The sequence below is a fragment of the Sphingomonas sp. 2378 genome (genome assembly GCF_038084995.1).
In the GTDB taxonomy this organism is placed as follows: Bacteria; Pseudomonadota; Alphaproteobacteria; order Sphingomonadales; family Sphingomonadaceae; genus Sphingomonas.
Window position 1 is genome coordinate 57,672 of record NZ_JAXCMJ010000011.1, and the last position, 48,016, is coordinate 105,687.

Below are 48,016 nucleotides of genomic sequence, written 5' to 3' on the forward strand. Positions count from 1 at the left end.
GGCGCATCCGGTTCGAGCTGCCGATGATGTGGACCATCGCGTTCATGCTGACCTTCACCATCGGTGGCATGACCGGCGTCCTGCTGGCCGTTCCGCCCGCCGATTTCGTGCTGCACAACTCGCTGTTCCTGATCGCGCACTTCCACAACGTGATCATCGGCGGCGTGCTGTTCGGGGCGTTCGCGGCGATCAACTACTGGTGGCCCAAGGCCTTCGGGTTCAAGCTCAACCAGTTCTGGGGCAAGGTGTCGTTCTGGCTGTGGGTCATCGGCTTCTGGGTCGCCTTCACGCCGCTCTACATCATGGGCCTGATGGGCGTGACCCGTCGTCTTCACCATTTCGAGGATCCCTCGCTGCAGATCTACTTCGTCGTCGCCCTGCTGGGTGCGCTGATGATCGCCGGCGGTATCGGGGCCTTCCTTGTTCAGATCGGCGTGTCGATCTGGAAGAAGGAAGAATTGCGCGACGTGACGGGCGATCCCTGGAACGGCCGCACCCTGGAATGGGCGACCTCGTCGCCGCCGCCGGACTACAACTTCGCGTTCACGCCCGTCATCCATGAGCTGGATGCCTGGTACGACATGAAGGACAAGAAGGCGCAGGCTCCGGCCGAGGGCTATCGTCCGATCCACATGCCCAAGAACACGGGCACCGGCGTCATCATCGCCGGCCTGTCGACCGCCGCGGGCTTTGGCATGATCTGGTACATGTGGTGGCTCGCCGCCCTGGGCCTGATCGGTGTCGTCGTCGTCGCCATCTGGCACACGTTCAACTATGACCGCGATTACTACATCCCCGTCGATGAAGTCGTGGCAACGGAAAGCGAGCGGCGTCGCCTGCTCGGGCAGGGGGCCTGATCCATGTCGACCGACGTTCTGAGCGCCGATCCGGCCAAGAACCCGACCTATTATCTGGTCGAGGACGAGGATCATCATCACGAATCCGGTGGCTCGACCGCCATCGGTTTCTGGATGTACCTGATGAGCGACTGCCTCATCTTCGCCATCCTGTTCGCCACTTATGGCGTGCTGGGCACGAGCTATGCGGGTGGGCCGACCCCGCGGGAGATTTTCGAGCTTCCGCTGGTCGCGCTCAACACCTCGATGCTGCTGCTGTCGTCGATCACCTATGGCTTCGCCATGATCGCGATGGAGAAGAACCAGAAGTCGAACACGCTGATCTGGCTGGGCATCACCGGCCTGTTCGGTCTCGCCTTCCTGTCGATCGAACTCTATGAATTCGCCAACCTCATTCATGACGGCGCGGGTCCGCAGCGTTCGGCCTTCCTGTCGTCCTTCTTCACGCTGGTCGGCACGCACGGTCTGCACGTCACCTTCGGCTCGATCTGGCTGGTCACGCTGATGGTGCAGGTTGGCCGCTTCGGACTGATCGAAGCGAATAAGCGTCGCCTGATGTGCCTGTCGATGTTCTGGCACTTCCTGGACGTCGTCTGGATCGGCGTCTTCACCTTTGTCTATCTTCTGGGAGTTCTCCGTTGAGCGCTCATCCCCCCCATGGTCATGGCGACCACGCCAATCTGGACCATGATCTCCACGCGCATGGCGACACCCATGGTCATGGTTCGCTCAAGGGTTACATGATCGGCTTCGTGCTGTCGGTTATCCTGACGGCCATCCCGTTCTGGGCCGTCATGACCGGCGCGCTCGGCGATACCCAGACGACTGCGCTGGTCATCATGGGCCTCGCCTTCGTCCAGATCGTCGTTCACATGATCTACTTCCTCCACATGAACACCAAGTCGGAGGGTGGCTGGACGATGATGGCGCTGGTGTTTACCGCTGTCCTGGTCGTCATCACGCTGAGCGGATCGATCTGGGTCATGTATCACATGAACACCAACATGATGCCGGACATGGCCGCCCAACTGGGCGGCGGCATGTAATGGCCGATGCTGGCGTCAGCGGAGAGCGGCGCGGCCGCTCGCCGCTGGTGCCGGCGATCCTGACCGCGATCGGCCTGGCCCTTATCGCGGCTTTCCTCTCGCTCGGCGTGTGGCAGTTGCAGCGCCGGGTGTGGAAGCTGGACCTGATCGCCAAGGTCGATAACCGGCTCCACGCGGCACCCGTCGCAGCTCCCCCGACCGCCGGTCCCGAGGATGTCTATCGCCGGGTCACCGCGACCGGCACTTTCCGCAACGACCGCGAGACGTTCGTCCAGGCGGTGACCGAGCGGGGACCGGGCTATTGGGTCCTGACGCCGCTGGTCGGACCGCGCTTCACCATTCTCGTCAACCGTGGTTTCGTGCCCGCCGAGCACCGCGCCGATCATGACCACCCGAACGGACCGGTCCGCGTCACCGGACTTGTCCGGATCAGCGAGCCGAAAGGGGCGTTCCTCCGCTCGAACGATCCGGTCGCCGATCGCTGGTATTCGCGCGATGTCGAGGCGATCGCCGCCGCCAAGCAGTTGGGCCCCGTCGCCCCCTATTTCATCGATGCCGACGCCACGCCCAATCCGGGCGGCTATCCGGTCGGCGGGCTGACGGTCGTCGCCTTCCGCAACAGCCATTTGTCCTATGCACTGACCTGGTTCGCGCTGGCGATCCTGACCGTCGTCGGGCTGGTCATCCTGTGGAGGCGCGGGAGCGAGTGACGGGCGTTCCGCCTTTCCTGCCGTTCACTATCCGTCCGCGCGAAGCGGATGCGACGGCGGGGACGGCGAATATGCGCCAGCTGATCCACCTTCGCTGGATGGCGGTGGCGGGACAGTTGGTGACGATCCTGTTCGTCAACCGGGTCATGGGCGTTCAGCTTCCCGTGGTGGCCATGATGGGCGTGCTCGGCATGGCGGTGGCGATCAATCTGCTCAGCCATTTCCGCCTGCGCTTCCACCGGATCACCAATACCGAACTGCTCTTCGCACTGATGTTCGATGTCGGCACGCTGACGCTCCAGCTCTTCCTGGCGGGTGGCGCGACCAATCCGTTCATCTCGCTCTATCTGATCCAGGTGGTGCTGGGTGCCGTCCTGCTGGAGACCTGGTCCGCCTGGGCGTTGGCGGGGATCACCGGCGTCTGCTTCGGCCTGCTATCGCTCCACCATCGGCCGCTGGCATTTCCGCCATGGTTGTTCGGCGACATCGCGGGACTGCATACGCTGGGCAATTGGTTGAGCTTCGCGATCGTCGCGGGTCTGCTGATCCTGTTCGTTACCCGCATCAGCCGCAATCTCCGCCAGAGCGCGGCGCGGCTGGCTGACCTGCGCGAGCAGGCGTCGGAGGAGGAGCATATCGTCCGCATGGGCCTGCTCGCCTCGGGTGCGGCGCATGAACTGGGCACGCCGCTGGCCAGCCTGTCGGTGATCCTGAGCGATTGGCGGCGGGTGCCCAAGCTGCGCGACGACGCCGAGCTCATGGGCGAGATCGCCGAGATGCAGGCCGAGGTGCAGCGGTGCAAGGCCATCGTCACCCGCATCCTCCAATCCGCCGGAGAGCCGCGTGGCGAGGCGGCGGAACTGTCCGAGGTCGGACGCTTCATCGACACGATCATCGGCGAGTGGCGGCAAAGCCATGCCCAGGTGGCGCTCGATTATCAGCGGACCGACGATGACGCGGCGATCGTGTCCGATCCCGCGATCAAGCAGGCGGTGTGGAACGTGCTCGACAATGCGGCGGAGGCGTCGCCGCACTGGGTCGGGCTGTCCGTCACGCGCGAGGGCGGGGCGGTCGCCGTCCGGGTCACCGATCGGGGGCCGGGCTTCACGTCCTCCACCCTGTCGCAGGTCGGTCGCCCGCAGCAATCGACCAAGGGAGAAGGGCATGGCGTCGGCCTGTTCCTCGTCTCCAGCGTCGTGCGCAAGCTGGGCGGACGGGTGGAGGCCGCCAATCGTCCGGAGGGTGGCGCGGTCGTCACCCTGACACTACCTCTAAGCATGATCGGCTTATCGGATCGGGAGGCATGATGGACGAGGAACGGTCCCTGGTAATCGTCGAGGATGACGAGACCTTCGCGCGCACGCTGCAACGCTCGTTCGAGCGGCGGGGCTACCGCGTGTGGGTGGCGCATGGGCCGGATGCGCTGGTCGCGGTCCTGTCGGAAACGACGCCGCGCTATGCGGTGGTCGACCTGAAGCTCGGTCAGGCGTCGGGGCTCGCCTGCGTCCAGACGCTCCATGCGCATGACCCGGAGATGCTGATCGTCGTGCTGACCGGCTTTGCCAGCATTGCGACGGCGGTCGAGGCGATCAAGCTCGGCGCGTGCCATTATCTCGCCAAGCCGTCCAACACCGACGACATCGAAGCCGCCTTTCACAAAGCGGGTGGCGATACGACGACTGCGATCACCGACCGGCCCAGTTCGATCAAGACGCTGGAATGGGAGCGGATCAACGAGACGCTGGCCGAAACCAACTTCAACATTTCCGAAACCGCGCGTCGGCTGGGCATGCACCGCCGGACGCTGGCCCGGAAGCTGGAGAAGCGCCACGTTCCATAGGGCGGGTGGAGGGGTATCGGCCCATCGAGCGGGATACCCCTCCGTCAGGCCTCCGGCCTGCCACCTCCCCTTACAGGGGAGGAATTGAGACAGGTGTCAGCGCTTCTTTTCGGCGGCGATCCAGTCGGCGATCTTCTTCTCCAGAACCGGCATGGGCAGTGCGCCGGTGTCCAGCACTTCCGCATGGAAGCGACGTGGGTCGAACCTGGCGCCCAGTTCCGTCTTGGCTTGGGCCTTCAGGCGGCTGATGGTCAGTTGCCCGATCTTGTAGGCGAGAGCCTGACCCGGAATGGCGATATAGCGCTCCACCTCGGCGGTCGCGTCGGTTCGCGCCATGGGGGAGTTGGCGAGCATATAGTCGATCGCCTGATCGCGGGTCCAACCTTTGGCGTGAATGCCGGTATCGACCACGAGCCGCATCGCGCGCAGCATCTCATCGTTCAGCCCGCCCATCCGCTGATAGGGGTCGGTTTCCATTCCGAGTTCGGGCCAGAGCGTCTCGGCATAGAGCGCCCAGCCTTCGGCGTAGGCGGTGTTGCCGCCGAACCGCATGAAGGCGGGCAGCGCCGCATTTTCCTGCGCCAGGCTGATCTGGAAATGATGCCCCGGCACTGCTTCGTGGAGATAGAGCGTCTCCATCTCCCACATATAGCGCGAGGGGAGGTCATAGGTGTTGTAATAGAACACGCCCGGTCGTGTCCCGTCCGGCGTGCCGCCCTGATAGGAGCCGCCCGCGTCCGTCTTCTCCTTGAAGGCGGGGACGGGCCGGATTTCCAGCGCGGTCTTGGGGATCAGCGAGAATTGCTCGCGGATGCGCGCATCGACGCGCCGTCCGATCGCCTCATAGCCTTCGCGCAGTTGCGCCGCCGATTTGGGCTGAAAACGCGCATCGGTGCGCAGGAAGGTAAAGAACTCAGGCAGGCTGCCCTTGAACCCGACCGCCTGCTTCTGGACTTCCATCGCCTTCAGGATACGTGCGACTTCGGACAGGCCGAGCTGGTGCACGTCCTCCGCCTTGAGCGGCAGGGTCGTGTTCTGCTCGATCAGATAGGAATAGAGCCTATCGCCGCCCGGCATCCCGACAAGCCCGACCGAGTCGCGTGCGGCGGGAAGATAGGTGTCGGCCAGGAAGCTCCGCATCCGCTTTTCGGCGGGGACGATGACGTCGCGAATCTGGGCCGCATAAGCCGCCTTCAGACGGGCTTGCTCGGCGGCAGGGATCGTGGTCGGGAAACGCTTGAGCGGTCCGTAAAAGGTGGAGTCCTCGACCGGCACCGCCAGCAGATTGTCGAACTGCGCGATCATGTTGCGCACGACCAGCTTGGGTTGCACGACGCCGCTCTTCATACCCTGCCGAAAGCGCTCGATCGCTTCGTCCAGCAGATGGGCATATTCGACGTTGCGCTTCAGATTATTGTCGTAATCCGCCACCGTGTTGAACGGGGCCGCGCCCTGGCCCGAGGCGAATTCGGGGTAGAAGGTCTGGATACCAAAGAAATGGTCCATCGGACGCACGATGGTCAGCGCAACAAGCGACGGATCGAGTCCCTTCAGCGTCGTCTCGGTCTGTTGGCGAAACACGTCATAGGCAATCTGGTTCGTCGGGGTCAGCTTGGCGCGGTCGATCTGCCCGAGGCGCTTCAAATCGCTTTCCGCTGCCGCGCGCTCCGCTGCGATCCAGGTGTCGGAGAAGAAATCGCCGATCCGGTCGGCGCGGCGCATATCGCCCCGGAACAGCCCGTTGATCGGGCTGCGCGCCAGACTGGCTTCGTCGCTGTCATGGAAAAGCTGCTTCAGCCGCGCGTCCTGCTGTCCTTCGCCGGGGAGGACAGGGGACGGGGGAATGGCCTGTGCGGCCAGCGGCGCGGCGGGGAGGGGAAGCGAAACGAGCAGGGCGGCGAGGGAAAGGTGGCGCAAGCGGATATCCCGTTCAAAAGCGGACAAGCCATCTTGGTAGAAAGCCCGCCCGCCGCCCGCAAGCCACCGTTCATCGCCACATGAAGGAAAGGGCGCTGGGCGATCCTGTCAGTTCGCGAAGCGCCCTTTCCAACGTCATCAGATTGCCGTGTCGGTCGACTTGTTCGTCGCGGCCTTCGCCGCCGCCGTGCTGGCGTTGCTGGCCACCTTGACGACATCATCGAGCAGCGAGCGGGCACGATCCTTCACTGCATCCTTGGTCAGGCCGGCATTCTCCAGCTCACGCAGGCCCGTTTCGCGCGCCGCCTGCGTCGCCTGACGGATCGTCTCGCCAAGCTTCTTGCCGAGCGGGGCGAGTAGTTCCTTCTCGCGCGCGGATCGCGGCAGCAGCGCGCCTGCGATCACGCCGACGGCCAGGCCGCCGACCAGAATGCCCAGCGGATTGGCCTCGATGGTCTGGGCGGTCTTGTGCGCCAGCTCACCGGCCTTGTCCTTGGCATCGTGATAGGCCTGCGACGCGGTTTCACGACCATGGTCCAGCTTCTCGCGAAGGCGGTCGGTCTGCTGTTCGTTCTGGGTTTCGGTGGTCATTGCGAACATCCTTCTGGGCTATGTCGCCGATGGTTACCCATCGGCGGGCCAAATCAGCGCTTGCGCTTGAACAGGCGGGCGATCCGCCGACGATTGAGCAACAGGCCAAGAACCGCGACGCCGCCAGCAACGGTCACCGGATTGCTCTTCGCGCAATCCAGGCTCGACTTGGCAGCAGACAGCCCGGCTTCCCTGGCTTGCGCAGCCAGGGCTTGGGGCTCCAACCGCGCCTGGAGACGCGACACGGTGTGGTTCATCCGCTCACGCGCGGCGGCGGCCCGGACTTCGGCTTCGGCGACGGTCATGCCTTCCCTCCCGACAGGCGGGACTTGCCCACCATCGCCAGGATCCCGGCGACGACCAGAACGAGCCCGACCACGATCAGCGTCGCGCCCAACGGTCCCGTCGTCGGGGCCAGCGCGAAGATCAACCCGACCAGCAGCGCGATCAGCGCAGCCAGCGCCAAGACGGCGGCCGCCCCGAGAAAGATCGCTGCACTGCGAAAGCGCCCGATCTTGTCCGAGGCGCGGGCCTTGGCCAGATCGATTTCCGCCGTGATATAGGAACGGCCGTCATCGACCAGTTGCGATACCAGCGACGTCAGCGTCTCCGGGTCCGACCTCGCCGCCGACAGGGGAGCGGTGACGCGGGTCACGCGGCAGCGTCGACCGACTGGCGGGTCTCAACGCCCGACTGGACGACGCGGGCCAGCACAAAGCCGAGCGCGGCAGCGATGCCGATCGCGACCGCCGGGCTTTTCGTCACGAAAGCGCGGGCGTCGTCGATCAGTTCCTCGACATCCTTGTCCTTGATCGCACCCGAGAAGGACGTGACGGTGTCGGCGGCAGAGCGGGCATATTGGCCATATTGGCTGCCCAGCTTCTCATCCACCTGACCGGCGGCATCGTTCAGGAGTTGCGCCACCTGATCGAGCGCCGACCCGGCCTTGGCCTTGCCGTCGCCCGCGAGCGCGTGGATCTTGTCGACCGCCTGTTGCTGAACCTTGGTCGCACCTTCCTTTACCTGCTGCTTGGCCTCGGACAGGGTGTTCGTGCTCTTGGCGGCATCGTCCGTGCCCAACGCCTTGGGCGCGGCGTTGGGGGCCGCGACTTCGGGTGCGCTGGCGGTGTTGGTCGCGAAACCGGGGGTGCCGCCTTGCGACGGCGGGAAGATATTGTCCGTGTCGGCCATGGGAAATCCTTTCCTCTTTGGCCCGGATGACCGGGCAGTTCGCCTCTTAACCCCGGCGGCGGAACGACGGTTCCATGCTTTTCCCGCAATTGCCCTTCGCCCTGTCACAGGTTAGAGCCGCGCCGAGACCTTCAAGGCTGATGTAGGAGCATCGTTACGTGACCGCAATCATCGACATCCACGGGCGCCAGATCCTGGACAGCCGTGGCAATCCCACGGTCGAGGTGGACGTTCTGCTCGAAGACGGCAGTTTCGGCCGTGCGGCCGTGCCCTCGGGCGCGTCGACCGGCGCGCATGAGGCGGTCGAAAAGCGTGACGGCGACAAGAGCCGCTGGATGGGCAAGGGCGTCGAAGCCGCTGTCGAGGCGGTGAATGACGAGATCGCCGACGCCATCATCGGCCTCGACGCCGAGGATCAGGCCGATCTCGACCGTACGATGATCGAGCTGGACGGCACCGAGAACAAGGGCCGCCTGGGTGCCAACGCGATCCTGGGCGTCAGCCTGGCGGCGGCTAAGGCCGCGGCGGAAGCGCGTGGCCTGCCGCTATACAAATATGTCGGCGGCGTCTCGGCCCATCTGCTGCCCGTGCCGATGATGAACATCATCAACGGCGGCGAGCATGCCGACAATCCGATCGACTTCCAGGAATTCATGATCATGCCCGTTGGGGCGGACAGCATCATGGAGGCGGTCCGCTGCGGCTCGGAAATCTTCCACACGCTGAAGAAGGCGCTGCACGAAAAGGGCTTGGCGACCGGCGTGGGCGACGAGGGCGGTTTCGCCCCTAACATCGCCTCGACCACCGAAGCGCTCGACTTCATCATGGCTTCGGTCGAGAAGGCCGGGTACAAGCCGGGCGACGACGTGATGATCGCGCTCGACTGCGCGGCGACCGAGTTCTTCAAGGACGGCAAGTACAATATCTCGGGCGAGGGCAAGATCCTGTCGAGCCATGAGATGGCCGAATATCTCGCCAACCTGACCCGCCGCTATCCGATCCTGTCGATCGAGGACGGCATGGCCGAGGATGATTGGGAAGGCTGGAAGGCGCTGACCGACCTGATCGGCGACAAGGTCCAGCTGGTCGGCGACGACCTGTTCGTCACCAACCCGAAGCGTCTGAAGCAGGGTATCGACGGCGGCTATGCCAACTCGCTGCTGGTCAAGGTCAATCAGATCGGCACGCTGACCGAGACACTGGAGGCCGTGTCGCTGGCGCAGCGTTCGCGCTACACCGCCGTCATGTCGCACCGTTCGGGCGAAACCGAGGATTCGACCATCGCCGATCTGGCGGTCGCCACCAACTGCGGTCAGATCAAGACGGGCAGTCTCGCGCGTTCGGACCGGCTCGCCAAGTACAATCAGCTGATCCGTATCGAGGAGGAGCTGGGCGATGCGGCGCGCTATGCGGGCCGTGACGTGTTGATCCGCGCTTGAAATCGAGGGGCGTCGGTACGACAATGGCCGCTGTGACCAGAAAGTCGACGCCTTTCATGCGGACCATGCGGCGGGCAGCCTTGCCCGCCCTTGGTCTGACCATCGTCGCGTTCTTCGGTGCCTATGCGGTGCTGGGGCGCAACGGTCTGCTCGCTTATGGCGAGTATCAGCGCCAGCTGGTGAAGCGTGAGCAGGATTATGCCGCGCTCGACAAGAAGCGGACGGTATTGAAGAACCGCGTCGCTCTGCTCGATCCCGACCATGCCAATCCAGACATGGTGGACGAGATGGTGCGCAAGGAACTGAACGTCGCCCATCCGGACGAGGTCATCGTTCCACTGAAATGAGAAGGGCGGCCCGCGAAAGGCCGCCCTTTCCCTGTCATCGACCCAGGAAGGTCAGCAGGTCGCTGGTCAGGCGATCGCCATGCGTGACGTTCAGGCCGTGCGGCGCGCCGTCATATTCCACCAACTGCGAATGGGCGATGCCCGCCGCCGCCGCGCGCCCCGCCGGGTCGATCGGCACGGTCTGGTCGCCGGTGCCGTGGACGATCAGGGTCGGCACGCGGAAGGCGGGCAGGTCGGGACGGAAGTCGGTCTGGCTGAACGCTTCCGCACAGGCCAAAGTGGGCTTGAGCCCCGCCTGCATCGCGACGCTGGTCGCCCAGTCGAGCACCTCGTCGCTGACCGGGCTGGTGATATAGCCGACGCCGAAGAACTGCTTGAAGAAGGTGTGGCGCAGGAAATGCGCGCGATCATTGCGCAGGCCCTGGCCGATCTGGTCGAATACCGACTGGTCGGTGCCCTGGGGGTTGTCATCGGTCTTGGGCATGTAAGGCACGACCGAGGCGATCAGACCGGCGGCGATCACGCCCTTGCCGCCGTGACGGCTCATATAGCGCGCGACTTCGCCGCCACCCATCGAGAAGCCGATGACCGCCGCATCCTGTGCCCCCGTCGCCTCCAGCACATCGGCCAGATCGTCCGACAGCGTGTCATAGTCATAGCCCGACCAGGGCTGGCCCGAACGCCCGAAGCCGCGACGGTCATAGGCAATCGCGCGGAAACCCGCCTCGGCCAGTGCCATCATCTGCGCGTCCCACATATCAGCGGACAGCGGCCAGCCATGGAGCAGGACGACGGGACGACCCTCGCCCCAATCCTTGACATAAATGTCGGTACCGTCGCGCGTCTTCACATATGGCATCGTCTGCTCCTGAGCATTCGTGCGGGAAAGGTGCGACGTGAACGGGCCGCCCGATAAGCCGTTCCGTCCGGGCGGTGGCAGCACATGTCGATCGACGCTTCGATTTTCGTCGTTCTTCCCGGTGCTAAGGCCGCAACGACAATAAAGCTGCCGTAACGCATTGCCAGTATCGCGTGATGAAGTCACATTCCCGCCCATCGGAGCATAGGACGGAGCGTAACGGATGCGGGGATGGCGGTGGATGCTGGCGGGATCGATGTTCGCCAGCCAGATTGCGACGGGAGCGGCGATGGCGCAGACGAACCAGATGACCGAGAATGATCCCTATATCTGGCTGGAGGACAAGGACGGCGCCAAGGCCCTGTCCTGGGTGGAGGCGGAGAATGCCAAGACCCTGCCGCGGCTTCAGAACGATCCGCGCTATCGGACCTTCTATGGCGAGGCATTGGCCATCGCCTCTGCCAAGGATCGCATTCCGATGCCGGGCCAGATGTATGGCCGGATCGTCAATTTCTGGCGCGATGCCGATCATCCCCAGGGCCTGTGGCGGTGGACGACCGAGGCCGACTATGCCTCGCCAGATCCGAAATGGACGACGCTGCTCGACCTCGACGCGCTAAGCAAGGCGGAGGGCAAGAAATGGGTGTGGAAGGGCGTCAACTGCCTCAGCCCCGAGGAGCGTCTCTGCCTGGTCGCGCTGTCCGAGGGCGGTGAGGACGCGATCGAATATCGCGAATTCGACATGGAAACCGGACAGTTCGTGCCGGACGGCTTCCGCCTGCCGACCTCGAAGCAGGGCGCGGCGTGGCTGGACAAGGATACGCTGCTGGTCAGCCGCGACTGGGGGCAGGGCACGCTGACCAAGTCCAGCTATCCCTTCGTCGTGAAGATGGTGAAGCGCGGCGCCCCCCTGTCGCAGGCGACTGAGATTTTCCGGGGCGAGCCCTCGGACGAACTCGGCACCTATGCCAGCGTGTTGACCGATGCGAAGGGCAACCGTGCCGTGGTGATCGAGCGGCGGCAGACCTTCTTCGGCGGCGACAAGCTGTTCTGGACGCCGACGGGCGGAGCGAAGCCCATCGCCATGCCCGCGCGCGCCTTTCCGTCCGGCATGGTCGACGGGCGCGTGATCTTTCAGACCAGCGACCCCTGGGGCGAGCATCCGGCGGGCTCGGTGGTATGGGCGCCGCTGTCCGAACTGGAAGCGGGGCGGATCGCGCCGCGCGCGCTGTTCACGCCGACCGATCGGCAGGCGGTGGAAGGCGTCACGACCACCAGGGACCGGGTGGTAGTCACCTATATCGACAATGTCCGGGGCCGTGCGAGCGTGTTCTCGCCGCAGGGCGCGGCTTGGGTGTCCACGGCGGTCCAGGTGCCGGATAATATGGCGGTCGATGTGGTCAGCACCAGCGATCGTTCGGATATCGTCTATCTCACGACGGCGGGGTTCACGACGCCGACCGTGCTATCGCGCTTCGATGCGGGTCGCGCCGCCGCGCCGCAGGTGCTCAAGACTCTGCCCGCTCGGTTCGATGCGGCCGACACCACCGTTCATCAATATGAGGCGACGTCCACCGACGGGACGAAGATCCCGTATTTCGTCGTCCTTCCCAAGAGCGCGAAGCTGGACGGCACCACGCCAACGCTGATGACCGCTTATGGCGGGTTCGAGATCGCCCGGCTGCCCACCTATCTCGGCGCGACCGGCAAGATCTGGACCGAGCGGGGCGGGGCGTTCGTGCTCGCCAATATCCGGGGCGGCGGCGAATTCGGACCGAAATGGCATGACGCGGGTCGCAAGACCAAGCGCCAGATCATCTATGACGATTTCGCCTCGGTCGCGAAGGACCTGTTCGCGCGGCACATCACCAGCGCACAGAAGCTGGGCATCTATGGCGGGTCGAATGGCGGGCTGCTGATGGGTGTCGAACTGACCCAGCATCCCGAATTGTGGAAGGCGGTGACGATCCAGGTGCCGTTGCTCGACATGGTCCGTTACCAGAAGATCGCGGCGGGCGATTCGTGGAAAGACGAATATGGCTCGATCGACGTGCCCGAAGAGGCCGCGTTCCTCCGCGGGATTTCGCCCTATGCCAATATCCGTAAAGGGGTCGCCTATCCCGAACCCTATATCTGGACGACGACCAAGGATGACCGGGTCGGGCCGCAGCATGCGCGCAAGTTCGCCGCGCGGCTGGCGGAATATGGCATCCCCTATCTCTTCTACGAAGACACGGCGGGCGGCCATTCGGGCGATGCGGATATCGCGCAAGGGGCGCGGCTGAACGCGCAGCAGATGGTCTATTTCGCGCAGAAGCTGATGGACACGCCCAAGCGTTGAGGTCGGCGGCCGGGCGGGTAGTACCGCCCGGCCCTTTCCCGTATGACGTATGCGGCAATAATCTTCTTGCTGCATTGCGGCAGGATGGGCAAATGCAGGGCATGACCGATATGACGACGACCGAGCGCCGTCCGGCTGAGCCGGCGGCTGGCGCTCCCGCCATCATCTTCGAAGCGATCGTCAAGATGCAGGCAGTGTCTGCCTTGTACAATCGCGGCGAGGTGGTGCTGGCGCCGCACGTGATCTTCACCCGCCACGACGAACTTTACGTCGATGCGACGACGATCGAGCGCGATGGCAAGCCACCGCGTGAGGAGAAGATGGGGACGTTCAAGCTGGCGGGCTTGGGTTCTCTACGTCTGACGCCGCGTCGCTTCGCCGCCAGTTCGCTGTTCGAGCGTGAGGCGGAAAAGTATCAGAATGCCGCTCTCATGATGGTCGAGCCGGCCTGACCTCATTCGGATGGTGCCGCGCTCCGAAGACGGAGTGCGGCGCCGGTCCCGTCAGCGACAGCGGACCTGGTTCTGGTCGATCGAGCGACCGGCCAGCGCGCCGCCCGCAGCACCTAGCAGCGTCGCGATCGTGCTGCTGCGACCACCGACCAGATTGCCGAGGATACCACCGGCCGCACCGCCGATGATCAGGCCGGTCGTCCCGTCCGAACGGCGGCAATAATAGCGGCCATCGGTCCCGGCATAGACGCGGTCCTGCGGCTGGAGCACGCGCTCCCGATATTGCGGGCCGTCACGATAGTCGCCGACCGGATCGTAATAGGGCTCGCCATTGCCGTCATAGCCATCCGCGGGACGCGGCGGGGCGACGCGATATCCGCCGGGGCCTCCGGGCGGCGGCGGAGCGGGGCGATAGTCGCCATCGTCATATCCGCCCCGGTCGCGCCGGGACTGATACAGGTCCACCTCCTGCCGATAGATTTGATATTCCCGGTCGAACCGCGCCTGCGCCGCGCGAAACCGCACATCGTCGGCGGCGGATTGCGCGGTGGCGGGAACGGCCGTGATGACGACGGCGGTCGAGATTGCTGCGATGGCCAGACAACGAAAGTCCATCGATCCTATCCTCCATGCCCGGACAATCGGGCCGTGCGACCGATACGGACACGAATTGATATGGTTCCTGAACGGCGTCGGGGGTGCATCACCCCTTGGTGACGAAACTGTCCATCACCCGCTTGCGACCCGCCTGTTCGAAGTCGATCTCCAGCTTATTGCCCTCGATCGCCGCGATCTGACCATAGCCGAATTTCTGGTGGAACACCCGTTCTCCCAGGCTCAGGTCGTCACGCCCCTTCTGGCCCAGGCCCACGGACGGCGCACGCGACTCGACCACGCGGGCTGGGCGACCCTGGAGTGAGTTCTGGCTGGTCGCCGCACGCTGCCATCCCGGCCCCCGCCCGGTGCCCCGACCGACATCGGCGAAGGGGTCGGCATGTTCGGACCAGTTGGCGCGCCACAGGCTTTCGCCGCCGGTCATGCTCGTCTCACTGTCGATATGCTCAGGCGGCAATTCGCCGACGAAGCGGCTGGGCAGGCTGGAGGTCCATTGACCATAGATGCGGCGGTTGGCGGCGTGGAGGATGACCGCCTTGCGCCGCGCCCGGGTGATGGCGACATAGGCCAGGCGGCGCTCCTCCTCCAGGCTGCGCGTACCGCCCTCGTCGATCGCGCGTTGCGAGGGGAACAGTCCTTCCTCCCATCCGGCCAGGAACACCGTGTCGAACTCCAGCCCCTTGGCGGCGTGGATCGTCATGATCGTCACCTCGGGCTCGCGCTGGTCGCCATCGCGGTCCATTACCAGCGAGACATGCTCCAGGAACGCGCCGAGCGATTCGTAATCCTCCATCGCGCGGACGAGTTCGGACAGGTTCTCCAGCCGCCCGGCGGCCTCGGCCGACTTCTCGTTCTGGTACATGGCGGTATAGCCGCTCTCGTCCAGCATTTGCCGCGCCAGTTCGGGATGGGCGAGGTCGCGCGCCATGTCGCGCCAGCGGGCGATATCGCCGATCAGATTGCCCAGGCTCCGCCGCGCCTGCGGGGTCAGTTCATCGGTATCGAGGATGCGCGCCGATGCGATGGTCAGCGGCAACCCCTCCGCCCGCGCCAATTGGTGGATCTTCGCCAGCGCCTTGTCGCCCAGTCCCCGCTTGGGAACGTTGACGATCCGCTCGAACGCCAGATCGTCCGATGGCTGGTTGACGATGCGCAGATAGGCGAGCGCATCGCGGATTTCGGCGCGCTCGTAGAAGCGGAAACCGCCGACGATCCGATAGGGCAGGCCGATCGCGATGAACCGGTCCTCGAACTCGCGGGTCTGGTGCGAGGCACGGACGAGGATCGCGATATCGCCGTAAGAGGTGCCGGAGCGCTTTGCCGCCTCGATCTCCTCGCCGACGCGCCGCGCTTCCTCGGGACCGTCCCAGACGCCGAGCACACGCACCTTCTCGCCGACGTCGAGTTCGGTCCACAGCGTCTTGCCCAGCCGTCCGCCATTATTCGCGATCACCCCCGATGCCGCACCCAGGATATGCGGCGTCGAACGGTAATTCTGCTCCAGCCGGATGACCTTCGCCCCGGGAAAGTCCCGCTCGAACCGCAGGATATTCTCCACCTGCGCGCCGCGCCACGAGTAGATGGACTGGTCGTCATCGCCGACGCACGCGATGTTCTTGCGCGCCTGGGCCAGCAACCGCAGCCACAGATACTGGACGCTGTTGGTGTCCTGATACTCGTCCACCATGATGTAGCGAAAGCGCTGCTGATAATGCTCCAGCACGTCGCGATGCGTCTTCAATATGGTGAGCATATGGAGCAGCAGGTCGCCGAAGTCGCAGGCGTTCACACTGCGCAACCGGTCCTGATATTGCCGGTAGAGATCGGCCCCCTGTCCGTTGGCGTAGCGTTCCGCCTCGCCCGCGTCGATGTCGCCCGGGACCAGCCCCTTGTTCTTCCACTCGTCGATCAGGCCGCCCAGCGCCCGCGCCGGGAAACGCTTCTCATCGATATCCGCCGCGATGATCAACTGCTTGAGCAGCCGGAGCTGATCGTCGGTGTCGAGAATGGTGAAGTTGGATTGCAGCCCGACCAGTTCGGCGTGACGGCGCAGCATCTTGGCACCGATCGCATGGAAGGTGCCAAGCCATGGCATCGCCTCCACCGCATCGCCGACCAGCCGCCCGACACGTTCGCGCATTTCCCGGGCGGCCTTGTTGGTGAAGGTCACCGACAGGATCTCCGACGGCCAGGCCTTGCGCGTATAGAGCAGATGCGCCAGCCGGGCGGTCAGCGCCGCGGTCTTGCCGGTCCCCGCGCCCGCCAGCACCAGCACGGGGCCATCGGTGGTCAGCACCGCCTCCCGCTGGGCCGGGTTGAGCGTCCGCAGATAGGGATAATCGGCCAGCGACGCGGCGGGATCGGAAGAAGCAACGGTCATCGCGAACAGTTAGGGAACGTTTGCAGCCGGGGCAACCACGGGCAGCATATGTTTCGCGCGGCCCGGGGTGCAATCGTCATCATGGCGTCGCACGCCAGACGCGAAAGCTACACGCATCCCGCCTAGGGAGCGCTACGTGCCGACGAGGACCGGGGTGCTTCCGATGTACCCACGGACCCGTGACGGGCATGACCCGATGCAGGAGCTGAAACCGATGAAGAATCTCTGCGCGGTCGCCTTGGCGGCCCTTGTTTTCGCGCCTTCCGTCCAGGCAGCGGAGCGCCAGACCGTCAGCGCCGCTATCCCCCATGCCGATCTCGATCTGCGTCGGGCGGATCACCGCACGATGCTGGACGCTCGTATCCGTCATGCCACGACCCTCGCCTGCGGTCCGATGACCACCGACCTAATCATCAACGCCGACGTGGCACGGTGCCGCAAGGAAATGCGCGCCGATGCCGCGATCAAGGTCGCCGCGCTGACGACGCAGGCCCCGGTCGCGCTCGCCAGCAATCAATAGGATCATAGGAAACCGACGACCGGGCGATGCATCATCTCGCCCGGTCGTGTTTCTTTGCGGGACAGACCGGAATCGATAGCGGTCGTCGTCATCAAAGTGTCACTTCGGGGGCGCAACGCAGCATCGTCATGACAAGTTTTGCGCTCGCCGGTGGCCAATCCGAATCCCGCGCTCGCGGACCGCGCCTCGATGCCGGACTCCATCCCATGGGGCGCTGGATATTCGCCGGGCTGCTGGTCGGCGGCCTCGGCTACGCTGGCTATAGCATCCTCGTCGATACCGCCCGGGTCGGCGAGCCGATGGCGATCGGCGTCTTCGCCTTTCTCGGCCTGGCGCTGCTGATCGCGCTGGGGTTCGAGTTCGTGAACGGGTTTCACGACACCGCCAACGCCGTGGCGACGGTGATCTATACCCATTCCATGCCCGCGCCGCTGGCGGTCGTCTGGTCGGGCTTCTTCAATTTCCTCGGGGTCCTCTTCTCGACCGGGGCGGTCGCCTATTCGATCATCACGCTGTTGCCGATCGATCTGATGCTCCATGTCGGATCGGGGGCGGGCTTCGCGATGATCTTCGCGCTGCTGCTGGCGGCAGTGCTGTGGAACCTGGCGACTTGGGCGGTCGGCCTGCCCAATTCGTCCAGCCATGCGCTGATCGGATCGATCCTGGGCGTGGGCCTCGCCAACCAGCTATTGTCCGATATTCCCGGCACGTCGGGCGTGGACATGGCTCAGGTGCAGAAGGTGCTGTCGGCCCTGTTGTTCAGCCCGCTGATCGGCTTTGCAGGTGCACTGCTGCTGTTGCTGGTGATGAAGCGTTTCCTCCGCAACGACCGCCTGTATCGCGAGCCGGAGGGGAACGCCCCGCCGCCGCGCGGCATCCGTGCGCTGCTGATCTTCACCTGCACGGCGGTCAGCTTCGCACATGGCGGCAATGATGGGCAGAAGGGCATGGGGCTCGTCATGCTGATCCTCATCGGCTGCGCGCCGACGGCCTATGCGTTGAACCGCACCTTGCCGGAGAGCGCCATGCCCGCCTTCGTGCGGAGTGCGCAGGTCGCCTCTGCCGCCTATGCCGCGCATGGTGCGGGCACGAACCCCTCGATCGACCAGGCGCGCGCGGCGGTCGTCGCCGGTGTTCGTGCGAAGGCGGTCGACAAACCCGAAGTCTATACCGGCCTTGCCATTCTCTCCCGCGATATTGGCGACCGGATCGGCAATTATGGTGCGCTCAGCCGCGTGCCGGCCGCCGTCGTGCCCAATCTGCGCAACGACATGTATTTGGTCCTCGATACCACGCGGATGATCACCAAGAGCGAAGGGGCGAAGAGCCGCTTCACCGCGACCGAGATCGAGTCGCTTGACGGCTATGCCAAGGAACTGGAGCGCGGCACCCGCTATATCCCGCTATGGGTGAAGGTAACGGTCGCGCTGGCGCTGGGCCTGGGCACGATGGTCGGGTGGAAGCGGATCGTGGTCACGGTCGGCGAGCGGATCGGCAAGACCCATCTGACCTATGGCATGGGAGCCGCCGCCGAACTGACGACCGCGGCGACCATTCTGATGGCGGAGTTCATGGGCCGCCCCGTCTCGACCACCCATATCCTGACCTCGGGCGTGGCGGGCGCCTCGGTCGCGAACGGTGCGGGGCTTCAGGTGCGGACGATCCGCAACATGGTGCTCGCCTGGGTCCTGACGCTGCCCGCCGCGATGCTGCTGTCGGGCCTGCTATACTGGATGATGCTGGGGCTGGCGGGCGTGCTGAGCCGTTAAATCGGCGATGAGCCCCGCGATCCGGGCGATTTTGACCGGATAGGTCTTTACGGAACCGTTCCGCTTCTGCACGGGCGATGCATGACCCAAGCATCGCCCCCGTCGCACCGTCATATCCTGCTGGCCAGCCTGACCGGTACGGCGGTCGAATTCTATGATTTCTATATCTATGCGACGGCGGCGGCGCTGGTCTTCGGCCCGCTATTCTTTCCGGCGTCGTCCGCGACGGCGCAGTTGCTGCTGTCCTATGCGAGTTTCGGCCTGGCCTTCGTCGCGCGTCCGGTTGGTGCCATCGCCTTCGGTCATTTCGGCGACCGGGTAGGGCGCAAGTCGACCCTGGTGGTCAGCCTGATGCTGATGGGCGGTTCGACGGTCGCCATCGCCTTTCTCCCGACCTATGCGCAGGCCGGATGGGTCGCGCCTCTGCTGCTCTGCATGGCGCGGTTGGGGCAGGGGCTTGGCCTGGGCGGAGAATGGGGCGGCGCGGCGTTGCTCGCCGTCGAGAATGCGCCGCCGGGTCGCCGCAACACCTGGGGCATGTTCCCGCCGCTGGGTGCGCCGGTGGGGTTCATCCTGGCGAACGGGTTCTTCCTGCTGCTCGGCCTGATCCTGACCGATGCGCAGTTCCGCGCCTGGGGCTGGCGCCTGCCGTTTCTGGCGAGCGCGGTGCTGGTGATCCTGGGGCTATGGGTCCGGCTTCGCCTGACCGAGACACCCGATTTCGCCGAGGCCAAGCGGACCGAGGCCTTGCCCCGCATTCCCTTCGCCACGCTGGTGCAGGATCATGGCCGCGCGTTGCTGGCGGGGACGGGGGGCGTGGTCGCGTGCTTCGCGATCTTCTATCTCGCGACCGCCTTCGCGCTCGGCTACGGCACGACCGTGCTGGGCTATCCACGCGAAGGATTTCTGGGCGTTCAGCTCGTCGCGATCCTGTTCCTGGCGCTGGGCGTCATCATCTCCAGCGTGATGGCCGATCGACGCGGCGCGCCGATGATGCTGGCGCTCGGTTTCGCCGGTTGCGTGCTCGTCGGGCTGATCATGGGGCCGATGCTGGGCGCGGGGTCCCTGGCCGTCGTGTTCGTCTGGCTGGCGCTGGCCTTGTTCGTCATGGGCTTCGCCTATGGGCCGCTCGGCGGATGGCTGCCCGCCTTGTTCCCGGCGGGGGTGCGCTATACCGGCGTGTCGATGACGTTCAATCTGGGCGGCATCATCGGCGGCGCGCTGGCGCCCATCGCCGCACAGGCGCTGACCGAGCGCGGCGGGCTGAACTTGGTCGGCGGTTATCTGGTCGCCGCCGGTCTGCTCAGCCTCGCCGGGCTTGCCGTGATGCGCGGAAGGACCGTTCAGGCCTGACGCAACAGGGTCAGCCGCGCCTTGCCATGGATGCGTGAGGCATCGACGGTGAAGCCCGCGACCTCGATCTCTTCCTGCTTGGCGGTCTCGATGCTCACCCAGGTGCCCGCGCCGACCCAGCCGAGCCGCGCCAGCTTGTCGAGCGCCACGCTGCCCGCACCGGTGCCATAGGGCGGGTCCATCAGGATCAGGTCGAGTGGCTGGCGCGCGGGCCCCAGCGCCATGACCGAGGCGGCGCGAACGTCGCCCTTGGCGCCCAGCTTGTCGAGATTGGCGCGGAGAGCATCCAGCGCGCTGCGATCCTGCTCGACGAACAGGCACGAACCGGCCCCGCGCGACAGCGCCTCGATTCCCAGCGCGCCCGAACCCGCGAAGAAGTCGCCGACCGCCAGCCCCTCGAAATCACCCAGCCGGGCGGTCAGCATGGAGAACAGCGCCTCCCGTGTCCGATCAGCGGTCGGTCGGGTCACGTCGCCCTTCGGCGCCACCAGCGGGCGGCCCCGCCATTGTCCGGCAATGACTCGCATCAGCGTCCTCCCCGCGGACGACCGCCAGGTCCGCCGGTCGGTCGGTTGTTGCTCCGCCCGTCACGCGCGGGGCGACCCGGCCGCGCCGAAGGGGACGCGCCGCCGCGATCCGACCGATCGCCGCGTTCCGGGCGCTGGTCGGTCGTACGCTTGGCGAAGGGCTTGCCCCGGTCGCCACCGGTGGGACGCCCGGCCGGACGCTCACCGCCACGCTCATTGGGCGTGAACCGGTCCGGTCGCGGGGATGGCGATCCCTTTCCGCGTGCGGGACGCTCGCCGCGCTGCGGGCGGTCGTCGGATGCGCGGTTGGCGAAGGGCTTGCCGCGCTCGCCACTACGGTTGTGGGGCGTGAACCGGTCTTGCCGCGCCGACGGCGATCCGGCGCCGCGCGCGGGCCGTTCGCCTCGCTCTTCACGTGTCCCGGCTCCCCGGCTGGCGGAAGGCTTGGCCCGATCGCCAGAGGTGGGCCGCCCGGTCGGACGCTCACCACGGCGTTCGCTCGGGGCAAACCGGCTGTCACGCGCGGGACGCTCGCCGCCCGCGCCTGCGGGCCGGGACGTCCGATCGCGGCGCTCCCCATCGTCACGATCCGGGCGCGCGCGGGGCGGGGCCGTCCGGGTCGGCGGCGCACGAAAGCCCGCGCGTGGCGTGGGACGAACGGCGTCGGCGGGAATGCCGCCCTCCAGCGTCCTGCGAAACTCGACGATCGCCGATCCCTTCACCTCGCCGATTTCGCCGACCGGCAGGTCTTCGAGGACGAAGGGACCGTAGCGCAGACGGATCAACCGGCTGACCTGCAGGCCCAGATGCTCGAGGACGCGGCGGACTTCGCGGTTCTTGCCCTCACGCAGCGTCATCTCGATCCAGACATTGGCGCCTGTCCGCCGCTCCAGATTGGCGTCGATCTGGCCATAGCGGATGCCGTCGATCTCGATGCCGTGGATCAGTTCCTCGAGCTGCGCCTGGCTCACCTCGCCATAGGCACGCGCGCGATAGGTTCGCTCCACGCCGGTCGCGGGCAGTTCCAATTGGCGCTTGAACCCGCCGTCGGTGGTCAGCAGCAGCAACCCTTCGGTGTTCACGTCCAGCCGTCCGACGGGCACCAGCCGGGGCAATCCTGCGGGAAGCCGATCATAGATGGTCGGCCGCCCCATCGGATCCCGCTCGGTCACGAGAAGCCCGGTCGGCTTGTTGAACAGGAACAGCCGGGTCGGCTCGGGCGCGGCGACGGGGTCGCCGTCCACCGTGACGCCATCGAGCGAGGAAAGCAGGGTCGCGGGCGTGTCGATGACCGTGCCGTTCAGAGCGATCCGCCCCTCGGCGATCATCCGCTCGACCTCTCGACGCGATGCGACACCGGCCCGGGCCAGCAGCTTGGCGATACGTTGATCTGATGTCATGATCGACGCTGATACATAGGGTATGGGCCAAAGGAAATTAATTGCGTCGTTTCGGCTGGACAAAGCGTTACGGCGAGGAGTGGGGCAAGAAAGACGGGCCGATAGAGGGATGAAATTCTTCGGGCGGAAAAAGCGGCAGCTGGTCAAGCTGCTCGTGGTCGAGGATGAACCGCTGGTCGCGTTCGATACCGAGCATGTGCTGGTCGATGCCGATTACGAGATCGTCGCCACGGTCGATCAGGTCAGCAAGGCCGTCACTCTGATCGAGGGCGGCGCCGCCATCGACCTGGTGCTCGCGGATGTCCGGCTGGCGGACGGCAGCGGCGTCGATGTGGCCAGAGCCGCGCACGCCCGTGACATCCCCGTCCTGTTCCTCACCGGCACGCCACCCGACGGGGTGGAGGATCTGGCCGAGGGCATCCTGATGAAGCCCTATGGCTCCCGCGAACTGCTGGGTGCCATCGCGGCGATCGAGGAGCGGCGGACCGGCAAATCGCCCGGCCGTCTGCCCGCCGGATTTCGCCTGTTCGCCCGCGCCTGATCGACGCCCCGTTGCCGGGCGCGGCCAAGCCCTCTACGGTCCGCGCTTTGCGATAGGGCGGATCGGTTTCATATGGCGAGTGCGCGGTGGCTGGATGGAGTACGGCCCTATGTCGAGGCGGCCCCGCTGGCCTCTCTGGCGCTGGGCATATCCTCCGCCTTCCCGCTGACGATGATCAACGCGACCCTGTCGAGCCGATTGGCGGAGGCCGGGATCGAAAAGAAGAGCGTCACGGCCTTCGCGCTCGTCATCCTCGCCTATAACTTCAAATTCCTCTGGGCCTGGATCGTGGAGGGGGTGAAGATTCCCGTCCTTCACCGGCTTGGCCAGCGGGTGTCCTGGCTGCTGGTGGTCGCCGGCCTGGTATGTCTGGCGGCGGTCGGGCTGGGGTTGACCGACCCGCGCGTGTCGCTGGCGCAGACCGCAATGGCTGCGATCGCCCTGGGGGTCGCGGGCGCGACCTTCGACATCGTCATAGACGCCTATCGGATCGAGCTTCTCGAACCGCGCCAATTGGGCGTGGGCGCGGGCATGGGCCAATATGGCTGGCGGATCGGATCGGCGCTGGTCGCGTCGCTGTCGCTGGTCGTGGCGACGCGCGCGGGGTGGAGCGTCGCCTATCTCGTCAGTTGCGCCTTCGCATTGCCCGCTGTCCTGACCGCCCTGTTGATGGGCGAGCCCGCGCGGCATAGCGAAATCACCGCGAAGCGCCCGACCGAGGGCATCGTGCGTGCCGTCGTCGGACCCTTTGCCGAGTTCTTCCGGCGACAGGGGGCGGCGATCATCCTGGCCTTCATTCTGGTCCACAAGATCGGCGATACGCTTGCCAATCTGACCTTCCGATTGCTGTTCAATGATCTGGGGTTCAGCAAGGATGAGATCGCGCTTTACGATGTCGGCGTCGGCTTCTGGGCCTTGCTGATCGGCGTGTTCGTCGGCGGCCTGCTCTATGCACGGCTGGGCATGAAGCGGTCGGTGCTCATCAGTCTGGTCCTGATGGCGGTGTCGAACCTGTCCTTTGCGGGACTTGCCGCGCTGGGCCATTCCAACTGGGGCATGGCGGGCGCGATCGGGTTCGAGAATTTCTCCAGCGGTATCGGCGGGGTGACGGTGGTCGCCTATTTCTCGGCGCTGACCGATCTGCGCTTCACCGCCGCGCAATATGCCCTGATCTCGGCGGCGGCGAGCATCGTGGGGCGGATTCTGAGCGGGACAACGGCGGGGGCGCTGGTCGAGCGGTTCGGCTATGTCGATTTCTACCTGCTGACCACCGTGGTCGCCGCGCCGGGTGTCATCCTGTTCTGGTGGATGGCACGTTCCGGATTGATCGACCGTTCGATCGGCAGCGCGGGCGTCAAGGGGGAAGGCGACGCCCGTCGCGGGGAGCCGGTCAGAAGCTGATCGGCCGCCCCTCGTCGGCGAAGGCGGCGCTGACCGCCGCCGCGCTCGCCAACACGCCGTCGACCCGCCGAACGCCTAGCAGGTCGGCCATCAGGAAGCGGGCCTTTTCCGGCGCGGTTTCCATCTGCGCGAGGATGGTGATCAGCGCCGCCTCCGCCGCCGTCATCCGCGCGCAGCAGCACGGCGCGATCGCGATCTGGCCCGTGGCATGCGCCGCCAGGTCGGCCATCAGCGTCCGCATCAGGAGCAGCGGCCGCCGGAAATCCTGCCCGAACACGGTGAACAGGGTATGCGCGGCGCGCGCGTCGGAGAGCCCATGCGCGCCCATCCTCCGGACCGCGAACAGCGCGATCCGCGCATAGGGGCAGGCCGGAAGCATATGGGGAAGCGTGGTGGCAAGGGTAGTGGTTTCGGCCATCGGCTGGGACTCCGTGATTACGAAGCCCATGCTAATTGCTCGCTATTGATAGTCAATCGCAAATAAGGCGATCGGCAACGATCGTTCGTCGCATCAATCCGGCACCTCATCGTTCAGGGCGAGGACCTGTCCGGCAAGGTACAATGAACCCGCGATCAACACACGGGCAGGCTGGCGGAAACGATCGGCGATGATCGCCAGCGCCTCCGTCGGATCGCCAGCCGCGATGGCGTCGATCCCCATGGCATGGGCCTGTGCGGCGAGATCTTCCGGCTCGTGGCTGGCGTGATCGGGGACGGGGACCGTCACGACCACATCCACCATCGCGCCGAGCTTCTGGAGAACCGGCCCGGCCTCCTTGTTCGCGAGCATGCCCAATACCAGCGCGCTGGGCCCCTGCGATCGCCAGCCCGTCATCGCGCGGGCCACCGGTGTCGCCGCCGAGGGATTATGGGCGCCGTCGAGCCAACATTCGCTGCCCTCCGGCAGATGAGCGGTGAGCGGGCCAGAGCGCATTTTCTGCATCCGGGCGGGCCAGCGCGCTTGCGTCGCGGCGGTTCGCAAGGCGTCTTCCGGGACGGAAACCGCCTTCTGGTGCCGGATCATGGCAACCGCCAGGGCCAGATTTCGCGATTGGTGCCCGCCGGTCAGTGCGGGACGCGGCAAGGTCAGTTCGGAATGCTCGTCACGATACTTGACCGACTGGCCGTGCGTCTGGCTGAACCAGTCACGGCCCCGCGTCACCACGGGCGCACCCGCGCTCGCCGCCACCTCCGCGATCGCCTCCTGCAAGGTGCGGGGATAATCCATCATGACGAGCGGCGTGCCGGGCTTCGCGATCCCGGCCTTTTCCCGTGCGATGCCGGTCAGGCTCCGCCCCAGAAACGCTTCGTGATCGACACCGAGGGCCGCGATGCCGCAGACGGCGGGCGGGGGCAGGACGTTGGTCGCGTCCAGACGTCCGCCAAGCCCCACCTCGATGATCGCCGCCGCAGCGGGCGTGCGGGCGAAGGACAGGAAGGCCGCCGCCGTGGTCACCTCGAAGAAGCTGGCGCCGATCCCTTCGGCATGACCCAGCACCTCGTCCAGAATGGCGGCAAGCGCGTCATCGCCGATCAGCGCGCCGTTGATGCGGATACGCTCGTTGAAGCGGACGAGGTGCGGGCTGGAATAGACATGGACGCTCTGCCCCGACGCCTCGATCGCCGCGCGCAGAAAGGCGCAGGTCGACCCCTTGCCGTTGGTCCCGGCGACGTGGAACACCGGGGGCAGATGATGGTGCGGGTCGCCCAGCCGGGCGAGCAATGTCGTGATCCGCTCCAGCCCCAATATGTCCGCGCCCGGCGACAGCGACCATAAGCGATCGAGTTGCGTCTGGACGGCCGGGTGGTCGGAACGGGCATGGTCGGGCATCGGCCGGTCTCTTGGCAAATGATATGAAAGAGGCGGACCTCTCGGCCCGCCCCTCTAAAGCTATATGCGGTGAAAAGCGACGGATCAGGCCGCCTGACGCGACGCCGTCAGATAGCCGATGACCGTCGCCAGACGCTCGCGCAGATCGCGGCGATGGACGACCATGTCGAGCATCCCGTGGTCGAGATAATATTCCGAGGTCTGGAAATCGTCGGGCAGCTTTTCGCGGATCGTGTTCTCGATCACCCGGCGACCGGTAAAGGCCAAAGTCGCTTTGGGCTCGGCGATCTGCACGTCGCCCAGCATCGCATAGGCCGCCATCACGCCGCCCGAGGTCGGGTCGGTCAGCACGACGATATAGGGCAGGCCCGCATCGTGCAGCATCTGGATCGCGACCGTGGTGCGCGGCATCTGCATCAGGCTGAGAATGCCTTCCTGCATACGCGCGCCGCCCGAGGCAGTGAAGATGACATAGGGGCATTGGTCCGCGATCGCCGCTTCTACGCCGCGCACGAATGCCTCGCCGACCGCCAGGCCCATCGATCCGCCCATGAACGCGAAGTCCTGAACCCCGACCACGACCTTGTGGCCCAGGATCGTGCCGCGCGCATTGATCAGCGCGTCCGTCTCGGCGGCGCTGACCCGCGCGGCCTTCAGGCGATCGGCATAGCGCTTCGAATCGCGGAACTTGAGCGGGTCCTCCGGCACCTTGGCGGCGGGCAGTTCGCTGCAACTGCCTTCGTCCAGCAGATGGCGGAAACGCACCTTGGGCCCGATGCGATCATGATGGTCGCACTTCGGGCAGACGTTCAGATTGTCTTCCAGCTCCTTGGTGAAGACCATCTGCCCGCATCCCTTGCACTTGTGCCAGAGATTGTCGGGCGTCTCCTTCTTGACGACGAAGGGGATGACGTTGCGGACGCTGTTGAGCCAGCTCATGCGAGTTCCTTGCGGGCGTCGGCCAGCGCCGACGACAGAGTTTCAATATAGGCGCGGACCGGCGCGGGCGCAGCGGCGCCATGCTCGCCGACCAGATCGACGATCGCCGAGCCGACCACGACGCCATCCGCCACGCGACCGATCGCCGCCGCCTGTTCGGGTGTGCGAACGCCGAAACCGACCGCGACCGGCAGATGCGTCGCCGCCTTCAACCGGGCCACGGCTTCCTCGATCGAGGATTGCGCGGCCTGTTGCTGCCCCGTGATACCGGCGACCGAGACGTAATAGAGGAAGCCGTCCGCGCCCGTCAAAATCGTCGGCAGGCGCGCGGCATCGCTGGTCGGGGTGGCGAGGCGGATCGAGGCGACACCCTCGGCGCGAAGAGCGACGCCCAGCGCATCGTCTTCCTCGGCGGGAACGTCGACGCATATCACACCGTCCACACCTGCTTCGGCGGCGGCCTTGGCAAACCATTCGGGGCCGCGCACCGTCATCGGATTGGCATAGCCCATCAGGACCAGTGGCACCTCCGGGTGGCGCGCCCGGAAGGCGGAGGCGATCGACAGCACATCGGCGGTGCGGGTGCCCGCGCCCAGGCTGCGGATATTCGCCTTCTGGATGGCGGGGCCATCGGCCATCGGATCGGTGAAGGGCATGCCCAGTTCGATCACATCGGCGCCGCCCTCGACCAGCGCGTCGAGGATCGCGGCGGTATCGCCCGGCGTCGGGTCGCCCGCCGTGACGAAGGTCACCAGCGCGGCACGGCCCGCCTGAGCGCAACGGGCGAAACGGTCGGCGATCCGGCTCACATCTTCACTCCCATGGCGTCGGCGACGGTGAAGATATCCTTGTCGCCCCGACCGGATATGTTGACGAGCGCGATCTGGTCGCGGTCCATCGTCGGCGCACGCTTGATCAGGCCCGCCAGCGCATGGCTGCTTTCGAGCGCGGGGATGATCCCCTCGATCTTGCAGCAGAGCTGGAATGCCTCCAACGCCTCGCTGTCGGTGATCCCCTCATAAACGACGCGACCAGTGTCGTTCAGCCAGCTATGTTCGGGCCCGATGCCCGGATAGTCGAGGCCTGCCGAGATCGAGTGCGCCTCGGTGATCTGACCGTCCTCGTCCTGCAACAGATAGGTCTTGTTGCCGTGCAGGATGCCGGGCTTGCCGCCGGTCAGGCTGGCAGCGTGCTGGGTGGTGGCAAGGCCATGGCCCGCCGCCTCGATCCCCAGCATCGCAACGTCGGGATCGTCGAGGAAGGGATGGAACAGCCCGATCGCGTTCGATCCGCCGCCGACCGCCGCGACCAGCAGATCGGGCAGGCGACCCTCCGCCTCCAGGATCTGCGCCCGCGACTCGGTGCCGATCACCGACTGGAAGTCGCGGACCATCTCCGGATAGGGATGCGGGCCCGCCGCCGTGCCGATGATGTAGAAGGTGTCGTGGACATTGGCGACCCAGTCGCGCAACGCCTCGTTCATCGCATCCTTCAGCGTCTGCGCGCCCGAAGTCACCGGGCGAACCTCCGCACCGAGCAGTTTCATGCGGAAGACATTGGGCGCCTGCCGTTCGATATCGCGCGCACCCATGAAGATGGTGCAGGGCAGGCCGAAGCGCGCCGCCACAGTCGCGGTCGCGACGCCATGCTGGCCCGCGCCCGTCTCGGCGATGATCCGCGTCTTGCCCATCCGCCTGGCGAGCAGGATCTGGCCGATGCAGTTGTTGATCTTGTGCGCGCCGGTGTGGTTCAGTTCCTCGCGCTTGAAATAGACCTTGGGGCCCTTGCCCTCGGGCGCGGTCTCGCGGAACATCTCGGTCAGTCGCTCGGCATAGTACATCGGGCTGGGACGGCCGACATAATGGGTCATCAGCCCGTCGAACTCGGCCTTGAAGGCCGGGTCCACCTGCGCCGCGCGATATTCGCGCTCCAGGTCGAGGATCAGCGGCATCAGCGTCTCGGCGACATAGCGGCCGCCGAATTCACCGAAATGGCCGCGCTCGTCGGGCTGGGCGCGGAAGGAGTTGGGGGCGTTCATCTCGTATTCCTTGGGCGTAGGCGGGGCGTGCCCTGCAAACGATCCTGTCACTGATTTGTCGCAACGGCTTTAAGGAACGCGGCGATCTTGTCCATATCCTTGACGCCCGGCGCGCTCTCGACGCCCGAGGAGACATCGACCAGCGGCGTGCCGGTCCGGCGTATGGCTTCGGCGACGTTGCCCGCATCCAGCCCGCCCGACAAAGCCCAGCGCAGGGGATGGCGAACCCCGTCGAGCAGGCTCCAGTCGAAACGCAGCCCCATGCCGCCCGGCAGCGAGGCGTCGTCCGGGGTCTTGGCGTCGTAGAGGATCAGCGTGGCGGCACCGGCATAGTCGCGGGCCTTGTCGACATCGGCGCGCTGCTTGATCGCGACGGCGGCCCATACCTCCCGGTCGAACTTCGCGCGGATCGCGGCGACGCGGGCGGGTGCGGTGCGGTGAAGCTGGATCGCGTCCAGCATCCCCGCACGGACGGCGGCTTCGAGCAACTGGTCGTCGGGATCGACGAAAACCCCGACGCGCTGGACATGATCGGGCACGCGCCCCGCCAGCCCGGCGGCGACGTCGAAGGTCAGATGCCGGGGCGAGGCGGGAAAGAAGACGAAGCCAACATGGCTGGCCCCGCCGCCCAATGCCGCATCGAGGGTCGCGATCGTCGTCAGTCCGCAAATCTTGGCAGTGGTCGGCATGATCGCTTTCCCGAGTGGGAGGAGTCGAGAAACGTCTTACAGCGTGGCGGCGATCGCCCGTGCGGCGGCATCGGGATCTTCGGCCTGGGTGATCGGGCGACCGATGACCAGGATCGACGCGCCCGCATCGATCGCGGCGCGCGGCGTGACGACGCGCTTCTGATCGCCGATCAGGCCGTTCGCGGGGCGGACGCCGGGGACGACAAAAAAGCCCTTGGGCCACGCCTTGCGAACCGCCGCGACCTCTTCGCCCGAACAGACGATCCCGTCGACACCCGCTTCCGCCGCCAGATCGGCGAGGCGGCGGACATGATCGGCGGGGGCGCCCGTGACGCCGGTGTCGGACAGGTCGCTGGCATCCAGGCTGGTCAGCATGGTGACCGCGACCACCTTGGTTCCCGTCGGTGCCGCCGCCTTGGCATCCTCTAGCATCGCGCGACCGCCCGCCGCATGGACGGTCAGGATCGCAGGCGCGAGGGGGCCGAGCGACTGCACTGCCTTCGCCACGGTGTTGGGAATGTCATGCAGCTTTAGGTCGAGAAAGACGGGCAGACCGATATGCGCCATCTCGCGCACGCCCGTCGCACCGTGCGCACAGAAGAATTCCAGCCCCAGCTTCAGTCCGCCGACATGATGGCGCACCTTTTGCGCCAGTGCCTGGGCACGGGCCAGATCGGGCGTATCGATCGCGACATAGATGCGATTGCTCATGGAAGGTCAGACCGTCGGCTGGATGGGGAGGGGGGCAGGATCGTTCGGGGCGACATAGGGGCCGGTTTCGGTCGTCGCGGTCGCGGCGGCGAGCGCCCGCTCACTCGCGTTCAGCCGCTGTCGCAGTCGCCATCGGGCCGCATGTTGCCAGATCAGCGTCGGCACCAGCCCCAGCAGAAAGGTCAGGAACAGCAGCAGCGGCAGGTTCACGTCCGCCACCAGTCCGCCGACCAGCCGGATCGGCACGGTCGTCCAGTTCCCCAGCGTGAAGGCCGCGGCCAGAAAGGCCAGCAGACACCAGAACAGCATTTTCAGGAACTGCATGCGCTTCTCCGCCTAACCCCTGTCGAGCCGACCCATGCGCGGTCGATCATCGACTGGCGTCGGGGTCTAGCCGCGTTGTCCCGGCATGACCAGCCTTCAGCCGATCTCACGGCGAAGCGAGGCGATCAGGGGGCCGATCGCGGTCAGGCGTTCCTCCTCCTCGTCCAGGATCGCCAGGAACGCACGCCGCTTGAACGCGGCCACCGCACCCGGCTTCAGCTTGATCGTCGGGGGCAGGGTGGACACGGCGATGTCGATCATCCGCTCGGCACCGTGCAGCCGCCCCCAGATATAGTCGTTCTCGCGATAGCTGCGGCTGAAGAAGGCGCCGAAGGTCAGGAACTGGATACCCTTCAACGTCGCCTCCGCCCCGCCGGAACGGATGGCGGTCGCATCGTCCGGCGCGATCCGATCGACCTTGATCGGATCGAACTCGCCCAGCCCTTCGCCCTGAAGAAGCGGCAGGGTCGCGACGTCGAAATAGGGAAAGCCCAGATAGGTCAGGAGCAGCGTCCGTCGCGCCGCACGGGGGAGCCCGGCCAGCGCGCCTGCAAGCCGCGTATCCGTCTCTCCGTCGAGCCGGATCAGGTCGAGCCGTTTCTCCAGGCGATCCAGTACGACATCGCCCTGATCGCGCGCGGAACGCACCGCCTGGGCCAGATCGTGGTCAGCGCCTCCGCCCTGCCGCTCCAGATATTCCGCGAGCGAATCATAGAGGGCGTCGCGGATCGGGGCGAGTTCGGCTTCGCTATGTTCGCCCTCCAACTCGGTAAGGCGGCGGGCGAGCAGCCGCAGCCGGCGGATGCGGAAACCCAGGTCGAAGCCGCGCAGAAAGGCCTTCGCGCCGTTGCTCGGCCCGCCGGTAAAGCTGATCGCCTCGCCATCGGCGCTGCGGGCGGCAAGCGTCCGCTCGACCATCGCGCGAAGCCGCGCGCGTCGTTGCGCTCCGTCCTCACCAATCGCCTCGGACAGCATCGTCGCGATCGAGTCGATGACGCCCGCGACCTTCAGGTGCCCATAGGCGGCATAGCCGAACCCGGCCTTGGCGGCGGCGGCGGCCTGGGCGCGGACACGCCACGACGCCAACCGGGCGGCGGTGGGGCGGTCGAGGAAGAAGGTGCGACCGAAAAGCTGCTCGATCTCCTGCTCCACATCCTCGCGGATCGCGGCGAGGATCGCCTGCATCCGGTCGATCCGGCCGGAGCGCGCGGCAATCGCTTCCAGATTGTCGCGGATCGGCTGTTGCCGGGGCAATTCGCTGATCGCGCCGATGATCGTCTGGAAAAATCCGGGATGCTCGCCCCCGCCGGGAAGGCGGAAATGCATGCCGGGGAAGGGGTCGATATAGACGAAGCGCCGGTCGACCTGTCGCCGGGCCGGACGGCGACCCAGCGCGTCGATGGCGGGGCGAAAGGGGGCGTTGACCAGCACCGATCCGTCGATCAGCACCGCCTTGTCCGCCGCGCCCGCCGCATGATGACGCGGAAGGACGCGGCGGAGAAATTCATCCCGCTCCGGCCAGGGCTGGTCGCGGGTCGCCAGCACACGGTCGAGTTCGGTAACCGTGAAAGGTGGGAAGGCGCCCGGAAAGCTGGAGGTCGCGCGCGCGGCGAAGACCAGTTCGGGAACCGCCGCCAGCTTGCCCTCGCCACGGTCGGTGAAGTCCACGACCATGCGATGCTCGGTCTCCACCACCTCGCCCGGCGAATGGAGCCGAAGCCGCTGCGGCTGGCCGGTGAAATCGGTGACGGTGACGAACAGGTCGAGCGGCTGACCGGGCGGCAACAGCCTCTTGCCCACCGGGGCCGCCGCCATCCGGTCGAACGCCTCCAGCAGACGCGCGGTGAAATCATCGGCGGCGAAGGGCGGCTCGAACCAGCGCGAACGGACGAGGTGGCCCAGCTTGCGCCGCACCTCCTCGCGGGTCTCCTCGTCCAACCCTTCGACCCTCTCGCCGCTGCGCCCGGCCGCCATCCACGCGATCGGGAGTGCCCACATCTTGGAAAAGCGCGAGGTCGGGGCGGCGTCGGGCGCGATCAGCGATTCGATATCCGCCGCTTCCAGCCACAGGTCGGTCAGCGGATCGAGCGACTGGCCGGTGGACAGGGCCTGTCCCAGGAAGATGCCGTTGATCCCACCCGCACTCGCCCCCGCGATGATGTCGGCCAGGATGCGGACCCGCACGCCGCCCCGCTCCGCCATTTCGTCGAGCAGATCGTGATAGACCGCATCGACCGCCGAGGCGGGCGGATCGCCCTCATGTGAGGCGCGGCTGGCGCGGACGACGTGCCAGATTTCCTTGGTGATGCCGTGCATATAGACGGCCAGGCTGATCCCGCCATAGCAGACCAGCGCCAGCCGCAGTTCCTTTTCGCGCATCAGCGCGATCCGATCCTGGCCCAGATCGGCAGATGGTCCGACGCCTTTCGCGAGGTCGGGCTGGCGTGAACGCCGCAATCGGCGATGCGGAGGTCGGACGACACCATGATCCGATCGAGTCGTCCGATCGGCCGACGCGCGTGGAAGCTCGGCCCGGTATCCGCCATGGTGAAGTCGCGGCAGAAATCGCGAAGGCACCCGGCCCCGCGCGTCCATTCGTTGAGGTCGCCCATCATCACGGTCGGATGGCGATGCAGGCAACTCGACAGGTGGGACAGGATCGCCGCCGCCTGCCGCCGCCGCCACAGCCCGGACAGGTCGAGATGCATGCCCACGACACGGATCACCCCGCCCGTCGTCCACAAATCGGCCATTACGGCGCCACGAGGTTCCAGAGAGGGCAGGTGGATCGCCTCGTAGTCCAGGACCTGTGTCGACTTGCGGACCAGTATCGTATTGCCGTGCCAGCCCAGCGAGCGAGCCTTCATGCCATAGACGATGGGCTTCCAGTCGCTGTGCTCGTCGAGCAGGTGCAGGGGAAGGACGCCTTCGCGGTCACCGAAGCGCCGGTCCGCCTCCTGCAAGGCGATGACGTCGGCATCGACCTCGCGCAAGACATCCATGATGCGGTCGGGATTGCGCCTGCGATCGGCGCCGATCCCCTTGCGGATATTATAGCTGGCGACCTTGATCATTCCGCCACTGTAACGCAGCGCCGGGCTTTTGGTGCCCATGGCGAAACGGCGAGACGATAGGAAATGGTGCCGGATGAGGGGATCGAACCCCCGACCTTCGGTTTACAAAACCGCTGCACTACCGCTGTGCTAATCCGGCGTCGTCGGCTCCATGCTTCAAGAAACGCCGAAGGTCCAGCCCTCCGTTCGCGCGATCAGGGGAGAAAGGCCCGCCGGATGCCAGAGATCATCGCGTCCCGCCATCTTGCGCAGCCAGGCCGAAGTCAGGATCGCATCGGTGCTGTGATCGTCATAGCGTTGCAGCGTCCCATGCGGTTCGCTGCCCAGATGGGTCAGCGCGTCGTCCAGAGCTTCGGCGCTGCGCATCTTGCTTCGCCCGCGCGGGCGCCCGGCGTCTCTGGCGGCGATGGATGTATAGATTTCGACCACCAATGCGCCCGCCGGCGGCACGGGATCGAACGGCCAGACCGGTACCCGACCGTCGAGCCGGCGAAGCAACCGCATCCCGGCGAAGCTCGCCTTGGCGACCTGCGACGCGCCGATCGCATCATAGACGGTCGAAGGCTTCCGCCCACCATCCGCCGCCACCTCGCAGGCCCGCCAATGGAGGAAGTCGGCCTTGTTCCCATCGGCGGCACCGAAATAGAAATGCCGCCCGCGCCGCGCCTCCAAAAAGCTCCGCGCGCCGAGATCGGGATCGTCACAGCTCTCGTCGACATAGGCCCAGAGTGCGCGCGCATCGGCGGTCGGGGTCTCGCCGGGCAGATGCGCGCCACGGGCGACGAAAGGCGCCGAAAAGCTGAAGTCGAAGCCGATCAGCAACGGCTCGGCGGCGCGTTCCAGCACCCAGTCGGCGACGCCCTCCCTCGACCACGCACGGCCCGGTGGCGCGACGATTTCCGGCGCCGTCTGTCCGACCTCGCACATCGCCAGGCGGATGCCGTTATGCGAGGAGCCATGAGCGCCCGACCAGTCGATCGCGACAAAGCCGGTGAAACGGTCAGCCGCGATCACCAACCTCCCCGTCCTGATCGCGCAGGGCCCGCCGTCGCTCGTCCCACCATGCCATCCGCTCGGCGATGCGCTTTTCCAGGCCACGCCCCGAAGGCGCGTAGAAATCCTGCGGCGGCAATTCGTCGGGCCAGTAATTCGCGCCCGAAAAGCCACCCTCTGCGTCATGGTCGTATTGATAGTTCGCGCCATAGCCGATCTGCTTCATCAGCTTCGTCGGCGCGTTCAGGATGTTGGCGGGCGGCATCAGCGACCCGGTCTCCTTGGCGATCCGCCACGCCTGCTTCTGCGCCTTATACGCCGCGTTCGATTTGGGCGCGGTGGCCAGGTAGAGGCAGGCCTGGACGATCGCCAATTCACCCTCCGGCGAGCCCAGAAACTCATAGGCATCCTTGGCGGCCAGACACTGGTTGAGCGCCTGCGGATCGGCCAGCCCGATATCCTCGATCGCGGTTCGGGTCAGGCGGCGCAGCACATAGAGCGGCTCCTCGCCCGCCGTCAGCATCCGGGCGAGATAATAGAGCGCGGCCTGCGGGTCCGATCCCCGGATCGATTTGTGGAGCGCCGAGATGAGGTTGTAATGCCCCTCGCGATCCTTGTCATAGACCGCGACCCGCCTTTGCAGGAATGCCGACAACCCGGCGGCGTCGAGCGGTTCGGGCAGGTCGACGGCGAACAACGTCTCGGCCTGGTTGAGCAGGAACCGACCGTCGCCGTCCGCACTGGCGATCAGCGCCTCTCGCGCCGCCGATTGCAGGGGCAGGGGGCGCTCCATCTCCGCCTCCGCACGCGTGAGCAACTGTTCGAGCGCGGTCTGGCCCAGCCGATGGAGGATCAGCACCTGTGCCCGGCTGAGCAATGCCGCGTTGAGTTCGAAGGAGGGGTTCTCGGTCGTCGCGCCGACCAGCGTGACCGTGCCATCCTCCACAAAGGGCAGAAACCCGTCCTGCTGGGCCCGATTGAAGCGGTGGATCTCATCAACGAACAACAGCGTCCGCTGGCCCATGCGGGAATGTTCGCGCGCCTCCGCGAAAACCTTCTTCAGGTCCGCCACGCCCGAGAACACCGCGGAGATCGACGCGAATCGCAAGCCGACCGCCGCCGCCAGCAGGCGCGCGATCGTCGTCTTGCCCGTACCCGGCGGCCCCCACAGGATCATCGACGACAGTCGCTGCGCCGCGACCATCCGCCCGATCGCGCCCTCCGGCCCGGTCAGGTGATCCTGTCCCACGACCTCGCTCAGTTGGGCAGGGCGCAGACGATCGGCCAGCGGCGCATCAGCGGGGACGGTGGTGGGAAGGGGGGCGGGCTCCATGCCCGCGAACAGATCGGCCATGAGCATCATGTAAGGGGTGCGGAGCGCGACGTCACCCTGACGTCTTAAGATATATCGCAAAGCATCTTGACGTGGCGAACCTGAGATATATCTTGAGTGCATCAATTCATATCGAGGACCCCTCATGTTTCGTTTTTCACACGGCGGCGGTCATCGTCGCCATCACGCCGCACGGCATGGCTTCGCACCGGAGATGGACGTCGAGCGCTTCTTCCACTGGGGCGAGCGGCTTAACGACGGAGAGCATCGTCGCCGGGGCCCTGGCGGGCGCAGCCGGCGGATGTTCGACGGCGGCGAGTTGCGCCTCATCCTGCTGAAGCTGATCGCCGACGAACCGCGCCATGGTTACGACCTGATCCGCGAGATCGAGGCAATGACCGGCGGCGCCTATGCGCCCAGCCCCGGCGTCATCTATCCGACCATCACCCTGCTCGACGAGATGGGCTTTATCGAGGAACAGCGCTCCGAAGGGGCCAAGAAGCGTTTCGCGGCCACCGACTCCGGTCGTGCGCACCTGTCGGAGAATGCCGAGCAGGTCGAGGCTTTGCTGGCGCGTCTCCAGGCGCTGGGCGAGCATCGGCAGCGGGTCGATGCCGCGCCGATCCGGCGGGCCATGGGTGGGCTGAAAATGGCGCTGGGCGAACGCTTCGGCGCGGGCGATGCGTCCCAGGCGATGATCCACGACGTCGCTGCCATGATCGACGAACTCGCCCAGAAGGTGGAGCGCCTGAAATGAGCCGGTCCGTCGCACGCGTGCCGACCCTATCGGCCAGCCGCTACCTCCAGCAGCTTGCCAAGCACTGGTCGCACAAGATGGAAGTCGACTTCACGCCGGAGGAAGGCACGATCCTGTTCCCCAATGGATCGAAGCTGGACATGCGAGCGGATAGCGAGACGCTGGATATCGTCCTGACGGTGCCGGACGGCGAAGACACCGCCCGGATGCGGGAGGTCGTGTCCAGCCACCTCGACCGCTTCGCCTTTCGCGAGGCGCCGCTGACCTTCGATTGGCGCGAGGGGTGACTCAGCCTCGCTCGGCGAACAGCGCGCGATAGGCGTCGAGGACGGCGTCGTTGACCTTGTCCCATCGGTAATCGGCGACGCGGGCGTGCCCCGCCTCGCTGAACCGGCGGCGCAGGGCGGCGTCGGTCGCGATCCGCTCCAGCGCGTCGGCATAGCCCGGGATATCGCGCGCGCCGACCAGATAGCCGGTCTCCCCATCCGCGACGAGGTCCATCGCGCCGGTCGCATTGGCGGCCACCACCGGCACGCCTGCCGCCATCGCCTCGGTCGTGACGTTGCCGAACGTCTCGGTGACGCTGGGGTTGAAGAAGATGTCCATCGACGCGACGGCACGGCCCAGATCGACCCCGGTCTGATAGCCCGCGAAGATCGCATCGGGCGTCGCCTTGGCGAACCACTCCTGTGCGGGCCCCTTGCCGACGACCAGCACCTTGTGCGGCACGCCACGACGGCGAAGTTCGGCCAGCGCCTCAGCAAAGACGTCGAGGCCCTTTTCCTTGACCAATCGCCCCAGGAAACCGATCGCCACCTCATCGTCCGCGATACCCAATGACCGCCGCCATTCCAGGCTCCGGCGCGAGGGTTGGAACCGGTCATGATCGATCCCGCGCGACCAGATGCCCATCGGAGGCGTCACACCCCAGCCGCGCAACAGCGCGATCATGCTGGGGCTGGGCGCGACGATCCGGTCGAACCGGTTGTAGAAACGGGTGAGCAGCCGGATGATCGCCGGCTCCAGAAAGCCCAGGCCGTAATAGGCCGGATAGGTCTCGAACCGCGTATGGACCGACGCGATCGAGGCTACGCCCTTTTCCCGCGCCCATCGAACCGCCGCATGGCCCAGAAATTCGGGCGCGGAGACATGGACGATATTGGGAGCGAAGGCCTCCAGATCGGCACGCACCTTGGCAGGCAGGCCGCGCGCCAGCTTGTAATCGGCGCGAAACGGCATCGGAATGGCGGGCACGTCGACCAGATCGCCGACCGGCGGAAAGGCGGGCGTCGCGGAGGTCGGCGAATAGACACGGACCGCCACACCGCGATCGAGCAGATGCCCGACCAGCCGGTTCAGCGTCTGGTTCGCGCCGTCGCGGGTATAATTATAGTTGCCGCTGAACAACGCGACGCGAAACGGGTCTGGGGTCATGGAGGCCGCCCCATAGCGATATAGACCATCAAAAACTATAGACCATCAAAAACTATCCCGAGCCGGATCGCGAACGATGTTCCATTTTCGTTCCGGGCCGATTAGATGGAAAGCATGGCCAAGGTTCAAAAGCGCTATGTCTGCCAAGCCTGCGGATCGGTATCGTCCCGTTGGCAGGGGCAATGCCCCGATTGTTCCGAATGGAACACGATGCTGGAAGAGGCCCCGGTTCAGGTCACGCCTTTCGCGGCCAAGCATAATCTTCAGGGCGGGGGACGGGCGATCCAGCTTGTCGGGCTCGACGCCGACATTCCACTCCCCGACCGGATGGAGACGGGCATTGGCGAACTGGACCGTGCGCTGGGTGGCGGATTTGTCGAAGGATCGGCAACCCTGATCGGCGGCGATCCGGGTATCGGCAAGTCGACACTGCTCCTTCAAGCGGCGGCGAAGCTGGCCATGGCGGGGCGGCCGGTCGCCTATGTCTCGGGCGAAGAGGCGGCCGATCAGGTGCGTCTGCGGGCCCGGCGGCTGGGCCTGGGGCAGGCTCCGGTCCGGCTGGCGGCGGCGACGTCGGTTCGCGATATCCTGACCACCTTGTCGATCGGCACGCCGCCCGCCTTGCTCATCATCGACTCGATCCAGACCATGCATTCCGACCTGATCGAGGGCGCGCCGGGGACGGTGAGCCAGGTCCGGGCATCGGGCCAGGAACTCATCCGCTTCGCCAAGGAACGCGGCACCGCCGTGGTGCTGGTCGGCCATGTGACCAAGGACGGATCGATCGCGGGTCCGCGCGTGCTGGAGCATATGGTCGACACCGTCCTCGCCTTCGAGGGCGAGCGCAGCCATCAATATCGCATCCTTCGCGCCATCAAGAACCGCTTCGGCGGGACCGACGAAATCGGCGTCTTCGCGATGCAGACCGAAGGGCTGACCGAGGTCGGCAATCCCTCGTCGCTGTTCCTGACCAGTCGTGAAGAGGGCGTCACCGGCGCGACGGTCTTTCCGGCGCTCGAAGGGACGCGGCCGGTGCTAGTCGAGATCCAGGCGCTGACCGTCCGCCTGGCATCGGGTGCGACGCCACGGCGGGCGGTGGTGGGGTGGGACACGGGCCGCCTCGCCATGATCCTGGCGGTGCTGGAGGCGCGGTGCGGGCTGAGCTTTTCCTCGGCGGAAGTCTATCTGAATATCGCGGGCGGATACCGGGTGCAGGACCCCGCCGCCGATCTGGCCGTCGCCGCCGCACTGATTTCGGCGCTGTCGGAGCGACCGGTGCCCGCCGACGCGATCGTCTTCGGTGAGATCGCCCTTTCAGGGGAAGTCCGCTCGGTCGCCCATGGCCCATTGCGGTTGAAGGAGGCGGGCAAGCTCGGCTTCGAAAAGGCGATGGTGCCCCGCGCGATGGCGGGGGACGAAGGGGGCTTGCGGATGACGGGCTTCCGGACATTGGCCGAGTTCGTTGACCATATGCTGGGCCGGGGGTAGCGAAGAGCGTCAGGCGCCGCCATGTCCGTTCCTCGCGCCATAGCGGAGATGGCCCGTTTGTAGCGCTCGGGATAAGGTACGGGATAGAAAGCATTGACTGCCCTCGATATTCTTGTCCTGATCGCAGTGTTCGGCGCGGCCATTCAAGGCTTTCTGCGCGGCTTCGTGACCGAGGTTCTGGCGCTGTTCGCCTGGGTGGCGATCGTGGCAGCGCTCAAATTATTCCATATCCCGCTGGCACAGGCGCTGACCGGGCTGGTCGGGACGGTGTCGGGATCGGCGGTGCTGGCCTTCGCGTTGATCGTCGGCTTCACCTATCTGGGTGGGCGCATGGTCGCTCGCGCGATCGGCAGCCGGACGCGCACCTCTGTCCTGGGCCCGGTGGACCGCGCGCTGGGGTTCGGCTTCGGCGCGCTCAAGGGATTGATCCTCGCCAGCCTCGTCTTCCTGGTCGTCGCTTTGATGATCGACACCGTCAGCGGCGGCCCGGCAAGGCGACCCGAATGGATGGTGAAGAGCCGCACCTATAAGCTGCTCAATGCCACCAGCGCGGGCATTGCCGACTTCGTCGACCGCCGTCGTCGCGGCCTGCCCGTCTTCGGCGCGCCGACCCCATCCAACGACAGCGGCACGGCCAATGCCAGCGAGACCCCATCATGAACGCCCCTCTCTACAATGCCGAGATCCTGCGGCTGACCACCGCCATTCCGCATGATCGGCGCCTGCCCGACCCGATGGCCAGCGTCGAGCGCCGCTCACCCATTTGCGGGAGCCGGGTCACCGTGGATATCAATCTGGACGCCGATGGCCGGGTGGCGGAGATCGGCATGCTGGTCAGGGCCTGCGCCTTGGGTCAGGCATCGTCGGCGCTGTTGTCCGCGAATGTCATCGGTCGCAGCGTGACCGAGCTGGCAGCGGCGCGCGATTCCCTGGCCGAATGGCTGGCCGGTACGCGGAGGGAAGTCCCCGACTGGCCTGGCATGAACGTCTTCGCGCCCGCCTTGACCTATAGCGCACGCCATCCCTCCATCCGCCTGGCATTTGAGGCCGCCGCACAGGCCGCCCAGGATGCGGCCCAAGACGCCGTGGCGCAGGGTCCCCGCTGATGCACAGCGAGATCTCGCTGCTGAGGGATGGGGCGATCCTGCTGGGCTTTGGCCTGGCGTTCGTTCTGGTCTTTCGTCGCCTCGGTCTAGGTGCGACGCTAGGTTATCTCGTCGCGGGAGCGGTCGTCGGCCCGCATGTCCTCGGGCTGGTCGGGGACGCGGAGTCCAAGCTGGGCATCGCCGAGATCGGCATCACGCTCCTGCTGTTCATCGTCGGGCTGGAGTTGAACCCGGCCCGCTTGTGGCGGATGAAGCATGAGATTTTCGGTCTGGGCCTGCTTCAGGTAACGGCATGCGGCCTGGCGATCACGGGCATCGTGCTGCTCGCCCATTTCTCGATGGAAGCCGCCCTGGCGCTCGGCCTGCCGCTCGCCCTGTCCTCGACGGCGCAGGTCCTGCCGATGCTGCAATCCTCCGGGCGGTTGCGCACCCCCTTTGGCGAGCGGGCCTTCTCGATCCTGCTGTTTCAGGACCTGTCGATCGTCCCGCTGATCACGATCGTTGCCGCCATGTCGCGGAATCCGGCGGATCATGCCGGTCCTCCGGGATGGATATTGGCTCTGGAAACAGGGGCGGCGATCATCGGCCTGATCGTGGCGGGCCGCTTCCTGCTACGCCCGCTGTTCCGGTTGATCGGCAATATGGGCGAGCGGGAGATGTTCGTCTTCGCCGGGCTCTTTACCGTCATCGCCAGCGCCGCGATCATGGAGTTGCTCGGCCTCTCGACCGCGCTGGGGGCGTTCATCGCCGGGGTGATGCTGGCCGACAGTCCGTATCGGCACGAACTGGAGGCGGATGTCGAGCCGTTCCGATCGATCCTGCTCGGCCTGTTCTTCCTGGCAGTCGGGATGATGCTCAATCTGCCCGCGATCATCGAGCGGCCGATCTTCGTCGCCGTCATGGCCCTGGCGCTGATCGCGACGAAGACCTTCGTTATCTTCCTGATCGGCCTTGCCTTCCGGATGAACTGGCGCTCGGCCTTCGCGCTCGGGCTGCTAATGAGCCAGGGTGGCGAATTCGGCTTCGTCCTGTTCGCGCAGGCGCGGGCGGGCTATCTGATCGCGCCCGAGGCGGCGAGCCTGTTCGGGGCGATCATCACCCTTTCGATGGCGACGACCCCGTTCTTGATGGCGGCCACTCGCCGCATCCGCGAAGAACCAGTCATCATGCGCGGCGAGAAGCGCGAGGGCCCGGTCACCGACGGCGCCAACGCCCTGATCGTCGGCTATGGCCGGTTCGGACAGACGGTGGCCCAAATGCTGATCGCCAGCGACATTCCCGTCACCCTGATCGACCGCGATATCGAGATGATCGACATCGCCGCCGAGTTCGGGGCGAAGGTCTATTATGGCGACGGCACCCGGTTGGACCTGCTGCGACAGGCCGGGGCGGCGGAGGCCGAGTTGATCCTTTTCTGCCTCGACGAGGATCAGATCACGCTGGAGCTTCTGGAAAGCGTCCATGCGGCCTTCCCCAACGCTTCGCTGTTCGTGCGCGCCTATGATCGCCGCGCCGTCCTGCGGCTGAAAGGCGGGCCCGCCTCCTATGTGGTTCGGGAGGTACTGGAGTCGGCGGTCAAGATGGCACGCCTGGCGATGGACAGCCTGAAGATCGATCGTGCGGAGATCGACCGGGTCGAAACCATGTACCGGGCGCGCGACAAGGAACGGCTGGCGGCACAGGCCGCGTCGGGGGACCTGCGGGCGGCCAACGACAGGATCATCACGCAGGACGAACGAAAGGTCTGACCATGGCGTTACTGGGTATCTTGGCGGCCTTGTCAGGCGCGATCGCCATCGCCGCGGGGGCGTTCGGCGCGCACCGGGCCGACGGGATCGCGGTCGAGTGGCTGCGGACCGGCGGCCAGTATCAACTCATCCATGCGGTTGCCGCACTTGTCGCGCTTCGCATGGAGGCGCGGGGTGTCGCATGGGCTTTCGTCATCGGCAGTGGGATTTTCGCGGGCACCCTCTATGCGATGGCGTTCGGTGCGCCGCGCTGGCTGGGCGCGGTGACGCCCATTGGCGGATCGATCCTGATCCTGGGCTGGCTATGGCTAGCCTGGACTTTGCGCGGCTGAGCCAGTCGGGCTTCACCTGCACGAAGCGATGTTCTAGGGACCGGGCATGGCCGATCCATTCTATATCACCACCGCGATCCACTATCCCAATGGCCGTCCGCATATCGGCCACGCCTATGAAATGGTCGCAGCGGACGTCATCGCGCGGTTCCAGCGCCAAGCGGGGCGCGACGTGCTGTTCCAGACGGGCACCGACGAGCACGGCCTGAAAATGGCCCAGGCGGCGCGCGCACGCGGCATTTCCACGCGCACCTTCGCCGACGAAATGTCCAGCCATTTTCACGTGATGGCTGATCGTCTTGATATCAGCTATGATCGTTTCATCCGGACGGTCGACGCCGATCACTATGCCGCCAGCCAGGCCATCTGGAAGGCGATGCAGGACAAGGGGGACCTGTATCTCGATCGCTATGAGGGCTGGTATTCGGTCCGTGACGAGGCCTTTTACGACGAGTCCGAACTGACCACCGGGGAAGACGGCACCAAGCTGTCGCCGCAGGGAACGCCGGTCGAATGGACAGCGGAGGAGACCTGGTTCTTCCGTTTGTCGAAATACCAGCAGCCACTGCTCGACCTCTACCGCGACAATCCCGATTTCATCCGCCCGGAAAGCCGCCGGAACGAGGTGATGCGCTTCGTCGAGGGCGGCCTGTCCGACCTGTCTGTGTCGCGCACCAGCTTCGACTGGGGGGTGCCGGTGCCGGATAGCCCCGGCCATGTCATGTATGTCTGGGTCGACGCGCTGACCAACTATCTGACCGGGACGGGCTATCCCAACAAGGACAGCGAGCTGGCGCGCTTCTGGCCCGCCAATCTGCACCTGATCGGAAAGGATATCGTCCGCTTCCACACCGTCTATTGGCCCGCATTCCTGATGTCGGCGGACCTGCCTTTGCCGCAGTCGGTGTTCGGCCATGGTTTCCTGCTCCACCGGGGTGAGAAGATGTCCAAATCGGTCGGCAATGTCGTCGATCCGATGGGGCTGGCGGATGCCTTCGGTGTCGATGCGCTGCGCTATTTCTTCCTGCGCGAGGTCAGCTTCGGTCAGGACGGTTCCTATTCCGCCGAAGCGATCGTGACGCGGGTCAACGCCGAACTGGCCAACAGCTTCGGCAATCTCGCCCAGCGGACCTTGTCGTTCATTGCCAAGAATTTGAACGGCGAACTTCCCGAGCCGGGTCGCGCCGATCCCGCCGATGCGGTCCTGATCGAGGAGGTCGTGGTCGCCTGTGCCGGGTTGAAGACCGCGTTCGATGACCTGATGCTGAGCCAGGGGATCGAGGCGTGGATGCGCGGCGTTTATGCCTGCAACCAGTATATCGATGTGCAGGCGCCATGGTCGCTGCGCAAGACCGACCCGGAGCGGATGCATGCCGTGCTGGGGACGTTGGTCCGCGCGATCCGGATGCTCGCCATCGCCATTCTGCCGGTCACGCCGCGTGGGGCAGGGCTGGTGCTCGACACGCTGGGGGCCGAGGAGCGCGATCATGCGGCGATCGACGATGACGGCTGGTATGCCCGCCGCGCATCCAGCGGTATTGCCCTGTCGCCGCCGACCCCGGCCTTTCCCCGTCTCGAAATTCCGGCCGAGGCCGACGCCTGATGCTGGCCGACAGCCACTGCCACCTCAACTACAAGGGGCTGGTCGAGGATCAGGCCGCGATCCTGACCCGCGCGCGGGACCGTGGGGTCACGGCCATGCTCAACATATCGACTCGCGAGAGCGAATGGGATGCGGTGATCGCCACGGCCGAGCGCGAACCCGATGTGTGGGCGACGATCGGCATCCACCCGCATGAGGCCGACGCCCATGCCCATGTCGACACCGCCAAGCTGGTCGAGCGTGCCGCGCATCCGCGCGTCGTCGGCATCGGCGAAAGCGGGCTGGACTATTATTACGATCACAGCGACCGCGAACGGCAACAGGCGAGCTTTCGCGCGCACATCGCCGCCTGTCGCGAAACCGGTCTGCCGCTGGTCGTACACACGCGCGATGCGGAGGACGATACCGCCGCAATCCTGGCCGAAGAAATGGGGAAGGGGGCCTATCCCGGTGTCATCCACTGTTTCACGGCGAGCGGAGATTTCGCCGATAAGGCTTTGGCGTTAGGCTTTTATATATCCATTTCGGGTATCGTGACCTTCAAGAACGCCAAGGATTTGCAGGCCACCGCCGCGCGCCTGCCGCTCGACCGGTTGCTCGTCGAAACCGATGCGCCGTTCCTGGCCCCCGTTCCGCATCGGGGCAAGACGGGGGAGCCGTCCTTCGTTGCCGATACCGCAGCGTTCCTCGCGGATCTGCGCGGTGAGCCATTGGACGTTCTGACCCGCGCGACGGTGAAAAACTTCCATCGTCTGTTCGCGAAGACCGCCGCGTGAAGATCCGCATTCTGGGTTGCGGCACCTCCTCCGGCGTCCCTCGGATCGGCAATGACTGGGGAGCATGCGACCCTACCGAGCCCCGCAATCGGCGTATGCGATGCTCGGCGCTGATCGAGCATGACGGAACGCGCATCCTGCTCGACACGGGGCCCGATATGCGCGAGCAGTTGCTTGCTGCCGAGGTCGGGACGGTGGATGCGATCATCTGGACGCATGACCACGCCGATCATTGCCACGGCATCGACGACGTCCGGCAGATCTACCATGCGCTGGGGCATCCGGTCGCCGGTTACGCACGCCCCGCGACGGCGGAAGCCTTGCAGCGCCGCTTCGGCTATGTGTTTCAGGGGAAGACGGGCTATCCGCCGACCGCCACCATGACGGTGCTGGAGGACGATATCGCGATCGGGCCGATCCGTATCCGGTCGCTCGATCAGCCGCATGGCCGGATATTCTCTGCGGGGCTGCGCTTCGACTGCGATGGCCGGAGCATTGGTTATGCTACTGATTTTCATCAGTTAACAGAACCGATGGCGAATCTCTATCGTCATGTCGATCTATGGGTCGTGGATGCGCTGCGACGCCATCCGCATCCCGCGCATGCCGATCTTCCGACGGTTCTCGAATGGATTGACGAACTCGAACCGCGACAGAGCGTGTTGATCCATATGGATCATTCGATGGACTATGCCACACTGTGCGGCGAACTGCCGCTCGCTGTTCGTCCGGCCTATGATGGGTTGGAACTGATACCGTGAGTACGGATCGGGTCATGGACTTCCTATACTATGGCCTGATCCTCCTGCTGCCGCTGAGCGCCTTGGCGGCTCGGCGCATTCCGATCGGCCAGACGCTGCGTATGGCGTTGATGTGGGTCGGTATCTTCGGCATGGCCTTTCTGGTTGTCGCACAGCGTGACCGGCTGAGTAGCCTTCTGCCGGGCCGTGGCGCGCCGGAGGGCGTGGTACGTATCGCGGTGGCGGAGGACGGACATTTCTGGGCAGATGTCCGGATCAACGGTGTCCAACGACGTATGCTGATCGATAGCGGCGCCACGACGACCGCCTTGTCGCAGGCGACAGCCAAGGCCACCGGGCTCGACCTGGGCGAAAGTCCGTTCGCTACGATGGTCGAAACCGCGAATGGCAGGGTCACTGCCGATCATATGACGGTCCGCCATCTCGCGATCGGGCCCATCGAATTGAACGACGTCGGCGCGATCGTATCGCCCAGCTTCGGCAATCAGGACGTCATCGGAATGAATGTGCTGCGACGGCTGCGGTCGTGGAGAATGGAGCGAGGCGTGCTCATCCTCAACGAACCCAACTAGCATTGTTTTACATAATAGATATTATCAAACATAAGGAATGTAAGCACCAGATACAAATGACACCACTGTGCTAGATAGAAATGGCACTGCCGGTGCTGTCAGCGGGTTGCCGGTGTCATAGCCTTCCGCGGCGAGATCCGGATCCCGGACGCGATGGAACTGCTGGGCCTCCAGCGGCGGCAAATTTACCGGCTGCTCCGCCGTCTTCGGCAGGAAGGCGCTGCGGGCCTCGTCTCGCGCAAGCGCGGGCGGCCGAGCAACCGGCGCTTTAGCGATGCCTTCCGCGCCGAAGTCGTCGCGCTGGTGCGCGAACACTATGCCGACTTCGGCCCGACGCTCGCGCGCGAGTACCTCGCCGAGCGCCATGGTCTGGGACTGTCGTGTGAAACGCTGCGACAGATCATGAAGGAAGCCGGCCTCTGGAAAGACCGCGCAGCTAGGCGCCCTCGCCCCTATCAGCCCCGCTACCGGCGCGACCGTCGCGGCGAGCTGGTCCAGGTCGACGGCTCAAAACATTGGTGGTTCGAGGACCGCGGCCCGCAATGCACGCTGCTGGTGTTCATCGACGACGCCACGAGCGAGCTGATGCACCTCGAGATGGTCGAGAGCGAGAGCACCTTCTCGTACATGCGCGCGACGCGGACATATCTTGAGCGGCACGGCAAGCCGGTCGCCTTCTACACGGACAAGCACAGCGCCTTCCGCAACAACACGGCCTCGGCAAACGGCGACCGCATGACCCATCTTGGGCGCGCGCTGGACCGGCTGAACATCGAGCTGATCTGCGCAAACTCGCCGCAGGCGAAGGGCCGTGTGGAGCGCGCCAATGCCACGCTGCAGGACCGGCTCGTCAAGGCGATGCGGCTCCACCGCATCAACACCATCGACGAAGCCAACGCCTTCCTCCCCTCCTACATGGTGCAGCACAATCAACGGTTCGCCAAGGCGCCCTTCGACCCGCGCGATCTGCACCGGCCGCTCGCCATCCACGAGAACCTCGAAGCCGAGATGGTCTGGCGCGAGCAGCGCACAGTCACGGGCGCCCTCACCCTCCATTACAACAAGGCGATGTTCATCCTGGGGCCGTCCCCGGTCGCACAGGGCCTCGCCCGCAAGAAGGTGGATGTGTGCGAGTATCCGGATGGCCGGCTCGAGATCCAGCACGACGGCGAAGTCCTGCCCTATCGCGTCTTCGACAAGATGCGCCGCGTGAACCAGGCGCCGGTGGTCGACAATAAGCACCTCGACGCAGCACTCGCCCTCGCTCACGCCATCCAGCAAGTGCAGCCGCACCACGCCAAGCGCAACAACAACTAGGGTCCGGACTCATAACCACCAGATGACGGCGGCAGCGAAAGCGATTGCGCTGAGGAAGTTCTTGATGTTGCGGTCGAAGCGGGTAGCGATGCGT

The 48,016-nt window shown here is 65.7% G+C and carries 50 protein-coding genes and 1 tRNA gene (1 of these 51 running past the window's edge); 27 read left to right on the plus strand and 24 right to left on the minus strand.

The genetic code is table 11. The features are described 5' to 3' along the window. The 6 genes from cyoB to SM191_RS07935 form a co-directional block, all read left to right on the plus strand. Positions 1–857: the final stretch of a cytochrome o ubiquinol oxidase subunit I gene (gene cyoB / locus SM191_RS07910; RefSeq protein WP_341505706.1), read on the plus strand. It extends 1,138 nt beyond the left edge of the window; 857 of the gene's 1,995 nt are visible here — the last part of the coding sequence; its start codon lies beyond the left edge, outside the window; it ends in the stop codon at positions 855–857. 3 nt (positions 858–860) lie between these two features. Then, positions 861–1,499: a cytochrome o ubiquinol oxidase subunit III gene (cyoC, locus tag SM191_RS07915; protein WP_341505707.1), complete on the plus strand. Its 639-nt coding sequence runs from the start codon at positions 861–863 to the stop codon at positions 1,497–1,499. Next, the gene (gene cyoD / locus SM191_RS07920; protein ID WP_445949831.1) at positions 1,496–1,903 is read left to right on the plus strand and encodes a cytochrome o ubiquinol oxidase subunit IV; all 408 of its coding nucleotides are present in this window, start codon (positions 1,496–1,498) and stop codon (positions 1,901–1,903) included. Before cyoC ends, cyoD begins: the two co-directional genes overlap by 4 nt. After that, positions 1,903–2,613 carry an SURF1 family protein gene (locus SM191_RS07925; RefSeq protein WP_341505708.1) on the plus strand — a complete coding sequence of 237 codons (711 nt, stop codon included), beginning with the start codon at positions 1,903–1,905 and terminating at the stop codon, positions 2,611–2,613. Before cyoD ends, SM191_RS07925 begins: the two co-directional genes overlap by 1 nt. A gap of 71 nt (positions 2,614–2,684) precedes the next feature. Next, entirely contained in the window at positions 2,685–3,920 is a 1,236-nt protein-coding gene (locus SM191_RS07930) for an ATP-binding protein (protein ID WP_341505709.1), read from the plus strand. Next, the gene (locus SM191_RS07935) at positions 3,920–4,453 is read left to right on the plus strand and encodes a response regulator transcription factor (protein WP_341505748.1); all 534 of its coding nucleotides are present in this window, start codon (positions 3,920–3,922) and stop codon (positions 4,451–4,453) included. The genes SM191_RS07930 and SM191_RS07935 overlap by 1 nt, the downstream gene beginning before the upstream one ends. Before the next feature lie 96 nt (positions 4,454–4,549). Here the strand turns inward: SM191_RS07935 and SM191_RS07940 are convergent, their stop codons facing one another. The 5 genes from SM191_RS07940 to SM191_RS07960 all read right to left on the minus strand — a co-directional run bounded on the left by SM191_RS07940 (position 4,550) and on the right by SM191_RS07960 (position 8,152). Then, positions 4,550–6,370, minus strand: a complete 1,821-nt coding sequence (locus SM191_RS07940; protein WP_341505710.1) for a DUF885 domain-containing protein — start codon at positions 6,368–6,370, stop codon at positions 4,550–4,552. Between the two features lie 138 nt (positions 6,371–6,508). Further along, a complete protein-coding gene (locus SM191_RS07945; RefSeq protein ID WP_341505711.1) occupies positions 6,509–6,961 on the minus strand; it encodes a hypothetical protein in 453 nt (150 codons plus the stop codon). 53 nt (positions 6,962–7,014) lie between these two features. Continuing rightward, on the minus strand, positions 7,015–7,266 hold the full coding sequence (locus SM191_RS07950; RefSeq protein WP_341505712.1) for a hypothetical protein: 252 nt from the start codon (positions 7,264–7,266) through the stop codon (positions 7,015–7,017). Further along, positions 7,263–7,616, minus strand: a complete 354-nt coding sequence (locus SM191_RS07955) for a phage holin family protein (protein ID WP_341505713.1) — start codon at positions 7,614–7,616, stop codon at positions 7,263–7,265. Before SM191_RS07955 ends, SM191_RS07950 begins: the two co-directional genes overlap by 4 nt. Beyond that, entirely contained in the window at positions 7,613–8,152 is a 540-nt protein-coding gene (locus tag SM191_RS07960; RefSeq protein ID WP_341505714.1) for a hypothetical protein, read from the minus strand. The genes SM191_RS07955 and SM191_RS07960 overlap by 4 nt, the downstream gene beginning before the upstream one ends. Positions 8,153–8,310: 158 nt before the next feature. Between SM191_RS07960 and eno the strand changes: the two genes are divergently transcribed. Next, the gene (eno, locus tag SM191_RS07965; protein ID WP_341505715.1) at positions 8,311–9,591 is read left to right on the plus strand and encodes a phosphopyruvate hydratase; all 1,281 of its coding nucleotides are present in this window, start codon (positions 8,311–8,313) and stop codon (positions 9,589–9,591) included. A 56-nt stretch (positions 9,592–9,647) separates the two neighbouring features. After that, on the plus strand, positions 9,648–9,938 hold the full coding sequence (locus SM191_RS07970) for an FtsB family cell division protein (RefSeq protein WP_267433339.1): 291 nt from the start codon (positions 9,648–9,650) through the stop codon (positions 9,936–9,938). 34 nt (positions 9,939–9,972) lie between these two features. Here the strand turns inward: SM191_RS07970 and SM191_RS07975 are convergent, their stop codons facing one another. Next, on the minus strand, positions 9,973–10,797 hold the full coding sequence (locus SM191_RS07975) for an alpha/beta fold hydrolase (protein ID WP_341505716.1): 825 nt from the start codon (positions 10,795–10,797) through the stop codon (positions 9,973–9,975). A 223-nt stretch (positions 10,798–11,020) separates the two neighbouring features. Between SM191_RS07975 and SM191_RS07980 the strand changes: the two genes are divergently transcribed. Next, positions 11,021–13,138 (plus strand): prolyl oligopeptidase family serine peptidase, encoded by a 2,118-nt coding sequence (locus tag SM191_RS07980; RefSeq protein WP_341505717.1) that lies wholly within the window; start codon positions 11,021–11,023, stop codon positions 13,136–13,138. Between the two features lie 92 nt (positions 13,139–13,230). Continuing rightward, on the plus strand, positions 13,231–13,590 hold the full coding sequence (locus SM191_RS07985) for a hypothetical protein (RefSeq protein ID WP_373461773.1): 360 nt from the start codon (positions 13,231–13,233) through the stop codon (positions 13,588–13,590). Positions 13,591–13,641: 51 nt separating this feature from the next. Here the strand turns inward: SM191_RS07985 and SM191_RS07990 are convergent, their stop codons facing one another. Both SM191_RS07990 and SM191_RS07995 read right to left on the minus strand, forming a co-directional pair. Further along, positions 13,642–14,205: a glycine zipper 2TM domain-containing protein gene (locus SM191_RS07990; protein ID WP_341505718.1), complete on the minus strand. Its 564-nt coding sequence runs from the start codon at positions 14,203–14,205 to the stop codon at positions 13,642–13,644. An 88-nt stretch (positions 14,206–14,293) separates the two neighbouring features. After that, positions 14,294–16,585 (minus strand): ATP-dependent helicase, encoded by a 2,292-nt coding sequence (locus SM191_RS07995; protein WP_341505719.1) that lies wholly within the window; start codon positions 16,583–16,585, stop codon positions 14,294–14,296. 196 nt (positions 16,586–16,781) lie between these two features. Between SM191_RS07995 and SM191_RS08000 the strand changes: the two genes are divergently transcribed. The 3 genes from SM191_RS08000 to SM191_RS08010 all read left to right on the plus strand — a co-directional run bounded on the left by SM191_RS08000 (position 16,782) and on the right by SM191_RS08010 (position 20,227). Further along, the gene (locus SM191_RS08000) at positions 16,782–17,105 is read left to right on the plus strand and encodes a UrcA family protein (RefSeq protein WP_341505720.1); all 324 of its coding nucleotides are present in this window, start codon (positions 16,782–16,784) and stop codon (positions 17,103–17,105) included. Between the two features lie 206 nt (positions 17,106–17,311). Further along, positions 17,312–18,874 carry an inorganic phosphate transporter gene (locus tag SM191_RS08005; RefSeq protein WP_341505721.1) on the plus strand — a complete coding sequence of 521 codons (1,563 nt, stop codon included), beginning with the start codon at positions 17,312–17,314 and terminating at the stop codon, positions 18,872–18,874. Between the two features lie 81 nt (positions 18,875–18,955). Continuing rightward, complete coding sequence (locus SM191_RS08010; protein ID WP_307000617.1) at positions 18,956–20,227, plus strand: MFS transporter; 1,272 nt, start codon at positions 18,956–18,958, stop codon at positions 20,225–20,227. Here the strand turns inward: SM191_RS08010 and rsmD are convergent. Then, positions 20,218–20,754, minus strand: a complete 537-nt coding sequence (gene rsmD / locus SM191_RS08015; RefSeq protein ID WP_307000615.1) for a 16S rRNA (guanine(966)-N(2))-methyltransferase RsmD — start codon at positions 20,752–20,754, stop codon at positions 20,218–20,220. The two genes, SM191_RS08010 and rsmD, sit on opposite strands and share 10 nt — an antisense overlap. After that, positions 20,754–22,154 (minus strand): pseudouridine synthase, encoded by a 1,401-nt coding sequence (locus SM191_RS08020; RefSeq protein ID WP_341505722.1) that lies wholly within the window; start codon positions 22,152–22,154, stop codon positions 20,754–20,756. Before SM191_RS08020 ends, rsmD begins: the two co-directional genes overlap by 1 nt. Positions 22,155–22,263: 109 nt before the next feature. Here SM191_RS08020 and SM191_RS08025 point away from each other — a divergent pair, with 109 nt between their 5' ends. Both SM191_RS08025 and SM191_RS08030 read left to right on the plus strand, forming a co-directional pair. After that, positions 22,264–22,695 carry a response regulator gene (locus SM191_RS08025; protein WP_267433349.1) on the plus strand — a complete coding sequence of 144 codons (432 nt, stop codon included), beginning with the start codon at positions 22,264–22,266 and terminating at the stop codon, positions 22,693–22,695. A gap of 72 nt (positions 22,696–22,767) precedes the next feature. Further along, positions 22,768–24,096, plus strand: coding sequence for an AmpG family muropeptide MFS transporter (locus tag SM191_RS08030; RefSeq protein WP_341505723.1), 1,329 nt, complete (start codon positions 22,768–22,770; stop codon positions 24,094–24,096). On the opposite strand, the gene SM191_RS08035 is transcribed toward SM191_RS08030, so the two are convergent. The 13 genes from SM191_RS08035 to SM191_RS08095 form a co-directional block, all read right to left on the minus strand. Then, positions 24,086–24,514 carry a DUF6628 family protein gene (locus SM191_RS08035; protein WP_307000606.1) on the minus strand — a complete coding sequence of 143 codons (429 nt, stop codon included), beginning with the start codon at positions 24,512–24,514 and terminating at the stop codon, positions 24,086–24,088. The genes SM191_RS08030 and SM191_RS08035 overlap by 11 nt on opposite strands. 93 nt (positions 24,515–24,607) lie before the next feature. After that, positions 24,608–25,927 carry a bifunctional folylpolyglutamate synthase/dihydrofolate synthase gene (locus SM191_RS08040; RefSeq protein WP_341505724.1) on the minus strand — a complete coding sequence of 440 codons (1,320 nt, stop codon included), beginning with the start codon at positions 25,925–25,927 and terminating at the stop codon, positions 24,608–24,610. Between the two features lie 84 nt (positions 25,928–26,011). Continuing rightward, positions 26,012–26,866: an acetyl-CoA carboxylase, carboxyltransferase subunit beta gene (gene accD, locus SM191_RS08045; RefSeq protein ID WP_307000603.1), complete on the minus strand. Its 855-nt coding sequence runs from the start codon at positions 26,864–26,866 to the stop codon at positions 26,012–26,014. After that, the gene (gene trpA / locus SM191_RS08050) at positions 26,863–27,675 is read right to left on the minus strand and encodes a tryptophan synthase subunit alpha (RefSeq protein WP_341505725.1); all 813 of its coding nucleotides are present in this window, start codon (positions 27,673–27,675) and stop codon (positions 26,863–26,865) included. The genes accD and trpA overlap by 4 nt, the downstream gene beginning before the upstream one ends. Further along, positions 27,672–28,904: a tryptophan synthase subunit beta gene (gene trpB / locus SM191_RS08055; RefSeq protein WP_341505726.1), complete on the minus strand. Its 1,233-nt coding sequence runs from the start codon at positions 28,902–28,904 to the stop codon at positions 27,672–27,674. The genes trpA and trpB overlap by 4 nt, the downstream gene beginning before the upstream one ends. Positions 28,905–28,951: 47 nt before the next feature. Then, entirely contained in the window at positions 28,952–29,593 is a 642-nt protein-coding gene (locus SM191_RS08060; protein ID WP_307000597.1) for a phosphoribosylanthranilate isomerase, read from the minus strand. Between the two features lie 36 nt (positions 29,594–29,629). After that, entirely contained in the window at positions 29,630–30,304 is a 675-nt protein-coding gene (gene pyrF, locus SM191_RS08065; RefSeq protein ID WP_341505727.1) for an orotidine-5'-phosphate decarboxylase, read from the minus strand. 6 nt (positions 30,305–30,310) lie between these two features. Further along, positions 30,311–30,628 (minus strand): hypothetical protein, encoded by a 318-nt coding sequence (locus tag SM191_RS08070; RefSeq protein WP_341505728.1) that lies wholly within the window; start codon positions 30,626–30,628, stop codon positions 30,311–30,313. A 96-nt stretch (positions 30,629–30,724) separates the two neighbouring features. Beyond that, positions 30,725–33,007: a patatin-like protein gene (locus SM191_RS08075; RefSeq protein ID WP_341505729.1), complete on the minus strand. Its 2,283-nt coding sequence runs from the start codon at positions 33,005–33,007 to the stop codon at positions 30,725–30,727. Beyond that, positions 33,007–33,702, minus strand: a complete 696-nt coding sequence (locus SM191_RS08080) for an endonuclease/exonuclease/phosphatase family protein (protein ID WP_341505730.1) — start codon at positions 33,700–33,702, stop codon at positions 33,007–33,009. Before SM191_RS08080 ends, SM191_RS08075 begins: the two co-directional genes overlap by 1 nt. Before the next feature lie 64 nt (positions 33,703–33,766). Further along, a tRNA-Thr gene (locus SM191_RS08085) sits at positions 33,767–33,841 on the minus strand. A 17-nt stretch (positions 33,842–33,858) separates the two neighbouring features. Further along, positions 33,859–34,713: a hypothetical protein gene (locus SM191_RS08090; protein ID WP_341505749.1), complete on the minus strand. Its 855-nt coding sequence runs from the start codon at positions 34,711–34,713 to the stop codon at positions 33,859–33,861. After that, positions 34,703–36,049 carry a replication-associated recombination protein A gene (locus SM191_RS08095; RefSeq protein ID WP_341505731.1) on the minus strand — a complete coding sequence of 449 codons (1,347 nt, stop codon included), beginning with the start codon at positions 36,047–36,049 and terminating at the stop codon, positions 34,703–34,705. The genes SM191_RS08090 and SM191_RS08095 overlap by 11 nt, the downstream gene beginning before the upstream one ends. Before the next feature lie 124 nt (positions 36,050–36,173). Between SM191_RS08095 and SM191_RS08100 the strand changes: the two genes are divergently transcribed. Together SM191_RS08100 and SM191_RS08105 are read left to right on the plus strand one after the other, a co-directional pair. Next, a complete protein-coding gene (locus tag SM191_RS08100) occupies positions 36,174–36,785 on the plus strand; it encodes a PadR family transcriptional regulator (protein ID WP_341505732.1) in 612 nt (203 codons plus the stop codon). Next, the gene (locus SM191_RS08105; protein ID WP_341505733.1) at positions 36,782–37,072 is read left to right on the plus strand and encodes a DUF2218 domain-containing protein; all 291 of its coding nucleotides are present in this window, start codon (positions 36,782–36,784) and stop codon (positions 37,070–37,072) included. Before SM191_RS08100 ends, SM191_RS08105 begins: the two co-directional genes overlap by 4 nt. 1 nt (position 37,073) lies before the next feature. Here the strand turns inward: SM191_RS08105 and SM191_RS08110 are convergent, their stop codons facing one another. Beyond that, complete coding sequence (locus SM191_RS08110; protein WP_341505734.1) at positions 37,074–38,219, minus strand: glycosyltransferase family 4 protein; 1,146 nt, start codon at positions 38,217–38,219, stop codon at positions 37,074–37,076. A 114-nt stretch (positions 38,220–38,333) separates the two neighbouring features. Here SM191_RS08110 and radA point away from each other — a divergent pair, with 114 nt between their 5' ends. From radA to SM191_RS08160, 10 genes are all read left to right on the plus strand, one after another. Then, positions 38,334–39,707: a DNA repair protein RadA gene (radA, locus tag SM191_RS08115; RefSeq protein WP_341505735.1), complete on the plus strand. Its 1,374-nt coding sequence runs from the start codon at positions 38,334–38,336 to the stop codon at positions 39,705–39,707. A 93-nt stretch (positions 39,708–39,800) separates the two neighbouring features. Continuing rightward, positions 39,801–40,367 carry a CvpA family protein gene (locus tag SM191_RS08120; RefSeq protein WP_341505736.1) on the plus strand — a complete coding sequence of 189 codons (567 nt, stop codon included), beginning with the start codon at positions 39,801–39,803 and terminating at the stop codon, positions 40,365–40,367. Beyond that, positions 40,364–40,813, plus strand: coding sequence for an iron-sulfur cluster assembly scaffold protein (locus tag SM191_RS08125; RefSeq protein WP_341505737.1), 450 nt, complete (start codon positions 40,364–40,366; stop codon positions 40,811–40,813). The genes SM191_RS08120 and SM191_RS08125 overlap by 4 nt, the downstream gene beginning before the upstream one ends. Next, positions 40,813–42,561 (plus strand): cation:proton antiporter domain-containing protein, encoded by a 1,749-nt coding sequence (locus SM191_RS08130; protein WP_341505738.1) that lies wholly within the window; start codon positions 40,813–40,815, stop codon positions 42,559–42,561. Before SM191_RS08125 ends, SM191_RS08130 begins: the two co-directional genes overlap by 1 nt. Before the next feature lie 2 nt (positions 42,562–42,563). After that, positions 42,564–42,893 (plus strand): DUF423 domain-containing protein, encoded by a 330-nt coding sequence (locus SM191_RS08135; protein ID WP_341505739.1) that lies wholly within the window; start codon positions 42,564–42,566, stop codon positions 42,891–42,893. A 46-nt stretch (positions 42,894–42,939) separates the two neighbouring features. After that, on the plus strand, positions 42,940–44,496 hold the full coding sequence (gene metG, locus SM191_RS08140) for a methionine--tRNA ligase (protein ID WP_341505740.1): 1,557 nt from the start codon (positions 42,940–42,942) through the stop codon (positions 44,494–44,496). Beyond that, positions 44,496–45,272 (plus strand): TatD family hydrolase, encoded by a 777-nt coding sequence (locus SM191_RS08145; RefSeq protein ID WP_341505741.1) that lies wholly within the window; start codon positions 44,496–44,498, stop codon positions 45,270–45,272. Before metG ends, SM191_RS08145 begins: the two co-directional genes overlap by 1 nt. Then, on the plus strand, positions 45,269–46,033 hold the full coding sequence (locus SM191_RS08150) for an MBL fold metallo-hydrolase (protein WP_341505742.1): 765 nt from the start codon (positions 45,269–45,271) through the stop codon (positions 46,031–46,033). Before SM191_RS08145 ends, SM191_RS08150 begins: the two co-directional genes overlap by 4 nt. Further along, positions 46,030–46,605, plus strand: coding sequence for a retropepsin-like aspartic protease family protein (locus tag SM191_RS08155; RefSeq protein WP_341505743.1), 576 nt, complete (start codon positions 46,030–46,032; stop codon positions 46,603–46,605). The genes SM191_RS08150 and SM191_RS08155 overlap by 4 nt, the downstream gene beginning before the upstream one ends. Before the next feature lie 135 nt (positions 46,606–46,740). After that, the gene (locus tag SM191_RS08160; protein WP_341505750.1) at positions 46,741–47,922 is read left to right on the plus strand and encodes an ISNCY family transposase; all 1,182 of its coding nucleotides are present in this window, start codon (positions 46,741–46,743) and stop codon (positions 47,920–47,922) included. The last annotated feature ends 94 nt before the right edge of the window (positions 47,923–48,016 follow it).

What these genes read in the sequence shown, in the direction of transcription:
- cyoC (WP_341505707.1), top strand. Translation starts at nt 861, where the DNA reads ATGTCGACCGACGTTCTGAGCGCCGATCCGGCCAAGAACCCGACCTAT.
- SM191_RS07925 (WP_341505708.1), top strand. Translation starts at nt 1,903, where the DNA reads ATGGCCGATGCTGGCGTCAGCGGAGAGCGGCGCGGCCGCTCGCCGCTG.
- SM191_RS07930 (WP_341505709.1), top strand. Translation starts at nt 2,685, where the DNA reads ATGCGCCAGCTGATCCACCTTCGCTGGATGGCGGTGGCGGGACAGTTG.
- SM191_RS07935 (WP_341505748.1), top strand. Translation starts at nt 3,920, where the DNA reads ATGGACGAGGAACGGTCCCTGGTAATCGTCGAGGATGACGAGACCTTC.
- SM191_RS07945 (WP_341505711.1), bottom strand. Translation starts at nt 6,961, where the DNA reads ATGACCACCGAAACCCAGAACGAACAGCAGACCGACCGCCTTCGCGAG.
- SM191_RS07950 (WP_341505712.1), bottom strand. Translation starts at nt 7,266, where the DNA reads ATGACCGTCGCCGAAGCCGAAGTCCGGGCCGCCGCCGCGCGTGAGCGG.
- SM191_RS07960 (WP_341505714.1), bottom strand. Translation starts at nt 8,152, where the DNA reads ATGGCCGACACGGACAATATCTTCCCGCCGTCGCAAGGCGGCACCCCC.
- SM191_RS07970 (WP_267433339.1), top strand. Translation starts at nt 9,648, where the DNA reads ATGCGGACCATGCGGCGGGCAGCCTTGCCCGCCCTTGGTCTGACCATC.
- SM191_RS07975 (WP_341505716.1), bottom strand. Translation starts at nt 10,797, where the DNA reads ATGCCATATGTGAAGACGCGCGACGGTACCGACATTTATGTCAAGGAT.
- SM191_RS07980 (WP_341505717.1), top strand. Translation starts at nt 11,021, where the DNA reads ATGCGGGGATGGCGGTGGATGCTGGCGGGATCGATGTTCGCCAGCCAG.
- SM191_RS07985 (WP_373461773.1), top strand. Translation starts at nt 13,231, where the DNA reads ATGCAGGGCATGACCGATATGACGACGACCGAGCGCCGTCCGGCTGAG.
- SM191_RS07990 (WP_341505718.1), bottom strand. Translation starts at nt 14,205, where the DNA reads ATGGACTTTCGTTGTCTGGCCATCGCAGCAATCTCGACCGCCGTCGTC.
- SM191_RS07995 (WP_341505719.1), bottom strand. Translation starts at nt 16,585, where the DNA reads ATGACCGTTGCTTCTTCCGATCCCGCCGCGTCGCTGGCCGATTATCCC.
- SM191_RS08000 (WP_341505720.1), top strand. Translation starts at nt 16,782, where the DNA reads ATGCAGGAGCTGAAACCGATGAAGAATCTCTGCGCGGTCGCCTTGGCG.
- SM191_RS08005 (WP_341505721.1), top strand. Translation starts at nt 17,312, where the DNA reads ATGGGGCGCTGGATATTCGCCGGGCTGCTGGTCGGCGGCCTCGGCTAC.
- SM191_RS08010 (WP_307000617.1), top strand. Translation starts at nt 18,956, where the DNA reads ATGACCCAAGCATCGCCCCCGTCGCACCGTCATATCCTGCTGGCCAGC.
- rsmD (WP_307000615.1), bottom strand. Translation starts at nt 20,754, where the DNA reads ATGCGAGTCATTGCCGGACAATGGCGGGGCCGCCCGCTGGTGGCGCCG.
- SM191_RS08020 (WP_341505722.1), bottom strand. Translation starts at nt 22,154, where the DNA reads ATGACATCAGATCAACGTATCGCCAAGCTGCTGGCCCGGGCCGGTGTC.
- SM191_RS08025 (WP_267433349.1), top strand. Translation starts at nt 22,264, where the DNA reads ATGAAATTCTTCGGGCGGAAAAAGCGGCAGCTGGTCAAGCTGCTCGTG.
- SM191_RS08030 (WP_341505723.1), top strand. Translation starts at nt 22,768, where the DNA reads ATGGCGAGTGCGCGGTGGCTGGATGGAGTACGGCCCTATGTCGAGGCG.
- SM191_RS08035 (WP_307000606.1), bottom strand. Translation starts at nt 24,514, where the DNA reads ATGGCCGAAACCACTACCCTTGCCACCACGCTTCCCCATATGCTTCCG.
- SM191_RS08040 (WP_341505724.1), bottom strand. Translation starts at nt 25,927, where the DNA reads ATGCCCGACCATGCCCGTTCCGACCACCCGGCCGTCCAGACGCAACTC.
- accD (WP_307000603.1), bottom strand. Translation starts at nt 26,866, where the DNA reads ATGAGCTGGCTCAACAGCGTCCGCAACGTCATCCCCTTCGTCGTCAAG.
- trpB (WP_341505726.1), bottom strand. Translation starts at nt 28,904, where the DNA reads ATGAACGCCCCCAACTCCTTCCGCGCCCAGCCCGACGAGCGCGGCCAT.
- SM191_RS08060 (WP_307000597.1), bottom strand. Translation starts at nt 29,593, where the DNA reads ATGCCGACCACTGCCAAGATTTGCGGACTGACGACGATCGCGACCCTC.
- pyrF (WP_341505727.1), bottom strand. Translation starts at nt 30,304, where the DNA reads ATGAGCAATCGCATCTATGTCGCGATCGATACGCCCGATCTGGCCCGT.
- SM191_RS08070 (WP_341505728.1), bottom strand. Translation starts at nt 30,628, where the DNA reads ATGCAGTTCCTGAAAATGCTGTTCTGGTGTCTGCTGGCCTTTCTGGCC.
- SM191_RS08075 (WP_341505729.1), bottom strand. Translation starts at nt 33,007, where the DNA reads ATGCGCGAAAAGGAACTGCGGCTGGCGCTGGTCTGCTATGGCGGGATC.
- SM191_RS08080 (WP_341505730.1), bottom strand. Translation starts at nt 33,702, where the DNA reads ATGATCAAGGTCGCCAGCTATAATATCCGCAAGGGGATCGGCGCCGAT.
- SM191_RS08095 (WP_341505731.1), bottom strand. Translation starts at nt 36,049, where the DNA reads ATGGCCGATCTGTTCGCGGGCATGGAGCCCGCCCCCCTTCCCACCACC.
- SM191_RS08100 (WP_341505732.1), top strand. Translation starts at nt 36,174, where the DNA reads ATGTTTCGTTTTTCACACGGCGGCGGTCATCGTCGCCATCACGCCGCA.
- SM191_RS08105 (WP_341505733.1), top strand. Translation starts at nt 36,782, where the DNA reads ATGAGCCGGTCCGTCGCACGCGTGCCGACCCTATCGGCCAGCCGCTAC.
- SM191_RS08110 (WP_341505734.1), bottom strand. Translation starts at nt 38,219, where the DNA reads ATGACCCCAGACCCGTTTCGCGTCGCGTTGTTCAGCGGCAACTATAAT.
- radA (WP_341505735.1), top strand. Translation starts at nt 38,334, where the DNA reads ATGGCCAAGGTTCAAAAGCGCTATGTCTGCCAAGCCTGCGGATCGGTA.
- SM191_RS08125 (WP_341505737.1), top strand. Translation starts at nt 40,364, where the DNA reads ATGAACGCCCCTCTCTACAATGCCGAGATCCTGCGGCTGACCACCGCC.
- SM191_RS08130 (WP_341505738.1), top strand. Translation starts at nt 40,813, where the DNA reads ATGCACAGCGAGATCTCGCTGCTGAGGGATGGGGCGATCCTGCTGGGC.
- SM191_RS08135 (WP_341505739.1), top strand. Translation starts at nt 42,564, where the DNA reads ATGGCGTTACTGGGTATCTTGGCGGCCTTGTCAGGCGCGATCGCCATC.
- metG (WP_341505740.1), top strand. Translation starts at nt 42,940, where the DNA reads ATGGCCGATCCATTCTATATCACCACCGCGATCCACTATCCCAATGGC.
- SM191_RS08145 (WP_341505741.1), top strand. Translation starts at nt 44,496, where the DNA reads ATGCTGGCCGACAGCCACTGCCACCTCAACTACAAGGGGCTGGTCGAG.